Genomic DNA, 57,671 nt, shown 5'->3' on the forward strand with positions numbered 1-57,671 from the left:
GGGCAGGATTTTTTTTACAGATGGAGAACTTAATTAGAACATGGAACCTCGAACACATACTGTAAGCCAAGGTGCTAGTCATCAGAATTGATATTGACAGGTCACGGAACCTCATAGACAGACGCAAGCGAGTATGATTAAAATAAACATGCCGTTATAAGGAAGAAGATGGAATAAATACAGAGGTGAAGCATCAGTAGACAGGAGGAATTGCTTGTTATTGATAGCGTTTACAACAATGTGTAAAAGAACTGAAATCCAGATAAGACAAAAGGGCGGGAATACATGAATTTTATCCGTTCACTGCGCTTTAAGTTTATTGTGGGTCTGACATTGATCATGCTGCCACTATTCATGCTGCTTTATTACAACAACGTATACGCCATGAAAGTGGTACGTGATCAAGTTTCTCTCACCAATATGAATCATCTTGCGAAGAGTGTGGAGCAGAACGAGCGCGTACTGCAGGAGACCAATCGTTATTTATACAGTCTGGGCGAGCGAGACCCGGATATTATCTCCTTGTTTTTTCTCAAATACGGCAGCGGCGATTATATTATTGCAAAGCAGCGCATTATGAACAAATTCATGACTGATATCGGATTTTATAATCTGATCGATTCATTTTTTCTGTACGATGCCGTGAATGATGATCTGTTACTGGCTACCTCAGGCAATTATGATGTCAAAATGTCGATTGTGCAGGAGAGCATGCCGGTCCAGATGCAGCAACTGGAAGGGGAGATCCAGAAGCCAGAGTGGAGCATCGTTCGGGGGGACACATGGAATGCCTTGGTCAAAACGGTGCGAATCAACGCCCAGTTCTATGCGGGGGCGCTTGTGGACATGAATGCACTGAATCACCCCGAGCAATTCACGGAATCCGGTGACCGGGGAGGTGCAGTTATCGTGGGGGGAGATGGCGGAGCCCTGTCCGATTCAGCCCTGAACTCGGCACAAATCAAACTGGCCGCAGCCCACATCACAGGGTTAAATAATCCCTACCAGGTGATCTCTGAAGTGACATCCACAGGCAGTGCACGTCAGTACCTGATGCTTGGAATTCCCTCAGCCATGTCTGAGATGAATTATATTGTCCTGCTTCCGGAGGAGGACATGATGCGAAACCTACCATTTTTTCAGCAGATCATTCGCCTGCTTCCAATTGGTGCAGCGGTCATCCTGATCACAGCTATGATTTTTCTCAGGCAGCTTTTGTTTCGTCCAATGAATGTGCTCATACGTGGGATGAGGAGGGTTAGCCGAGGGGAACTTGATGTGAGGCTGGAGACGCCGTCTTCATCTGAACTGGAGTTTGTTACGCACAGCTTCAATCAGATGACAAGTGAGATCCAGCATCTGAAGATTGATGTGTATGAGGAGCAATTGCGGACGAGGGAAGCAGAGTTCAAACAATTGCAGATGCAGATCAATCCTCACTTTTACCTAAATTCATTGAATATCATTCATAGCCTGGCTTCCTTGCAAAAGCATGAGCTTGTGCAGCAGATGGCTGGTCACCTAGCGGATTATTTCCGGTTCAGCCTGCGTGCAGGCAAACGTGTCATTCGATTGGATGAAGAATTGGAACATATCAGTCATTATTTAAAAATCCAGAAGCTGCGGTTTCCAAACAAGTTGGATTTCGTTCTGGATGTTGGACCGGATCTCGGGCATTATGTGCTGCCGCCCTTAACGATTCAGCCTTTTGTGGAGAATGCCATCATTCATGGGTTTCAGCGGCGCACAGAGCCTTTTGTTATTCGCATAATTGCCCGGGAAACGAAAACGTTATCTGGGTCTGATTCACATATGGGAAATGAAGATGATTCGATACTTCAACTTTCCATTACGGATAACGGTGTTGGATTTGAGAAGGACATACTGGAGCGTCTGCAACAGGGGCAATACGCCGAAGATCCGGGTGGGCAGCACATTGGCATCTGGAACGTTATCCATCGGCTGCTTGTGAAATACGGCGAACATGCCGGATTGCAATTCAGGAATCAGACTGATGGAGGGGCAGCAGTCGTTATTCATATGCCGGCCCAGACGGAAGAAGAAGAAGGGAGAGCCTATGCGGAACCTGTTGATCGTGGATGATGAAGTATATGCCCTGCAAGCGATGGTGGAAGGGGTAGACTGGAGCTCGGCCGGAATTGACCAGGTATTCAGTGCTGGTGATGCGGAAGAGGCGAGACTGCTGATGAAAGCCCATCCTATTGATATTTTGATCTGTGATATTGAGATGCCTGGTGAAACGGGACTGGATCTGCAGAGCTGGGTGTTAAAGCATGATCCCGGCATGCTGACCATCTTTCTTACAGGCCATGCCTTATTCGATTATGCACAAACGGCAATCAAGTTGAACAGCTTCGATTATTTGCTGAAGCCTGCTCCCGCAGACCAGTTACTCAAGGTTGTGACCCAGGCAATAGACAAAATTAAGGACGGGGAGCAGCGTTCCCGCACCAATGAAGTATATGAGTCTGTGTACAAACGCTGGCAAACTCATAAACCGCTGTTGACCGAGCGTTTCTGGAAAGACGCCATCTCACAGCGCATAACCTTAACCCAGCAAAAGCTTCAGGAACTGGCCGAAGTATACGGAGCCGAGATTGATCCGCAAGCGCGCGTGTTGCCGATTGTCATATCCGTCGAAGAATGGGTGCGAGACTTCGACCTGCGTGATGAGGAGGTGCTGGAATATGCGCTCCGCAATGCTGCCAAGGAAATGCTGCTTGGTGACAAACCCGGTGAAGTATTTCAGGACCACAGTGGACTGAATATTGTGCTTGTATACGAGCAGGACGGTGTCGTGCCAACAGCGAGTGAAGTGGTGCAAGGATGCCAGAGCTATATCCAGGAGTGCGGTACCTATTTTTATTGCCGATTATCTTGTTATGTCGGAATCCCGGTAGCTGTTACGGATATTCAGGGCATGTTGAATGAGCTGATGGACATGGAGCGTCGCAATATCAACGAGCTTGAAGGGGTCTTCATTTATGACGAGGCGGGCCGAGATACGGAGGATCGCTTTCTACCCATACCGTGGTTTTCCGAGCTGTCCATCCTGTTCGAAACGGGAAAGTTTGATGACCTGCGCGAGCGTGTTGATGAAATCTTTGAATTACTGGCTGCCCAGGAGCGGCTGTCACCAGAGATTCTCCGGCTGTATTACCATGCAATGCTGCATGTGATCTACCCGCTGCTCCATCAGAAAAATGTATCCGTACGCAGCCTGTACCCTGGCGAACGCGAGCCGGAAGAAAGCGTTGTGACACGTTCATTGCCCCAGCTGAAGCAGTGGACCTCAGACCTGATCAGTCGTGCCATCCCGGTATTGTACCCGGACGATCACAGTCCAATGACCATTGTGGACCAGTTATGCATTTACATTGAAAATCATATTGGTGAAGAGCTGATGCGAGAAGAACTTGCGTCCTTTGCCGGATTTAATCCGGCCTATCTATCCCGCTTGTTTCGTAAAGAAAAGGGCATGTCGCTTTCCGAATTCATTCTCCAGCGTAGAGTAGCCAAAGCAAAGACCTTATTGTCCCAGTCAACCGTGAAGGTGACGGATATCGCAGGCAAGGTCGGGTATTACAATTACTCTCATTTTACGAAAATGTTCAAAAAGTGCACGGGTATTACCCCACAGGAGTTTCGCAAACAGTCCCGAACGGTACAGATTTGACGCAGCATGCTGCGTCTTTTGTTTTTTTGTGCCCTAAAGTCATAATTTGATAAGTGAACAGGTCACCACAGCAGATAGTGGACCTGAACGCCCCGCCGTATACTTGAACCACAGGAGACACAGCGGTGTTTCATCCTGAGGATGAAATTCAAGAGGAGTGAGGGAGAACAAGTTATGAAGACACAACCCCAGGCGGGTAAGGGAGCACGACTATCGGATAGAAGGGACATACCGGATATACCGGTTCGAAAACGAAAGTCTGTCCTGTACAATCTAGGTAAATTCAAAGTTTTGTATCTCATGTTTTTGCCAGGCATTCTGTTTCTGCTGGTGAATAACTATATGCCGATGTTCGGCGTTCTGATTGCGTTCAAAAATGTAAACTATGCCGACGGTATTTGGGGCAGCCCCTGGAGTGGCTGGGATAATTTCAAGTATTTGTTTTCCACCAGCGATGCTTGGGAGATCACCCGGAACACGCTCGCATATAACACCGTATTTATTGCGCTGAATTTAATCGTAGGTGTAGGATTGGCAATCCTGCTGAATGAAGTAAAGAACAAGGCGATGTCCAAATTGTATCAGTCACTCATGCTGCTTCCGTATTTTCTGTCGATGATTGTAGTCAGTTATCTGGTGCTCGCATTTCTCGGCAAGGATTCGGGCTTCATGAACTCGACGATTCTCCAGCTCTTTGGCGGACAACCAATTGACTGGTACTCGGAGCCGAAGTATTGGCCGTATATTCTGCCGCTGGTGAATACATGGAAGAATATCGGTTACTATGCCGTCATTTATCTGGCAGCAGTGGTAGGTATCGATGAGGAATATTATGAAGCGGCCGTGCTGGATGGCGCGAGCAAGTGGCATCAGATTCGCTACATTACCGTTCCGTTTCTCGTGCCACTGATTGTGATTATGACATTGCTGCAGATCGGTCGTATTTTCTACGCGGATTTCAGTCTGTTCTACCAGGTTCCGTTGGAGTCGGGTGCATTGTTCCCGGTAACGAACGTTCTGGATACGTATGTGTACCGTACCTTCCTCATTGGGGGCGATATCGGAATGTCATCGGCAGCCGGGCTGTATCAGGCTGTTGTCGGATTTGTGCTTGTTCTTGTATCCAATACCATCGTAAGGAGAATGGACAAAGATAATGCATTATTTTGAGAGGGGGCAAGCCAGCTGTGAAATCACGTGATCCATTAGCTGTGTCGCGGCGTTCCGCGTCTATCATACACGCTATGTTTATATTCTATGCTATTGCCTGCATCGTGCCGATCCTGCTTGTCTTCGCGATTTCATTCTCGGATGAGACGACGGTCATTGCGAACGGGTATAAGCTGATTCCGGAGAAGTTTAGCCTGACTGCCTATGAGTTTCTGTTCAAGGACATGGATCAGATCATCCATTCATATGGCATTTCAATTATCGTAACCGTGATAGGTACGATAACGAGTGTAGCACTGACTGCATTGTACGCGTACCCGCTTTCCCGGAGGGATTTGCCGTATCGCGGGTGGTTCGCCTTTTTCATCTTTTTCACCATGCTGTTTAATGGCGGGCTGGTTCCTTGGTATCTTGTTTATGTGAACGTACTGGATTTGAAAAACTCGATTCTGGCATTGATCATGCCGCTGCTGCTGTCACCGTTCTTCGTACTGGTCATGCGGACCTTCTTCGCCAATTCCATTCCGGTATCGATTCTTGAATCGGCACGGATTGATGGAGCAGGTGAATTGAGAACCTTTACACGTATCGTGCTCCCGCTCTCCCTACCGGTGATGGCGACCGTTGCACTGTTCAGCACATTGAATTACTGGAACGACTGGTATCTAAGCATGATCTTTATATCTGATAACCGGACGATCAGCCTTCAGTACCTCATGTACCGAACGCTGCTCGATATTCAATATTTAACATCCAACTCCAACGTCTCTTCACAGATTTCATCACAGGGCGGATTGCTGAATCTGCCGAATAAAACACTGCAAATGGCGATGGCTGTTGTCGGTATTGGTCCAATTGTACTGGCATATCCATTCTTCCAGCGTTATTTCATCAAAGGCCTTACGGTGGGCGCAGTGAAGGGGTAACTCCGGCCGGTTAGCGGAGAGGGCAACGGATAATTGAAGATGGACCTGAGAGGGCATATACAAAAAGCAGCGAGTACAGACACGCCGGAGGGCCGGCAAGCGAACGGACTTTTGCAGATTGGGGAACATTGCGAATTGGGGCAATCGGTTGCAGGGTCCAACATATGACGGGAGGGGTTCATTTGATTAGAACGTTTAAGGTATGGCCGCGTTTCGCGGCAGCAGTTATGGCGCTGAGCCTGGTGCTGGCAGGTTGTTCGTCAGACAAAGGCGGTACAACACCGGAAGCACAGGGTGGCGGTGCAGCGGAGAGTGGGGGCAAGCCCTATGAAGTGACCTTGTATTATCCAGGGACACCACAGAAAGATGTGGCTCTGGTCGAGGCCGAGATCAACAAAAAGATGGAGCCAAAGATCGGGGCCACACTCAAGATCAATGCCATCGACTGGGGGCAGTGGGATAACAAGCTGAATCTTATGATCTCTTCCGGCGAAAAATCGGATATTATTTTCACGGCGGCTTGGCAGAATTATACCGTCAATGTGGCGAAAGGCGCGTTCTTGCCGCTCAATGAGCTGCTTGACAAGTATGGGCAGGATATCAAGAAAAATCTCGATCCCGCCTTTCTGGAAGGCTCCCAGGTGGATGGCGTAAATTATGGTGTTCCTACCAACAAGGAGTTGGCGGCAACGCGTGGTGTACTGGTACGCAAAGATCTCGCTGACAAATACAAGCTCGATCTGACCGCAGTGAAAACGTGGGCTGACCTGGAGCCACTGCTCAAAACAATTAAGGAAAACGAACCTGGTATTACTCCGTTCTATATGTCCAATACTAATGGTAACGGGCTGCTGGAAAACCTGGACTGGGACTATCTCGGTGATGCATCCGTTCCGGGCGTAATCTCCAAAACAGCGGGTACAACGACTGTACTGAACGAAGTGGAGACCCCTGAATTCAAGGAGGCCGCTGAGCTTGCACGTAAGTGGTATCAGGCCGGATACATTAACAGCGATGCGGCGACCTCCAATGTGTTCCCGAAAGATCAGGCGAAGGCAGGCAAGGCTTTCCTGTGGACCGATGGCATGAAGCCGGGCAAGGATAAGGAAGAAGAAGGGTACGTTGGATATCCACTGACTCAGATTGAGATGACGCAGCCTACGATTACAACTGGGGATGCTTCCGGTGCCATGCTGGCGATCTCCCGTTCCTCCGAGCAGCCGGAAAAGGCAATGCAAGTCATTAACCTGCTGCATTCCGATAAAGAAATCAACAACCTGCTTAATTTCGGAATCGAAGGCACACATTATGTGAAAAAAGACGGACAGGACAACATAATTACCCTCCCGCAAGGGGTGGATGCCAACAGTCGCACATACAATCCTGGTGCACAATGGCAGCTGGGCAACCAGTTCCTGAACTACCTCTGGGATAATGAAGATCCGCAGAAATGGGAAAAGTTCAAGGAGTTTAATGCCAAAGGCGTCAAGTCACCTGCACTGGGCTTTACCTTCAACAGTCAATCCGTCAAAAACGAAATTGCTGCGGTCAACAACGTGAACAAACAGTTCAAACCAGGCATGACCTCGGGTGCAGTAGATCCGAACGAGATGATCCCGAAATATCTGGAGAAGCTGAAAGCTGCAGGTATTGATAAAATCATTACAGCCAAACAAGAGCAGCTCGATGCATTCCTGTCCAAGAAGTAGATTGAATTACAAAACCTAAGACGTTTCGGTTAAAACCGGAGCGTCTTTTTTTTATTTGGATCGCAAACCATAATAAGGAAAAATATGATATAATCAGGTGGTTGATTAGGGGGTGTTCGTGTGTCGAGAACCAGACTTGTGTTCTCTGCGATGTTATTGCTGTTCGGCATCATCTTTACGTTTAAGCATCACCTCGGTTTTTCTGTGGGGGACACGATGTTGTCTGCTATAGGAATGTCGCCTTATACCACATCCTACGTAAGTGGTGTGCATATCACGTTATTTTTTGGCATGGGTATATTAGTGTGCAGCTACTATCTTACACGCAAAGAAATCATGCCATTATATCCGGTTCTGGCCAAACGGCTCTGGTTGATCGTGCTTGCGATCGTTCTCAGTTATTCCTACATGACGGATAAATTAATGTATGTAGCCAAATGGGGAGTTTCCGGTATCCATGGTGTTTCCTATGTCCAAAATGATAGCTCCTGTACCTATGATGTACTGGATAATGGGATCACACGGGTAAATTGTGACCTGACACTCAAAAATTACACCAGAGAGTCTGTAGCAGTTGTGCTCTTGCCTGACTTGGCCCGCAGTTACAAACACCAGGATGATCCGCTCTATGAATCACTGCAATCTGTCCAGCTGAAGCCTGTGCATATAGAGATTGAGCCGCATGGAACATTTAAGGGTCAACTGGCGTTTTCCGGATTGGCTGACTCTCCACTGCAAGTGAAAGGAGAGTTAACTGATATTGTCCTGGATGTCGCCGTGGATGGAGAGAACACCGTATTTGACTACGATATTCCATAATGATATTGCGTTAGCAAGATAGAATGAATACATAAGACGAGCATTGCGAATTAGAAGAATTTAACCTATATATAGTGTTTAGAAAGGAGCTGGCGGTTGTCGGCTCTTTTTTTTCGTGGAAGTTGCAATTAGTGCAGAAAAGTTGGTTTTGTCACCTTTATGTATGTATATGGTAACGCTTACGATATATAGACAGTCTCTTTAAAGAGATTAGGTTCGGAATAACAGATAAGCTGTATAGCGGATTTGCCGAGAAAAAAGAGTTTATGTTTAACGCTTGCATCGTTAAAATTAGATTCACTGACTAATGAAGGCAAGGTGAGGTAAGAAGATGTCATACCGGACGAATCTATTTTCCAAAATGGTCATTTTAATTCTAATTATGCTGGTTCCAGTCGTACTGCTGTACTGGTATTCCAACCATAAAACAACAGCAGTTCTGCGGGATGAACTCAATCGTTCCAACAGCAACCAGCTTGAATTTTTTCAAAATCAAGTGAATACCCACATCGAATTGTTATCCTCGTGGCCGAATCTGCTCATCCATGACCCCGATATTGCGAGCTTCCGGCGGATCTACGCCGACAGTAAATATTTCGATCTGGATACGATCAATTTGGTTAAACGCATTCAGAACAAGCTGAGCATCCAGGAAAGTTCATCCAACTGGACAACGAAACTATATCTCTATTCGCCGACGCTGGGCAGGGTCATCTCTGAAAGAGATGCTGGCTATTACGATCAGGAGACGCTGCGAGGCAACATGTCATCCGGATGGAATGTCCGAAAGACTCAGGAAGGGGAAGATGAAAAATTCATCTTCAGCTGGATTACCGTATCTCCATACGGCATTAGTGATCCCGCAGCCAATGCGCAGACCGTGATTAAGCTGGAATTCGATAGTGACAACATTCGCGATATGCTGGACAAATTCAAGGACGACGGCCGCCATGATCCATTTTATTACCGGGAAGAGTCGGGGGTTATCTATAACCGAACTTCGGATCGTACGCTGACAGGTCAGCTGATGGACAAGCTGGCTATTGATAAGCTTAAGGATGTGGATAACCGGACGGTAGTCATTGACGGCGAGCCATACATGGTGAATACGGTAAAGTCCAGCACGACAGGCTGGTATCTGGTCGATTACATGCCACTATCGGCGATTCTGAAGCCGATTCATCAATCCAATATACTGTTTTATTCGGCCATGATCTGTCTGCTATTGATGAGCTTTGCCGTGGCCTATCTGTTATATGTCCAGGTCCAGGTCCCCGTCAAACAGTTAATTCGTGGATTCCAGCGATTGAAGCAGGAGGATTATTCAGTTCGAATTACGCCCAAAGGACGCAATGAATTCAGCTTTTTGTCCGAACGATTCAACTCCATGGTGGCTCAGATTCAGCAGCTGTTTGAACACGTGTATCTGGAACAGATTCATGTGCGTGAAGCCCGGCTGAAACAGCTGCAATCGCAGATTAATCCACACTTTTTCTATAATTGTTTCTCGTTCATTACGAGCATGGCAAAGTTAAAGCGTGTGGATGCCGTCGTTGCCATGTCGCATAATCTGTCCCGATACTATCGGTATACAACGAGGCAGGAGCGTGATGTGGTGCCGCTTACGGAGGAAATTGAGTTCGTCACCTGTTATCTGGAGATTCAGCAGATGCGTATGGACCGAATACGTTTCAAAATTGACTTATCGGAAGAGATCCTGAGGCAGGAGGTGCCTCCGCTAATCGTACAACCCCTGGTGGAGAATGCGGTTATTCATGGGATTGAAGCCGATGCCGAAGCTGGGGAAATACGGGTTTCGGGAGAACAGAGAGATGGCATGATGATTCTTACCGTAGATGACGATGGGCAAGGCATGGATGAATTGGCCCGGCAGATGCTGCTCCACAAACTTACAGGCGGTATGGATAAAGAGATGGGATGTGGACTATGGAACGTCAACCAGCGTCTTCAGCTCAGATATGGGGAGCAGGCGGGAATTAGCGTCACGGAATCACCACTTGGTGGGCTTCGTGTTACCTTGTTCTGGCCTGTTGACGAGGAACATCTTCTTGAATAGAAGGATAGAAATAGAGACGCCATATGACTACAGCATGATAACCATGGAATGCCTTGCATAATTAAGCAGATAGGGAGTGACTGTCTTGATAGATATCTTACTGGTGGATGATGAAACATATGTGACTGAAAGTCTGGAATTAACCATTCCCTGGGGAGAGCTAGGGGTTACGACAGTTTTCCGTGCGGCATCTGGCAAGGAAGCGCTGCAGATCCTGGAAGAGAATGCAGTGGACCTCGTGGTGACCGATATTCGAATGCCGGGCATGTCCGGACTGGAGCTGATTGAGGAGGTAAGCAGTCGATGGGCGCATATCCGCTGCATCCTGCTGACCGGGCACAGTGATTTTCAATATGCCAAAAAAGCAATTCAGCTGCAGGCTGCCGATTATATTCTCAAGCCGGTGAACGATGAGGAATTCATGGCTTCGGTCTCCGCTGCCATCATGTCCCTTCGGGATGATTGGGATGAATTTGATAAATACCATCGGTTGTTATACAGCCGGAAGTCAGATTATAAAATTTTGCGGGAAAATCTGATGCATGATCTGTTGCTGGGCCGCGAAATTACAGCACGGGCACTGGGTGAACAGCTGGAGAAGTACGAGATTGTACTCCAGCCGGATCAACCTGCGGTCATGATGCTCATTCGCCTTACAGGTCGGTTCTCGTCAATGGATCAGCAATCACTGGATTTGATGGAGTTTGCGGTTGGCAATATCGCCGAGGAAGTATTCGGTCCCCATTTCAACGTGTGGTTTGGACGAGGTCCCCATGAGTGTCTGGTTATGATTATACAGAGTCAGGGCTGGACGGAGCCTGCTCAGACAAATGTGGAAGAACTGAAGCAGCCAGTTGGGACTTTCCGCGAGCATGTTATTCGATATCTGCAAGGTGATTTGTCCATGGTGGTCACAGCACCGTTTCAATTTGCCGATCTGACGACCGCTTATCGTAAAGGTCTGGGATCACTTGTATTGTCGGGTCCAGAGGAAAGTACGATCATTTACATGGATAAAGAGCCGTCCAAACGACCGGAGAACGATGCGGCACAAGCGCTTGAAGAGCTCTATAAGCCACCTGTGCTGCCTCAATTGCTCGAAACCAAACAGTGGGAGGCGGCGGCACGCAAACTGAACGCCGTCTTTGATGCTGCGGACCGCGTATGTCTCTCCAGAGAACATGTATATGAGATGTATTTGTCTGTAACGAATGCTTTTATGTATATCGCGCATAAGCAGGGGCATCTCGTGCATGAGATCGATCATGCGGGATTTGACCTGCTGCTCGCGCATCAACTGATTCAATCGCCTGACAAGCTTCGTCGCTGGGCGACGGAGATGCTTGCCAAATTGCAGGAGGAGTTATCCGATCAGGAAGGCGTACAAAGTCGCAGACACGTCATCAAGCAGGTTCAGGAGATGGTAACGAGGGATGCAGGACAGGATCTGTCCGTGAAGATGATCGCAGACAAGGTGTATTTGCATCCCGTGTATTTGTCCAAGATCTACAAAGCTGAGACAGGTGAGGGGCTGGGCGATTATATGATTCGCATGCGGATGGAGCGTGCATTGTATTTGCTCAAAAACACCAACAAAAAGATATACGAGATTACCAGTGAGCTGGGGTACCAGAATCCGCAATATTTCAGCAAAATGTTCAAAAAGCATTACGGAATGACACCGAATGAATATCGGGATCAGGCATAATTTCAACATCATTCCAATATATAGGTTGCCAAAGGTGCAGAAATCTTGTTTTCGTGACATAGGCTGAAAGACCCGGCAGGCCTATAATGAAAGGGTAACCAAAATGATTGAAGGGGGAACAACATTGAGAGCGAAATCCACGAAAAAGAGATTACTGTCGCTTCTCGCAACGGCGGTGTGTCTGACCGGCGTCCTTGCAGGCTGTACAGGAGGAAATAGCGGAGGAGACAGCGAGGCATCAAGTACGCCTACTGTTGAAAACGAATACAAAGAAAAATATGATCCGGCAGTAACCCTTACAACGGCATGGGGAATTGACCCAGAGCTCAAATTCAAAAATGGCGAATCGATGGAAAATAACGTGGCAACCAAATGGGCCAAAGAGCAATTTGGCATCGACATCAAATCATTGTGGTCTGTAACGGATACAAACGGAGCGTTTGCAACGAAACTTCGTCTTGCGATGTCTTCCGGTCAGGAGATGCCTGATATTGTAACAGTAGGGGATAACCTGCTTGCCCAGGATCTGATTGATTCCGGCATGTATCAGGAAGTAGGCCCGCTGTTCGACAAATATGCTTCCGACACATGGAAAAAAGCGATGGAGCAGGACCCCAATGTATGGAACCAGTACAGCCGTGATGGCAAAAGAATGGGTATTCCCGTACTGGACTATGCGTACAACAATGATTATCTGCTGTGGATTCGCCAAGACTGGCTGGACAAGCTGAATCTGGAGACGCCAAAAACGATCGATGAGCTGGAAAAAGTCATGGATGCGTTCAAAAACCAAAATCCGGATGGCTTAGCTCCAGATAAGGTCATTCCACTCAGCATCGGTTTCAAAACATCCATGAACACATGGATGGGAGATCCATCCTGGATCTTCGGTGCATACGGAACACTGCCGTTCCAATGGAATGTGGCTGAAGATGGCAAGCTGGAGTATGGTTCCATCAATCCTGGCATGAAGCAAGGTCTGACCAAATTGAGCGAATGGCTCAAAAAAGGATATATCCCGCAGGAAGCAGCATTATGGGATGAAAACAAAACAGCAGAGCCAGCAGTGGCAGGTACAGCTGGTATTATTCCGGGTCCTTACTGGATGAGCGGATGGCCGCTTCTGGATACAGTGAAAAATGTGCCAAGTGCGGTCTGGAAACCGATTGAAATCCCGTCTGGTCCAGAAGGCAAAGCGATGCGTCACGGTACACAGTTTGTCAACGGCGTCATTCTGATTAAGAAAGACATGGAGCACCCTGAAGCGTTCTTCACGTATGAGAACTACCTGTTCGACAATTATGCAGACCCGGCACCGGGTAGCCCGTATGATAACGGTCTGTTTGAAAAGTATGATTATCAATTGGATGCCAATGGTAAACAAATGCCGATTGATCAAATCGAAGGCGGATATGTGAACGTTGTACGTTATTTGCTCGTTCGCGACGGAGCTCGTATTCCGGATGCTCAGATGAAGGCCCTGCTGAATCTGGCAGATGGCAAAGAGCCTGAAACGAAGCTTGAGAAGGATGTTGCCGTCAACTACGGGAAAGAGACACCTGCTGCTGCGAAAGTGCTGCTCGGTCAGGAAGAAATTTCTTATAAAAACATGTTCACTGGTCCTACAACAGCAACGATGAAATCGAAGCTGGACTACCTGAACAAAATTGAGAATCAGGCATTCAATGAAATTATTTATGGCAAAAATCCGGTAGATGCGTTCGATACATTCGTACAAACGTGGAAATCCGGTGGCGGTGATCAAATCACACAAGAGGTCAACGATTGGTATGACAGTGTGAAAAAATAAGTTACAGAGGCGTGCAGACGATATAAGTCTGTGCGCTTTTTTTGTCGTTGTGAGAGCATGATTTGCTTGGGAGAGGTGCCAGTCAGCAGAGAATGAAGGACTGGAAAGACAGCGAGTCCAAACTGGTTGCTTTTGTGCCATTTATATTGCTTTTATGTGCTGTTTGACCTATGTAAACGGTTGATATAATCGCAGTATAAGCCACTCAGGGAGCACTTGAGTAGGAAGAATTACAGGGGGAGCAATCATGAGAACTTTAAAACGAACTTGGCCATTTCACGTAATGCTGCTGCCAGCCATCATCTTTCTGATCATATTCAGCTACATTCCCATGGGCGGCATTGTCATGGCATTTCAAAACTATAAGCCATGGATGGGCATTAGCGGCTCCGAATGGGTCGGGCTGGATAACTTTCGATTTTTATTTGAGCGTCAAGACAGCTTGCAGGTGATCTGGAATACACTGATCATTGCTGTGCTTAAACTGATATTCAATTTATTTGTTCCTTTTGTTTTTGCCATTCTGTTGAATGAAGTCCGCAAGATGGCTATACAGAGAACCATTCAGACCCTTGTCTACTTGCCTCACTTCTTGTCCTGGGTCATTCTGGGCGGGATTTTGATCGATTTGCTGTCCACCGGAGGCTTGGTTAACCGGGTTCTGGGAACCTTCGGACTTGGGCCCTACTTTTTCCTCGGGGATAACAGTTGGTTCCGGTCTACGGTCATTCTGACGGATGTGTGGAAGGAATTTGGCTATAACATGATTGTTTTTCTGGCTGCCCTTGCCGGAATTAATCCCGCATTGTACGAAGCAGCAGAAATTGACGGAGCTGGACGCTGGAAACAAACGCTGCACATTACGATTCCTTCGCTTGTGCCAATGTTGATGGTGGTGGGTACGCTGGCGCTCGGAAATGTGTTGAATGCCGGGTTTGACCAAATCTTCAATCTGTACAATCCGCTCGTCTATCAAACGGGTGACATCATTGATACATTCGTATATCGTTCTGCGATGCAAAATGGTGAGATGGGCTTTGCCACTGCCATCGGATTGTTTAAATCGGTAATCAGCATGATTTTGATTCTTGTGTCTTACAGTCTGGCTAAGAAATACGCCGGTTATCGCATATTCTAATCGAATGAACATAAGAAAGAAGGGACCACGATGTACCACAAATCATTGCCTTATCGCGTGTTTAATATAATTAATACCTGCTTTCTGATTTTGGTCGCCATTATGTGTATTATACCGATGATTCATGTTCTGGCTGTCTCCTTCAGCACGAAGGCTGCGGCCGATGCCAATCTAGTCAATCTTTGGCCCGTGGGTTTCTCGCTTGAGGCTTACAAAAAAACGATGAACAATCCGATTTTCCTGAACTCGCTCTGGATCTCCCTGCTGCGTACGGTCATCGGCACAGCAATTACGTTGCTCATTACCTTTTTGGCGGCGTACCCGTTGTCGAAAGAAAATAGTGAATTTAAAGGCAGAACCATATATTCATGGATATTTGTTTTTAGTATGATCTTTAATGGCGGACTGGTTCCCTTCTACATGGTTATCCAAAAGATTGGTCTGATGGATTCCTTCTGGGTGCTGGTCCTCCCGGGGGCGGTCAATACCTTCCTGGTCATTCTGATGCTGAACTTCTTCCGCGGCATTCCAAAAGAACTGGAGGAAGCGGCTCTGATGGACGGAGCCAACCATTTCAGAACGTTGTTCACGATCTTCCTGCCGATTTCCATGCCATCCATCGCAACAATTGCCTTATTCAGCATGGTGTTTCATTGGAACTCTTGGTTTGACGGACTGTTATACATGAACAATGCCAAGGATTACCCACTGGCTACGTTTATGCAAACCGTCATTATCGGTCGGGATATGAGCAGCATGAGCATGAACCCCAAAGAAATGGAAGCTCTTTCTCAAACCACGGTAAGAGCGGCACAAATCTTCATCGGAAGCGCACCCATTCTGATCGTGTATCCATTCCTGCAGCGCTTCTTTGTCAAAGGTATGACCTTGGGTTCGGTTAAAGGCTGAGCCTGCATCTAAATTAAACGGAGGTTGATAAAGTGAGCCATTTAAAGGAAGAGGCATTCATTCTCGGAATGGATGTGTCGTTTATGGATGAAATTGAGCAGCATGGTGGGAGCTATCGTGATGAGCATGGGCAGCAGGTAGACTTGCTGACCCTTCTCAAGCTGGGTGATGCCAATGCAATTCGATTACGAATCTGGAATGATCCTGCAGGCGGATTCTGTAATCTGGAGCGGACGGTAGCGGTTGCCAAACGAATCAAGGAAAAAGGCCTGCAATTCTTGCTGGATTTTCATTATTCCGATCGCTGGGCTGATCCAGCCAATCAATGGAAGCCGAAGGCGTGGGAGAAGCTGTCCTATGAGGAACTGCAGCGTGAGGTATGTACCTATACGGCAGATGTACTGAGAACACTCAAGGAGCATGATTTATTGCCGGACATGGTGCAGGTGGGGAATGAAATTACACCGGGCATGTTATGGGATGAAGGGCGTGTCGGTGGGGAAGAGCATGATACCGATGAACAGTGGGAGCGTTTTGCCGGACTTGTGAAGTATGGTATCGCTGCTGTTAAATCGGTTGATTCGGAAATCAAGATTATGATTCATATAGACCGCGGTGGTGATAATGCGGAAAGTCGCAAGTTCTATGATCGATTTGAAGCACTTGGTGTAGAGTTCGATATCATTGGGCTCTCATATTATCCTTGGTGGCATGGAACACTGGATGCACTGCGGGATAATCTGCATGACCTGGCTGACCGCTACGGCAAACCAATCAATGTTGTTGAAACCGCTTATCCTTGGACATTGGAGCAGCCTGAAGGTCACGAGTGGATTTTGAATCAGGAGGAGCTGTTACTGCCCGGGTATCCGGCAAGTGTTGAAGGACAGACACGTTATCTGAAGGATCTGCTGCAGATTATTCGTGAAGTTCCCGGCGGTCTCGGAGCAGGATTCTATTACTGGGAGCCCGCCTGGATTCCTAGCAAGGAAGAGTGGTCTGTTGGACATCCGAATAACTGGGGAAACCTGACGATGTTTGACTTTAAGGGACAGAAGTTGCAATCGTTTTCAGCGCTGAAGGCTGGAGAGGAAACGGACACAGAATTGCATGAGCAGCCGAATGCTGCATTGATTAAATAGATGGTTCTAAATGAAATAAAAACGAAATGAATGAAGGAGTTGTCAGCATGACATACACATATCCACCCGTAAGTTCCAAAGCGCCCCGCATGTTACATGGTGCAGATTATAACCCGGAGCAATGGCTCCGCTATCCTGAAGTACTCGAAGAAGATATCCGCCTGATGAAGCTTGCCAAATGTAACGTGATGTCCGTCGGCATCTTCTCATGGGTATCCCTTGAACCGGAGGAAGGCGTATACACTTTTGAATGGCTGGATCAGGTACTGGATCGTTTTGCCGCCAATGGAATTTATGCATTCCTGGCTACTCCGAGCGGTGCAAGACCTGCCTGGATGTCGGTCAAGTATCCCGAAGTACTGCGTGTTGGAGCCAACCGAGTCCGCAACCTGCATGGCTTCCGTCATAATCACTGTTATACGTCCCCTGTATACCGGGAGAAGGTTACGGCGATTAATACGAAACTAGCAGAACGTTATTCGGATCATCCGGCAGTCATTGGCTGGCACATTTCTAATGAATTCGGTGGGGATTGCCACTGTGATTATTGCCAGGATGCTTTCCGCGGCTGGGTGAAAAACAAATACGGCACACTGGATGAGTTGAATCATTCCTGGTGGACGACATTCTGGAGCCATACCGTGACGGACTGGAGTCAAGTGGAGTCTCCTGCCCCACACGGGGAGACACAGGTCCATGCGATGAATCTGGACTGGCGTCGATTCGTTACGGATCAGACCGCAGATTTTATCATGCACGAAACAAAACCGCTCAAGGCCAAGAATCCTGATCTGCCAGTTACGACAAACCTGATGGAATTTTATGAAGGATTGAACTACTGGAAGTTTGCCGACATTCTGGATTTCCTGTCCTGGGACAGTTACCCGACATGGCATGATGCGGACGAAGAAGATACGCTGGCATCCAGAGTAGCGATGATGCATGATATCGTTCGTTCCATCAAAGGCGGTCAGCCGTTTCTGTTGATGGAGAGCACGCCAAGCTCAACCAACTGGCAAGAGACCAGCAAATTGAAACGTCCAGGTATGCATTTACTGGCATCTCTACAAGCTGTAGCGCACGGCTCGGACAGTGTACAGTACTTCCAGTGGAGAAAGAGTCGGGGCTCCAGTGAAAAGCTTCATGGAGCGGTTGTAGATCATGTTGGGCATGAACATACCCGTGTATTCCAGGATGTAACTGACGTAGGATCCGCACTGGAAGGGATGCAGGCGGTGGTTGGAACATCTGTTCCGGCTGAAGTTGCCATCATCTTCGACTGGGAAAACCGCTGGGCAGTAAAGGATTCCCAAGGGCCACGTAACATTGGAGTGAAGTACGAGCAGACGGTAGAATGGCATTATGATGCTTTTTGGAAAAAAGGTGTGCCTGTAGATGTCATCGACATGGATGCTGATCTCTCCAAGTACAAACTGCTCATTGCACCTATGCTTTATCTGGTACGTGAAGGAGTTGGCGAACGCATTGAGCGATTCGTGGAAAATGGCGGTACATTTGTAGCTACGTATTGGTCAGGTATCGTAAATGAGAATGATCTATGCTTCCTTGGAGGCTTCCCAGGACCACTTCGCAAGACGCTGGGAATCTGGTCGGAAGAGATCGACGGCTTGCATGACCGTGATCTGAATGGGGTTGTGCCTGTGAAGGACAACGAGCTTCAACTGAATGCCGAATATGATGCTTTCGAATTATGCGACCTGATTCATCTGGAAGGTGCGGTATCGCTGGCGACGTATCGCTCCGACTTCTATGCCGGACGCCCTGCTTTGACCGTTAACCGTCTTGGTTCTGGTAAAGCCTATTATATGGCTACACGTTTCAAAGCTCCATTTTACGATGATTTCTATGGCAGTGTAATCGCTGATCTGGGTATTGAGCGTGCACTTGAAACTCAGCTTCCTGCTGGAGTTACGGCACACATTCGTACAGATGGCACATCGGATTATGTGTTTGTGCAGAACTACACACCGGAGACGAAGCAAGTACAACTGGACAACCAGTCCTATCGTGATCTGCTGAATGGTAATGCTGTAGAAGGCAGCCTGGATTTGCAGCCATATGATATCAGAGTACTGCGCAGAGCGGCTGAGCGTAAATAATATAATATTACTCATTGGGCTGAAAAATCTGAGGATAAGCAGCGATCGGAAGGTTGTTCTGTCATCGGAGTGGAAGTGTAAATATTCTTTAGTTCAACTTATATAGCATGCAGAAGGGTCACCCTTAACGTCTCGATTAGACGGAGAGGGTGGTCCTTTTTGTCGTATTAAGATCAAGTTGAGTACTTTTTCTGAGCAAGATAAAGGATAAACGTGTCCGCGCAGCGAAGACAAACAGGTAACATTGCAACTCAAGACTTTCAGTCTGGGAGGAATTGGAATGAATCAAAGGAATCTAGACGGTAACAGCTTTATTATTCGGCTGGAAATGACAACAAAAGACATCAAGTTTGGGGAAGTGGCGTCGGCCATATCGGAAGCCGGCGGGGACATCATTGCCATCGACGTGATTTCGACCAATCAGGATGTAAGTGTGCGCGACTTAACTGTCGCTGTAACAGATGCACAAGATAACAGCAAAATTATAGAAGGGGTGCGCCAGCTTAAAGGGGCAACCATCATAAACGTATCGGACCGGACGTTCCTGCTGCACTTGGGCGGCAAGATCGAGGTTACCCCGAAGACACCGATTCATAACCGGGAAGACCTGTCACGGGTATATACACCGGATGTGGCCCGGGTATGTTCGGCCATTTCAGAAGAGCCTGGAAAGGCATTTTCGCTGACGATCAAGCGGAATACGGTTGCCGTAGTATCGGATGGCAGTGCCGTGCTTGGACTTGGCAACATCGGACCGCGTGCCGCGATGCCGGTGATGGAAGGTAAGGCGATGTTGTTCAAACAGTTTGCAGGGGTGGACGCTTTCCCAATCTGCCTGGATACACAAGATACCGAGGAAATCATTCGAACTGTGAAAGCGATCTCACCAGCATTTGGCGGGATTAATCTGGAGGATATTTCTTCACCGCGTTGCTTCGAAATTGAGCGTCGCTTGAATGAGGAGCTGGACATTCCGGTATTTCATGATGACCAGCATGGTACGGCAGTTGTATTGTATGCAGGTCTGATCAATGCGCTCAAGCTGGTTGGCAAGTCCATCACGGATGTAAAAATTGTCGTTTGCGGTATCGGCGCAGCAGGTGTGGCATGCAGTAACATTCTTCTGTCCGCGGGAGCGAGTCGGGTTGTCGGGGTAGATCGTGAAGGTGCGCTGGTACGGACGAAGGCCTATGAGAATGAAGTGTGGAGCGACTATGCGGCTCGAACCAATCCCGAACTGGAGACAGGTTCACTTCGTGAAGTGATTCGCGGAGCAGATGTCTTCATCGGTTTGTCCCGTGGCAATCTGTTAACCCGGGAAGATGTGCAAACCATGGCAGCCGACCCGATCGTTTTCGCGATGGCGAATCCGGTACCGGAGATTATGCCGTCCGTAGTGGAGGATATTGTGGCTGTAATGGCGACAGGTCGCTCGGATTATCCGAATCAGATCAATAACGTATTGTGTTTCCCGGGTATGTTCAGAGCGGTTCTGGATTGCCGCGCCAGTGAGATTAATGAGGAGATGAAGCTCGCTGCAGCTCAGGCGATTGCTTCGGCCATTTCGGATGAAGAGCGCACCCGCTATTATATTATTCCGAGTGTGTTTAACGATAAAATCGTTAAATCGATGCGTAGTCGCGTGATTGAGGCAGCAGTCAAGACGGGTGTGGCAAGACGTATACCGCGTGAACAAGCTCGCGAAGGCGGGGAAGTGTAAGATGCAAGAGAAATCCCCTCAACATCCGAATCAAAGCGCGCAACAATCGGGGTATGAGGATCATGTTGATGGAACGTTAACAGGAGAGGCCATTCTTCGCGCTGCCCGGGCTTTTGTTCAGGGAGACACTGCCGCACATACGGATGGTCATGACTGGCCTCATATTGAACGGGTCACTGCACTTGCAGTTGAACTGGCACACCGTATGGGCGCCGATCCTTTCATCTGTGAACTGGCTGCATTACTGCATGATGTGCCGGATGAGAAGCTGAACGAAAGCCTGGAAGTAGGAATGGCGAAGCTGAATGCATGGCTGGATACCCAGCCGCTGGAAGCGGGTACGCGTGAAGCCGTAGTAAACATCATTTGTTCCATTTCCTATGCAGGAGGACAGCGCCCTGCCGTCACAACACAGGAAGCCCAGGTGGTGCAGGATGCGGACCGTCTGGATGCGCTGGGCGCTATCGGTATTGCGCGTACGTTTGCTTTTGCTGGCGCGAGAGGTCGGGAGATGTATGATCCCACCCTTCCGCCTCGAGAGCAGATGACGCGGGAGGAATATCGGAATGGACGCAGTACAACGATCAATCACTTTTACGAAAAGTTGTTTAAGCTAAAAGATCTGATGAACACGCCCTATGGCAAAGAACTGGCAGAACAGCGTCATGACTTTATGGTGCAGTTCGTGGAGCAGTTCAAGCGTGAATGGGAAGGAAGGTTTTCATAACTTTCTCCGTATAAGTTAAACATACAATACCCCCTACTTCCGAGAGTGGAGTGCGGGGTATTGTTGTGTATACATAGAAGTAGTAGGGAATTTAACTCACCAACAGGATACAAGGCATGGTAACCCAATGGCTTCCATGATACAATAAATCGTTCTCCTGAATTGATTCGGGCAAAAAAAGAAATATGGGGTAATAATGATAATGATCATCCAACGAATGAAATCAGTTTTGAAAAAGAGGAGGGGTCACCATGTCATTTGGTGCTCGTGTACTTAAGACAGGGATTGCGGTTACGCTGGCCCTGTACCTTAGCAGCATGTTCCTGAACCCGCAATCTCCCGTTCCCGCCGCGATCGCGGCCATCTTTGCCATGCAGCCATCCATTTATCGTTCCTGGAAGTATTTTCTGGATCAGCTGCAGACCACTACACTTGGAGCAATTGTGGCCCTGCTGGGAGGCATGGTGCTATCCAATGAGCCCATCGCTGTCGGGCTAATTATTGTGCTGGTTATTATGATTTGTCTTAAATTGAATATGGGCGAAACGGTTGGCCTGACGCTGGTAACCGTTGTATCGATTATGGAAGCGTCGGGTGACTGGCATTTTGCATTGAATCGTTTCCTGCTGACACTTGTCGGCATTGTATCTGCGTTTCTTATTAATATTACGGTATTTCCACCCAAGCCGAAGATTCAGTTCGTGAAACAGATTCAGAGTGTGTTTAGTGGCATGTCACTGCTGCTGCGTACGTCCATCTCAGATGAGATCAAGGAAGTGGTGTTCCGGGAAGAGAAAAATAATCTGGGCGGCTCCATTAAATCATTGTCGGATAAGTATAACTTGTTTGAAGAAGAACAGAAGAAGATGAAGCGGTCAAAATTCAGCGAGACCCGGCAGATGGTCGTATACAAACAGATGCTGCTGAGTCTGCAAAAAGGATTCGATGTTCTGGATTCGGTAGAACGCCACTATTTCCAGGCACAGCGAACACCGGAAATGGATCAGTTCTTTGATACACATCTGGAGCTTGTCATCAAATTCCATGAACATGCGCTGCTCAAGTTCGAGGATAAGCTGAAACCGAACGGTGAAGAGGCGGCACAGTTCATTTTGGATAATGATCGTTTCATGGAGCAGGCCATTTCCCAGTTTGATATCAATCAGGAAGGGATGCTGAGACTGTCCATCGTAGCTGCAGCGATCTATGATTACGGCTATCAGTTGGAGCGGCTGAATCGGCTTGCCGAACATGTGCACAGTGCCAGTGAAGACAAGGATTCACAGGATAAAATTCTGAATTGGCTTAAATGGCCGTAAACATTGCAGTATGGATTGCGGTGATGTGGTTTCATCATATACAATGGAACCACAACCAGCCCGGACAGCTTGTCCGGGTTGTTTTGCATACATAGCGCAAACCTTGCACAACCAACTCAATCGAACCGAGGTAGATACGAATGAATTTAACACAGCTTGGCCCTGAATGGATGAAGTGGTTCAATGGAGAGAATCTGGAGCAGAAGCAGCACGAAGCGATGCAATTGCTGACCGTGTCCGAAGATGGATGGCCGCATCAAGCGATGGTCAGTATGGGGGAAGTCATTGCCGTCACTCCCAACCTGATGAGACTGGCTTTATGGTCGGGAACACAGACAAGTATGAATATGAGTCGAACAGGCAAGGCTACCTTGATTGCGGTTTATCAGCAAAGTTTGTTATCCATTCGTCTGGATGTGACTTTACTGCCGGCATTAATGGAAGCTGTCCATCCGAGAGATCGTTTCGAGGCTCAGGTGATTAACATTCGTGTAGATCATGCACCGTATGCGGAGATTACTTCAGGGATAACATTTCAACTAAAAGACGAGTCTGGGGCCATTACACGCTGGGGTGAGACCATTGAAGAATTACGACAATAGAATGGGAATCGTTCTATATTCATCCTATTCGAGGGTAATGATAGAATGAAAACAACAAAAAACGCCTCCGCTTGCATCGGGACGCTGTCACTGGTACAATAAAAAATGGTTTTCAGAAAATTAGAACTAATTAACATAAAATTAAAATGTTTACTTTCTAATTAATTATACCATAGCCTTTTCGGGCTTGTCAAATGGGCTTTTGAGGACACAATCCGGGGAAAGAGGGGCGTATTAACATATGAGTACAGACCAGCAATGGAGCGAGGAGCAACAGCGGGTCAACATGGTAACGGAACAGATTGATCGGAAAATCGACATTTTGGAAAAAGAGGTAGGTTCCTTCCGGGACGAAGTTGTGGGGATGAGAAAAGACTTCTGGGACGAAGTCACCATGAACTTCAGCGAAGCGGATGATGTAGGGGAAACCTCCACCAGCATGCGGCAGCAATCACAGGTCCTGTCGGATCGGGAGCGCAGTCATCTGAATACGGCAGCAGCACTGGACAAAATGAAACGGCTGCATCATTCACCGTATTTTGGACGTATTGATTTTAAGGAAAATGGCTATCCGAATGCAGAACGAATCTATCTGGGGATCGCATCATTGCTGGATGAAAAGGAGGAATCCTTCCTTGTCTATGACTGGCGTGCACCCATATCCAACCTGTATTACGATGGTGCACCAGGTCCCGTCACGTATCATACACCGAGTGGTGAGATTAGTGGCGATATTGAGATGAAGCGGCAGTTTGTCATTCGGGATGGACGTATTCGTTTTATGTTCGACACCGGGGTTACGATTGGGGATGAGCTATTACAGGCCGTCCTCAGTCGAACCTCAGATGCACAGATGAAAAGCATTGTGGCGACAATCCAGAAGGAGCAGAACCGGATTATTCGTAATGACCGGACTCGCATGCTGATCGTCCAGGGAGCCGCTGGCAGTGGAAAGACATCCGCTGCGCTCCAGCGTGTAGCGTATCTGCTCTATAAATACCGCGAGCATCTGCAAGCGGATCAGATGGTTCTTTTTTCGCCAAACCCGATGTTCAACAGTTATGTTTCCACCGTACTGCCTGAGCTTGGAGAGGAAAATATGCTGCAAACGACCTTCCAGGAGTATCTGGAACGCCGTCTGGGTCGTGAATATCAACTGGAAGACCCATTCATTCAGCTTGAATACGTACTTACGGGAACAGAGGATCCTCAGTACGAAGTGCGTATGTCCGGCATTCGATTCAAGTCATCCGATTCTTTCCTTAAGGTGATAACGCGCTATAAGGACAGCATGATGTCTGAAGGCATGAAGTTCAAGCCGGTTCGTTTCCAGGGGCGGGCTGTTGTTACGGCTGAGGCTATGGCGGAGAAATTCTATAGCTTCGAGCCATCCGTCAAGCTGGTGAATCGACTGGAAATACTGCGGGACTGGATGCTGAAAGAGTTATCGGCCTTTGGCAAAGGCGAATTGGAAGCACCTTGGGTAGATCAACAGCTGGATATAATGGAGCCGGAGGATCTACAGCGGGCCTATCAGCGCCTGAAGCGAAAGCAAAAAGGAAAGTCGGACACGTTCGATGATTTCCAGCAGGAACGAGAGATACTTGCCCGGATGGTGGTCAGTGATCGGCTTAAGCCATTGCGTAAATGGATCAAATCCCTGCGTTTTGTCGATGTCCGTCAACTGTACGCCCATCTATTCAACGACCGGGCCCAGATGGTTCGCCTTTTGGGAGAGGAAACCCTGCCTTCACACTGGGAAGAAATTGGTGATATGACACTTCGCAGATTGAAAGTACAGGAGTTGGCCTATGAAGATATCACCCCTTATTTGTATCTGCGTGAATTGCTGCTTGGTTTCCATATTAACTCCAATATCCGGCATGTGATCATTGACGAGGCACAGGATTATTCTGCCTTCCAGCTGGCTTTTATGAAAAGATTGTTCCCTAGATCGAAAATCACCGCACTTGGAGACTTTAATCAAGCCATCTATGCACACTCTTCCGTATTGAGTGGTACGGGGCCGCTGACTAACCTGTATGGACCGGAAAATACAGAAGTAATTGAGCTGACGAGAAGTTATCGATCCACACAGGAAATCGTGGAGTTTACGCGCGGCATGGTTCCGGGTGGCGAAGAGATTGTTCCATTTAACCGAGGTGGGGAGAAGCCGAAAGTGATCGTTTCCGCCAATGAACAGGAGCATCTGGATGTTATTACAGCTGATCTCAAACATCTGATTCAGGAAGGGTATGAATCGGTTGCGGTCATCTGCAAGACGGCGGAAGAGAGCAAGGACGTACATGAAGCATTAAGCAAAGTACTGCCTGCTGCGCCGAAGCTGATCAAGAAAACAACACTGGCCTTTGAACGTGGCGTACATGTCATACCGGCGTATCTGGCCAAAGGTGTTGAGTTTGATGCGGTTCTGATCTATGACGGATCTGCATCGCAATATGCGCAGGAACATGAACGTAAGCTGTTCTATACGGCATGTACCCGTGCCATGCATTTGCTGCATGTTTATTGCATGGGTAAACCGAGCCCGTTCATTACAGCCCAGTCCGAAGAATTGTATAATATGGGCAAGGTGTCTGCGGCTCAAGCCGATTAACTTCGTCTTTCATGTTCATGAAGAAGGCTTCCGTTCGATGGGACGGGAGTCTTTCTGTGTATTGCGGAATACGATGTGGGGAATAAGAAGCTTCATGAGGGTGGCCTTTGATGTGAGAAACACGGAGAAAATGACTGGAAATAGAAATCTCTTCTAACATGAGACCAGATGAAATTAGGTTTCGTGGATAAATAATGATCCATCATTTGTGTTCACGCACAATAGGTGTGAATTTTCTTTACACATGACGGTGAGACTCATATAATCGTAACAATCTATTTTTTTGGATCGTTTATTTCATGAAGGAGGCAGCAACATGAACACACCATCTTATGAACGCCGATTAATGGCGGATTGCGTACCAGATCTGGTGGCAACAGCAAGGGGAGACTTGCCGGCGACCTTGGTTATTCGGGGCGGAACGCTGGTTAATGTGATTTCGGGTGAAATTTTGCCGGGCATGTCTGTAGCGGTACAGGGAGCCCGGATTGCATATGTTGGTAAAGATGTAAGCCATACGATCGGAGAGCATACACGCATTATTGAGGCGGAAGGCAAATACATTGCTCCCGGACTGCTGGATGGGCACTGTCACATTGAAAGCACACAAATGAAAGTGACAGAGTTTGCAAGAGCCGTTCTGCCTTCCGGTACAACAGGAGGGTTCTTTGACCCGCATGAAATCTCTAACGTGCTTGGGCTCAAAGGTCTGCGATTGATGCTGGATGAAGCTCGAACGACACCTATGGCTGCTTATATGCAGGTGGCTTCCTGTGTTCCTTCCACACATCCTGGACTGGAGACCACAGGCGCTCATATTGGACCGGAAGAAGTGGCAGAAGCCCTCTCCTGGGGTCCGGATATGATTGGTCTCGGTGAAGTGATGAACTTCCCTGGAGTCGTGTATGGGGACGAGACGATGATTGGCGAGATTCAAGCGACGCTGAGAGCAGGCAAGGTGGCAGACGGTCACTTCACCTGGGCAGCGGATGACTGGCGTCTGCCAGCCTACGCAGCAAGCGGCGTTACGGGGGATCATGAATGTGTTACGAAGGAAGATGTGGTGGAACGCCTGCGGCTTGGCATGTACGCCAAAATGCGTCAGGGCTCTGCGTGGCATGACGTTGCGGAAACAATCAAAGCCTGCACAGAGCTTGGCCTGGATACACGCCGCATGATGCTGGTGACCGATGACCGCAGTTCCGAATCGCTGCTCAAAGAAGGTCATATGGACTTTGTTGTTCGTTTGGCCATTTCTCAAGGGGTGAAGCCGGTTACCGCCTTCCAGATGGCGACGATCAATACGGCTGAACGTTTCGGTGTAGCACGCGACATTGGTGCGGTTATCCCGGGAAATATCGCCGACATTATTTTGCTGGATGGACGCTTGGCAGATGTTCGTGTAGGCATGACGATTGCGGCAGGGCATGTCGTAGCAGAGAACGGTAAAATGACAGCGGTCTGGGACAGCTTCACGTATCCGGAAGAGGCGCTGAACACCGTGAAACTGGAAGCCAATATCCAGCCGAAGCATATGGATCTGTCTGCGCCAATTACCGAAGGTACAATTGGAGCGAAAGTCATTCATGTGACAGAGAATCATGTGGATACCAAGGAGAAGCATGTTAATGTCACGGTGGAACATGGCAATGTAGTTATCTCAACATCAGGTGAAATCTGCAAAATTGCAGTGCTGGAGCGTCACAAACAAACGGGAAATCGTGCGGTGGCTCTTGTTGGGGGGATTGGCTTCACAGGTCCTGCAGCCATTGCGATGACCGTAGCGCATGACAGCCACAATCTGCTCATTATCGGTAATGATGACGCATTGATGGCCGAGGCGGGCAACCGGGTCATTGGAATGCAGGGCGGTGTAGCTGTTGTGACTGCCTCTGGTGTGACCGAATTTCCGCTGCGTATTGCAGGTTTGATGTCCACGGAGTCTTTTGAAGTGGTAGCAGCTCAATCTGCAGCGATCAGTGAGGCGTTACAGTCTGCTGGTTGTACGTTAAATAACGCATTTATGACACTGTCTCTGCTGGCACTTGTTGTTATTCCGGAATTGCGCTTGTCTGATAAAGGCTTAGTACGCATTTCGGCAGAAGGCATTGAGCTGGTATCCCTGTTTGATGAGATGGTGGAGAATACACCCGCTGCTCCAGCTGGGAACTAACGAATAACGTCGTATCCGTTCATCCTTGAAACCGGTAGGGAATTGAAGGTCGCCTTAGGGCGGCCTTTTTTTATTTTTACAGGAAAACGCTTACTAGGTCTTGAGTCGTCTGTTTTACATATGCAAAAAATGACCCATGTTGAGGTGGAAGGTAGCTAAAATTAAAATTTTTTTCATAAATGAGTCTTTAGAACTATAAATACAGAAGTGTGAATACCCGAAATAATATTATATGATTCTTTCGTCGTGAGTCTAAGAGATGATGTTGCATATAAAAGCAATGTAAATAGTCGTGCTTTGAAATAGTGCTTATGGAATGAATATAAAACGACAGAATGTCATCCGGATTTGCACGTTAGAGCTGCATAACATTATAAGGAGTGTATAAATATGAAAAGCAAAAGGGGTTACCATTTTATTTTATTCTTTAGTTGTTTCCTGCTGTTTACAGGGAATGCGTATGTTTGCAAGGCTACTGCACTTGGTTCAGTGGACAGTTATGAAACAATTCATGGAACGGTACAGGGCACCGTCAGAGCAACCTGGGTATGGGACACCACGCAGATTCAAAGCAACCCTCAGCTAGTGCTGAAGTTTGCCACTACGAACAAAATCAATACAATCTACCTACAGATGAATCGGGATGTAAAGCTTCCGTACTATACGGATTTTATTCGTATGGCCAGAGAGAAAAATATTGCCGTGGACGTTATGGATGGAAGACCTGCCTGGGGACTGACGGAGAGCCGGAGTCAAATTGCGGATTTTCTGGACTGGGTTGAAGCGTATCAAAATCAAGTCGAGCCCAATGAGAAATTTGCCGGCATCCATTTGGACATTGAACCTCATGTACATCCAGAGTGGAAAACCAATCAGGCCAGTGTGATTACGCAGTGGCAGGGGAATGTTCAATATATCGTCGATCGGGCCGCACGGATGAAGATACCTGTAGCCGCAGACTTGCCTTTCTGGCTGGATGGTTACAAGATTCCGGGTTCCACGATGAATGTAAGCAGCTGGATGATCCGCAAGTTTGACTCGATCACGATTATGGCTTATCGGGATACGGCTGCGGCCATCTATAAGGTTGCAAAAGATGAGCTTGAGGAAGCTTCACTTTTGGGCAAAACGGTATCGATTGCCGTGGAGACCAAGCAGAGCAAGGAAGGCGACTTTATCACTTTCTATGAAGAAGGTACAGCGTATATGGAATCACAGCTCCAATTGGTTGAGGAAATGGCGAGTTCACATTCGTCGTTTAACGGTTTTTCGGTCCATGAGTACAGCTCATGGGAGACATTGAAGAAGTAAAATGAAACTCCATTCATCAGCATGATAAAGAAGGTGCTTACAGCAGAACGGGCTGTAGCACCTTCTTTGCATCTGCTATAAAGGGAGAACAGTGAACTATCGTTAGTTCGGAGTGCCGGGTGCCGTTCCTGATAGGAGTTTAACCTTAAACCAGCGCAGGTTCTACCGCCACTTTCTCATAAAACATTTTGCGATATTGGGACGGAGTAATATTTTTGTGTTTTTTGAATGTTGTAATGAAGTAGCTCAAATGCTCAAACCCGACGTCCATGGCAATATCCACAATTTTGTGATCGGTATTCTCAAGCTGATAACAGGCCTGCTGGATGCGATAATAGTTGATATAGTCGACTGGACTTTTCTGCACCATCTGTTTGAAAAAGCGGCAAAAGTGTCCTTCGCTCATATTGGCTTCATCTGCCAATTCTTTTAACTTGAGTGGTTCGGGGTAACGCTTGTGAATATAACTTAACACTGATTTCAGACGCTCCACTTTATCATGACTGCCTGACGGAACGGTCCCTTTAAGTGCAGCGGGTCTCATATGTTCAAACAATTGTGCAAATATTAGATAGAGGTAAGCTTTTGTTGTCATCTCGCAGGTTGGTGTTCCGGCGGCATGATCGGCAAAAATCCGTTTCAAATGATAAATGATTTCTTGCCCCCACGCTTCATCGGTTTGGATATGGTAAGGGGGAATTGCCGTTTTGTGTACAAGCGGACCAACGAATTTCTCCTGGACAGCATCGAACGTACGACTGCCTAACAGCTCCGGATTAAATACAATGGATGAAAAAACGCAGGGGACATCGCCTTTCAGATAACCTGCGTGAATTTCCCCCCGATTGATAAAAATGGCTTCTCCTGCCTGAACCTCTACCGTATTCATATCAATTTGAAAAACAGCACTGCCCTGAGTCACCATGGTAAACTCCATCTCGTCATGCCAGTGGCAATCGAGAATGCTGTCGCCATTCAGCTGCTGAATATCCGGGTACACACTGACAGGATACATGGCATTGCCGTGAATCCGGTCTTCCCGTAAACGTTCACGTTCCATATGCGTTCTCCTTTTGCATCATTATTAATGTAAACGTTCCCATAGATTGGTGGTGTTTATAAGGAATCGGATAAGAAATATCAAAATCGTGATATATTTGGTCAAAATATGAGAAGAAATTCGTTATTAATGTCAATATTATTATAGTATAACCGAAGGGGGAAAGAAAACATGAAATTTACTGATGGATTCTGGATGACTCGTGAAGGGTACCACATTCAAAACCCGACTGACATTCGTGATATTGTGCAAAAAGAGGATTCTTTGACCGTATATGCGGCAACTAAATATATTCGCACCAAAGGCGACACATTGAACGGTACATTGCTTAAAGCAACGTACAGCTCACCTATGCCTAACGTTATTCGTGTAACCTTGAATCACCATAAGGGCGGAATGAAAAAAGGGCCTGAATTTGAGCTTAACCATCAAGATGAGAAAGTTGACATTTCGAAAAATGAACAAGGCGCTGTTTTGAAAAGTGGTAATCTGGAAGTTCAAATCGACAAAACGAACGGTTGGGACGTCAGCTTCCTGTATGAAGGAAAACGAATTACAGGTAGCGGTCAAAGAGCGGCTGGTTATATTACAGGTCCGAGTAAGGAAGCATACTTCCGTGAGCAGCTTGATCTCGGCATTGGTGAATACGTTTACGGACTCGGTGAGCGCTTCACGCCGTTTGTTAAGAATGGCCAAGTGGTTGACACTTGGAATGAGGACGGTGGTACAAGCAGCGAGCAGTCCTATAAGAACATTCCTTTCTATTTGTCCAATAAAGGATATGGCGTATTTGTAAACCATCCTGAACGCGTATCGTATGAGATTGCATCTGAGAATGTATCTAAAGTGCAGTTCAGCGTAGAAGGAGAGACTTTGGAATACTTCATTATCGGCGGTGATAATCCAAAGGATGTACTTGATAATTATACTAAATTAACAGGTAAACCAGCGCTTCCACCGGCATGGACATTTGGTCTGTGGCTGACAACATCATTCACAACAGATTATGATGAAGCAACGGTTAACCATTTTGTAGATGGCATGGCTGAACGTGATCTTCCGCTTTCTGTATTCCATTTTGACTGCTTCTGGATGAAGGAATACCAATGGTCTGATTTTGTATGGGATGAAGCGATGTTCCCAGATCCGGAAGGCATGCTTGCACGTCTGAAAGAAAAGGGTCTTAAAATATGTGCTTGGATCAATCCTTATATTGCTGAAAAATCCTACTTGTTTGATGAAGGTATGGAGAACGGTTATCTGGTAAAAACAGCGGATGGCAGCGTATGGCAATGGGATATGTGGCAAGCAGGTATGGCTCTGGTTGATTTCACAAATCCGGATGCTGTTAATTGGTATAAGAGTAAGCTGGAAGTCCTGCTTGATCAAGGTGTGGATTCATTCAAGACAGACTTCGGTGAGAGAATTCCGACAGATGTCGTGTACTTCGATGGCTCTGATCCGGTTAAAATGCACAACTATTATACACAGCTCTATAACAAAGCTGTATTTGAATTGCTCGAAGATAAGATTGGCAAAAACGAAGCTGCCCTGTTTGCACGCTCTGCAACAGCAGGTGGTCAACAATTCCCGGTTCACTGGGGCGGAGACTGCTCTTCTACTTATGAATCCATGGCTGAATCACTTCGAGGCGGCCTCTCGCTTGGACTTTCCGGTTTTGGATTCTGGAGTCATGATATCAGCGGCTTTGAAAGTACAGCGACCCCTGACGTATACAAACGCTGGGTACAATTCGGACTTTTATCTTCTCACAGCCGCCTACACGGAAGCACTTCGTATCGTGTGCCTTGGCTGTTTGACGAGGAATCCGTGGACGTTGTTCGTGACTTTACCAAACTCAAAATCAGCCTGATGCCATACCTTTACAATTCTGCGGTGGAGTCGACTGTAAGAGGTATTCCGATGATGCGCGCTATGCTGCTGGATTTCCCAGAGGATCCAACAACATACAACCTGGATACCCAGTACATGTTCGGAGATTCCATTCTGGTTGCGCCAATCTTCAATAAGGAAGGCGATGTGCGTTACTACCTGCCTGAAGGAACTTGGACAAACTATCTGACTGGAGCTAAAGTACAAGGTGGACGCTGGATCAGTGAAAACCATGATTTCAAAACACTGCCAATGATGATCAAACCAAACAGTCTGATCGCAGTTGGTGCGGTGGATAGCAAACCGGATTATGACTTTGCAAATGATGTAAGCCTTCACTTGTTCGAATTGGCTGACGGCAACTCCGCTCAAGCGGTTGTTGTGAACCAAAGTGCTGAGCAGGAACTGGTTGTTAACGTATCCCGTAACGGCTCTGTTCTGGAAGTTCGTGCTGAAGGTGCAGGCAAACCATGGAATCTCGTACTGCGTGGTATGGAGAGTGTATCCGGCGTAGAGGGCGGTTCCCAAGCCTCTGGTGCAAATGGTGTTGTCGTTACGGCTGCTGCAGGTGCAAGCTCGCTTACAATTCAACTGTAATGTTTATTGGATAAACAGAAGGACGGTACCGCAAGGTGCCGTCTGTTTGTCTACTGTCGTGCCATGGAAAATATGGTTTTGGCAATTAAATGATTGTATCATTAATTGCTAGTGACAGATCAAGATAGGAGATAGATTGCATGAGTAGAACAAATTCCGGTTTACACCAAGCCATTACAGCAGAGATGCTGCATCAGTTAGTAGAGAACACTTTTGGAACCGCTACCATTTTGAAGGGGTTTGCACTTCTGCAGGGTGGGCTTTTTAATACAACGTACCGTATTCAGCTTGAGCATGCACCGGTTGCAGATGTGATATTGCGTTTGGCACCAGAGCGGGTAGAGATGCCATCCGGCTCTGCCGGCGATCCGTTATTTTCATTTGAACGAACGATGATGTCTGCTGAATCTGTTGTTTATGAATATTACCGTAAAGCAGGCATTCCCGCTCCAAATATTATCGCCTGTGATGACAGCGGATTAATCATTCCGAGAACGTACATGTTTATGGAGTTTATCCCCAGTAAGCAGCTGGACCACCCATCGATTTCGGAGTCAGATAAAGAGCGATTGTATCATCAACTCGGCGTTTATACCGCTGCCATGCATCAGATTGAGGGTGCATCGTTTGGCTGGCCGCAAGGCGATGGTACGATTAAAGGCTCGAATCACTGGTCCGAGGTGCTGCACTCTTTTGCTCAGGAAACGGCTCTTAAAGCCGCCCAAGTCGGGTATATGCCAGGTGTGGGGGAAGAGATCGCAAATATGTTCATAAAGAATAAGGATTTATTTGATCAGGTGACTGTTCCGGTTCTTGTTCATAACGATCTGTGGGAAGCCAACGTGCTTGTTCATGAGAAAAATGGTGAGTTAAACATTGCTGCCATTATTGATGGGGATCGTTCGATGTCTGCGGATAGAGAATTTGAAGCTATTTTATCGACTGAATCATCAACTGCTTTTCATAAAGGTTATGGTCAACCAAAGGATATGTCCGATGAGGGACAGGCACGCCTTCTTGCTTACCGAATGCTGTCCTCTTACTTTAACGCATATGTCCATGAACATCAGGTTAATCAGCCGGAAGCAGGGCAGAAGTATTGTGAACGTACACTGGATCTATTGGAAGAATGGAAGGGACTTAAACTTAACGAATAAGTAGGGGGGTTTTAGAATGAATGAATATCATCAATATCCGATGTGGGACGCAACATTGCCCTTGGAAGAACGATTGAATGACTTGATTGCGCGTCTGACAACGGAGGAGAAAATCAGATTAATTCCTACACGCGAAGCCGCAGTACCCCGATTGGGAATACCCGGCTACAATGTGGGAGGTGAAGCAGCTCACGGGGTGGCCTGGATAGGCGAGGCTACGGTCTTCCCGCAACCGCTTGGTTTGTCGAGCACCTGGAATACAAAGCTCATGCGTGAAATTGGTTCTGTCATCGGAGACGAAGCCAGAGCATACCATCATCGTGCACCCGAGCGTCACGGCTTGACCTTATGGGCGCCTACCGTCGATCTGGAACGTGATCCGCGTTGGGGAAGAACGGAAGAAGGCTATGGTGAAGACCCCGTACTGACGGGTGAAATGTCGGCAGCTCTTGTGAAAGGCATGCAGGGTCATCACTCGTTCTATTTGAAAATGGTAGCGACGTTGAAGCACTTTTTTGCCAACAATAATGAGAAGGATCGGTTGAATTGTTCATCTAGCATCGATCCGCGGAATTTGCGTGAATATTATTTAAAAGCTTTCGAGACACCTTTCGTTGAAGGCGGAGCCTTGTCGATGATGACAGCGTACAATTCCATCAACGGCACACCAGCCATAGAAAGTTCCTATGTGAATGATGTGGTCAAGGGTGAATGGGCCATGCCAGGTTTTATCGTGTGTGACGGGGGTGACTTGTCCCAGACGGTCAATTATCACGGTTATCATGCCAAGCATGCGGAATCGGCAGCAGGGGCATTAAAGGCAGGCGTGGACTGTCTGACGGACGAGGTCGACTTGGTCGTATCTGCCTTGGAAGAGGCGCTTGAGCGGAACTTGCTGGAGGTCGAGGATCTTGACCGCGCCATTCGCAATATTTTTGGTGTGCGGATGCGGCTTGGACAACTAGATCAGACGGGACTTAATCCGTATGCTTCGATATCGGAATCTGTATTGTGTGCGCCTGAACATGCCAAATTAAGCTATAGAGCAGCGGCCGAGTCTATCGTTTTACTCAAAAATAACGGACTGCTTCCGCTTCAATCGGAACGATTGAAGAAGGTTAGTGTAATTGGCCCCCTTGCAGATGTGGTCTATACCGATTGGTACAGCGGCACACTGCCTTATCGTGTTACCGTTCTGGAAGGATTGCGCAAGCAGCTTGCCGGTGCAGAGGTTTCTTTTACAGACGGGAATGATCATATTAGCCTCAAGACGATCGATGGAAAGGTATTAACACTTGGTGCTGAAGGAAAGCTTGTGGCCGTGGCGGAGGGCAGTGCGGAGTCCGCAGAATTTGTACATCAGGATTGGGGCTGGGGAAGTCATACGCTGCGCAGTGTGAAGAATAATCGCTATGTTTCGTTAACCGAACAGGGCATCTATCAGGCGAATGCACCGGAGATTGGTGGATGGTTCGTCAAGGAAGTGGTACAGATTGATTCACAAGCGGATGGAAGCAGTACGTTGCGTACGTGGAACGGATTGCCGCTCGGACTGAATGAACATCAGGGGCAACTGGTGCTGTCCCCAACACCGGAACAAACAGACGAGGACTTGAGTTCTTCTGGCAATCTGGAAGCCATAGTGGAGACGCAGGAACCTGCTGTGTTCAAGCTGGACGTTATTGCTAACGGAATAGAGCAGGCGAAAGAAGCTGCGCAGAACAGTGACGTTTCTGTCGTTGTAGTTGGCAATAGTCCATATATTAACGGCAAAGAGGAAATCGATCGTCCAAGTCTGCTGCTTCCTCCAGATCAGGTTCGGCTGGTGAAGGAAGTCTGCCAAGTGAACCCTAATACGGTCGTCGTCATTGTGGGTAGTTATCCATTTGCACTGCAAGAGTTGAAAGATGTGGCTCCGGCAATCGTATACCTGACGCATGCAGGCCAGGAATTGGGGAATGCGGTTGCCGATGTTTTGCTCGGAAATTATGCTCCTGCTGGCAGACTGAATATGACATGGTATGAAGATGAATCGCAGCTTCCAGACATCATGGATTATGACATTATTCATAACGGTACAACTTATATGTATCATGAAGGTCCAGTCCTGTATCCCTTTGGTCATGGGTTGACCTATTCGGAATTTGAGTATAGAGCGATTCGAGTGGAGCGAGCACAGGGATCTTCTGGAGACGATGTGTTGAAGATTGAAGTACAGATCGAGAACAAAGGGGAACATGACAGCGATGAAGTGGTGCAGCTGTATGGGCACGCCCAAACTTCAAGGGTGAAGCGCCCGCAAAGTCAGTTGATCGGCTTCCGGCGGATACATCTTGCCTCAGGCGCAGTAGAGAATCTTTCTTTCGAGATCCCTGTTCAGAAACTGGCCTTCTGGGATGTCACTCGTGACAGATATTGTCTTGAAACAGCCACCTGGTTGATTATGGCTGGACGTTCCTCGGCAGATATTCGTCAGACGGCAGAAATCCACATCGAGGGTGAAACCATTCCTGCACGCGCACTGAATCTGCCTACCTTTGCGGAAAATTATGATGCATATGCAGGCGTTCTATTGGATGAATGTCAGGAAGGACGATCAGCCGTACGTGCCATTGCTTCAGATGAACCGCTGTATCGCGAAGGGCGCCCATCCTGGATTTCATTCCACGATAATGCTTTCCGGCAACCTAGCGGATTTGAGGGTCGGGTGGCAGCCTTCAGTGAAGGTGGCGAATTGGAGATTCGAGCGGAAGGTCCGGAAGGCCCGCTGCTCGGCACTTGTGTCGTTCCCGGTTCCGCTGGGACAGTCAACGGGAAGAATCTTCAGTGGAGCACTGCTCGCTGTTTCTTGAAGCCAGAGCGTGAGATCGAACAGCTCTGCATTGTTTTCAAGGGCGGTGCAGCCCTCCAGCAATTTGTACTGAATTAGGCTTTAATTAGTAAACCTTCATGAAGCATAGCAAAAAGGCTGTCCTGACACTGATTTCAGTGAGACAGCCTTTTTGCGCTGTCATCCCAAGTGATCTTTTTTACATAGGCCGTATATTCAACTGCAGAACAACCCACAATAACGTTGTTGTTTTCTGATTCTGTAAAGGTGGTTGAGGTATGAACGATAAAAAGTGGGACCTCGTTGCACTCGCTTCCATCCCGGTTATTATGACACTGGGCAATTCCATGCTGATCCCCATCCTTCCACAGATTGAGCGTGAATTGAAAGTGTCCTCATTCAAGGTCAGCATGTTAATTACGGTTTATGCGGTCGTCGCGATCCTGCTCATTCCACTTGCAGGATATCTGTCGGATCGTTTCGGCAGGAAAGCCGTCATTATTCCCAGTCTCATCATTGCAGCCGCAGGAGGCGCGGTAGCAGGTGGAGCAGCCTGGATGCTGAATGGAAATGCGGCATACTGGACCATTCTCGGTGGCAGACTTTTGCAAGGGATAGGAGCAGCAGGGGCTTTCCCGATTGTCATTCCATTGGTTGGAGATATGTTCGATGATGAAAACGAAGTGAGTAAAAGCCTTGGAATTATTGAAACCTCGAATACCTTTGGCAAGGTACTAAGTCCGATTATGGGTGCGGCTCTGGCTGTATGGATTTGGTATTTGCCTTTTATGGCTATTCCGGTACTCTGTTTGCTTTCATTGGTTCTGGTTATTTTCCTGGTGAAAACACCGAAGAGGAAGGAAGAACCAAAGAGCTTTCCCGAATTTGTTACTTCCATTCGTAGTGTGCTGAAAGAAAAGGGCCGCTGGCTGTATGCTATTTTTGCCATCGGCGGTATTTGCATGTTTGTTCTCTTTGGCGTGCTCTTTTATCTATCGGAGACATTGGAATCGGAGTTCAAATTAAAAGGCGTACTTAAAGGACTTGTGCTTGCCATACCGCTGGCAGCCTTGTGTCTGGCATCTTTCTTTGCTGGAAAGTGGATTGGGAAGAACAAGACACGGATGAAATGGCTCGGTTTTATCGGACTTGCTGTTTTAACTGTATCTCTTGGTGTGATCGGGCTTTTTGACAACATTTATGTCGTTGTCGGTTTGTTTACTCTTGGTGGAGCAGGAATAGGTGCTACACTGCCATGTCTGGATGCTATGGTAACTGAAGGGGTGGACAAGGAACAACGCGGTACCATCACGGCATTGTTCAGCAGCATGCGTTTTATCGGCGTGTCTCTCGGTCCTCCTGTCGTGTCACTGTTGATCGGGTCCCACCATTTCCTTCTGTTCGGTATTCTCGCCGCCTCCGGGGCCGTGGGAGGGTTACTCACGTTATTGGCAGTCAAGCCGGAAAAGGGAAACCAGCCAACATCAGGCGGTGGTCAAAATCATAATGAACATGATTATGATGATGTGAAACAGCCAGGTGGTTATCTGCCAGGGCGGAGAAAGAAAAGTCCACTCTGATAAAGACTATAAAAAAACGCGTTTACTCTGGGGGAAGTATTTTTCCTTTACAGAGTAAACGCGTTCTAATGAATCGAAGTATAAAAGTGCATTTGTATCAGTTATCTTTTCGCTGAATAGGTGTGTCATTTTCGCTTGCAGTTTCGGTATGCTCATTCCGATCTGATTCCTGCCCAGTAATATGTGTATGAGTCAATAGCGGATGGACAGGAACTGCAAAACCTCCACTTCGTTTCCCTTGAATCAGGTATATCAGGAGAAATAGGATCATGAATATAATGGAATAACGGTACATATCGGTATAACTGGTTATAGAAGCAATAGCGCCGAGCAGAAGTGCTCCCAGAGCAATCCCCAAATCCAGCGTGTTCAGAAACATGCCGTTAGCCATACCGCGTTGTGAAGGAGAGACAATCTGAATCATCCAGGTCTGCATGGAGGACTGGATGGAACCATATCCGATTCCGTATAAAAATGCAGCGACAAACAAGATGGACATAGAAGAAGCATATGAGAGCGTGATTAGTCCAGCAGCGATGAATATCGCTCCGGGAATCAGTAACGCTTTTGGACCTTTACTGTCATAGATCCGTCCTGCAAACGGTCTGACCAGCAGTACAGCAAGAGCATTAAACAAAAAGAACAGTGCAGGGTTAGCCAGGTTGGCTTCCTTTCCATACAAAACGATGAATCCGACCAGTCCGCCATACGTGATGGACAGCAAACAATTCAGTACACTTGGCAGAATCAGTTTGCGGTTGAAAGGCGTCTTTACCTTGGTGCCTGATATCGTAGCTGTTCCAACGGGTGGAGTCGGTACCACCTCATCATTGACCCTCCTAGCTTTTTTGCGTGTCAGTGAATAGCTGAGTGGATAGATGACCACAATCACACCTGCCGTACATAACATGAGTGTCACGAACCCGGCGCCCTGGAGCACGGTGACCCCAATAATGGGACCCATGGACATGGCTAGACTTGTGGACAGGCCGAAATAGCCCATACCTTCACCCATCCGTTTCACAGGGACAATATCCGACGCCATAGTCGGGAAAGCCGTGCTGCTCATGCCAAATCCGATACCAAATACCATGCGCAGCAATAACAGGACAGCAATTCCGGCAGCAAAGTAATATCCAAGTGTCGCAAGCAAGGCGACGGTCAGGCCAATATAGATCATGGCATTGCGAAGCCCCTTCTCCAATGCTTTGGCTGAATAAAGTCGGGCAGCAATGGCGCTAAGGGCAAAAAGACAGGTGAAGAGGCTGACTTCAAAGGCATTGGCGTGAAAACGGTCCTGCACATAGGAAGGCAGTGGGGATACAATCATGTGAAGTTGCAGAAAGAGTAGAAAGTTACATAACATGAGCAGGATAAAATCGGTGGTCCATAGTTTGACTTGCGATGATTGTGATTTCATTTTTTGTTCATTCCCCCTGGTGTGAAATTCGTTACAAGTTCCTGTTCATGAGGGAAAGAGTATGTCTAAATGCTTCCATCTGGTCTTCGGGAATACCTTCAATCAGATTTTTATTCATTTCTCTTTCGAGCGGAACAAGCTGGTCAAGCAATCTTTTTCCTTCTTCGGTTAAGTAGAGCAAGTAGGCTCTGCGATCATGTTCGCTGGTTCGGCGATCGACCCAGCCTTTTTTTTCCAACAGATCAATAATGCGGGCAGTTGTGGGCTGGTCCTTATAAACGCGAGTGGCGACTTCCTTCTGATTCACGCCTTCGCCTCTTCCGATATTGAACAGAACGGAAAATTGCTCTGTCGTTATATCATAAGGTTTGAATCGTATGGCTAGTAAAGCCGACGCCTTGCGGTGTGTCATGCCCAGCATGAATCCAATGGATTGATCGAGTGAATAGTCGGTCCCCATAAAATCCTCTCTTTCTTTAAGCAAAATAGTCCAATTCATATACTTGTTATAACAACTATATGCCAAACAATTAATTTTGTCAAAACGGATTTAAGAATATTCGCGCCATGACGAAATTTTTCATATGTGAATTGAAAGTGCAATAATGTTTTATGCGAACATTGAAATATGCAAAGGTTGGAAAATACTGATAAAATAGAAGTGCCGCTGTATAGCGGAAATTGGACTACATGATGGTGAAGTTACGAAGACGAATCTGCTCCAGCTGATTATGGAGCTGACTGAGGAGAGCTGAGTATGCTGAAGAACATTCCCGCAATAATACCTCCGGAACTTCTGAAAATGATGTCCGAAATGGGTCATGGAGACGAACTGGTACTGGCTGATGGCAACTTCCCCGCAGCCAGTCATGCCCAAAGGCTGATTCGATGTGATGCGCTAGGTACCGTGGAATTACTGGATGCCATTTTAAGTTTGTATCCACTGGATACGTACGCTGAGCGGCCGGCAGCCGTTATGCAGGTCGTCAAGGGGGATCAAGTGGTGCCTATCATCTGGGAAGATTATCGAAGGCTTATCCTTGATCACGAGGGCATCACGGATGCCTTTGATCAAGAAGAGCGCTTCGCGTTTTATGAGAGGGCTTCCCGCGCCTATGTTATCATTGCAACCGGTGAACGTGCGCAGTATGCCAATTTGATTTTGAAAAAAGGGGTCATTTTTCCAGATACAGATCCTTATTCACAAGCGAAAAAACTTGAATTGAATTGAATCCAAACTTAAGGCGACGGGGCGGCAGAGGCCTCGTTCGTCTTTTTGCGTTTCCCGAAGCGGAGCCAGTAAACAACAACATATAATATAGGCATACACTCGATAAGTACAGCATAGGTAGCGATGGCGTAAGAACGAATGGCTAATTCATAGGATGCCGCGTCTTTTGCATATTGAAGAACATAAGAAGCAGCGGTTCCCGCCAGCAGATAGACTACCGTTCTATCCTTTCGAACTCCGGTAAGTTTGGCAAGACAAACTGAGGCTACGTATAACAGAAACGAACTGCGAGTAAACATGGTCGTAGACCAGATGGCAATCAGGAAAGGGTCCAGGTTATCCAGAAAATCGCCGTAACGGGCAAAACGTATCATTTCCAGCAAAGGGTAGCGGAGACTGCTGGCTTCGTAAGGTCCAAAATTCATTAAAGTAAACATCCAGAATACGATAATGAATAATGCAAGCGTAGAGCCTGCAAATAACATACTTCGTAAAAGCGGCCGCCTGAAAGCGATGGCAGGGGCAAGGAACAGGAACATCATCCATTCGGAAAACCAGGGCATAGTTGAAATCGAGCCCGTGAAAATTTCTTTCAGATCATGATGAGTGAGCATGGCAAGCAGTACATCCGGATTTCCCCCGCCTGTTACAGCAGGCATGAGAAAAGTAGACGTAAAGATTTGCACCAAAAATATCCCTTCTGATAAATAGACAATGGTAATCAAACCTGAGCGCGCGGAGAGGCTGATACATAAAATGGTTACGGTTGCTGTCAGCCATATAGGTGTCTCAGGTAAGTACATGGATTGCAGGAAAACGATGAAATTCTCTACGTCAACGGATATCAAATACAGGCACAGTAACACAATGAGACAGAGGAACAGCTTGTGAACGACCTTGCCCACAATTTCGTCACCAAAATCAACCCAGGGTCGATCCGGGTGAACCGCCCCCAATCTGTATGTGAAGAAGAGAAGAATCAGACTGATCGCAAACCCGCCAAGGATGGATATCCACCCTTGATAACCGCTCATTTTGAACAAGCGCTGCAGGAGGAAAGCTATGGGTTCGGAATACAGGTAGACAAACATAAAACGGTACGCTTGTCCGGCAGACAATTTGATCATGGCGTACTCCTTTCTTAGCCAAATAAGCGGTCTGCCCAGCCAAAGACCAGCCTGATGACATCATTGGGATTAGGCCAGCCCGGTACAGAGACAGCCAGGGTATTCCACAGAAGAAATAGGCCCAGCAGAACGAAATAGGCCCTTTTTATTCCCTTTTTGCTGGACTTGATCATGGGCCACTCGAGTATGTACAGTACGGCAAACAGAACAACAGCAATCATTGGTTTACCTCCTAAAGTGGCCTTATCAGTAGCTGGATTCCGATCCTACGAACTGGATGTTGATTTTGGCATGCACGTTAAACTGCAAATCGTTTTTGACATAATCATTCCAAACGGGACGCAACTGTTCCCAGATGCGAGGATAGGCCCATTCCAGACGATAACCAAGCATCAGAATATCAGCTTTTTTTCGTTGGCCGGCCTTTATTGCGTTTGTTAAATAGGCACTCGCCTTTTCATTGGCCTTTTGCTGTATTTGTTTAACGCCCACCACATCCTTCACCTTTAGAACGGGGATCACGGAATTCAGTTCTGCCTCACCCTTTAAAGTAATGTCAAAAAAAGGTTGTCCATTTACAAGTTTGACCTTGATTTTGGAATTCATATTATAGACGGTCATACTCGCTTTCTCGTCATCGGTTTCCACGGAGACGGACAAAGTATCCAATTTGCGATTGGCCCAGGCTACCGTTCTTGTTTCTTCGGGTGAGATCGAATCAACCATCTTCATCTGTTTGAAAAGAGCACCGCCCACCTGACTGGTCCATTGCTTTCGTTTGTTCTCCTCACTTGCCATTGTGGTTGCTTTCGATTCCAGCAAGGGGGCGGCAAAGCCCTGATTCATTTTGTCAGCCATAAGTACACTGAGCATTTGCGTCTTTAACATGTTTTCTTCGGTTGCAAATTCTCTTAACACATCGCTGGGTGTTTCTTCGAAAACCGGAGTCAGATCAGCCACGTCTCGGGCTCTGCCCTTAGAAACCATGACGTAACTGCTAAGATGGAACAAAGGTTCACGTGAGATCCATTCCATCGCATCTTGAATTCCCTCTCTGGCGTATGCCTCACCGAATACCACTACCCGTGTGTGCCCCCAGGAAATCTTTCGTGTGAGATCTGTTTGGATTTTCTCCATGGCGTCAGCGATGGTGGATGCGGTAGCCGAAACGAGAGCATATGGATTTTTTCCGGGCCCACCCGTTCCTTCCGGAGAGAGACGGTTGGGCAGCGGCATACTTAGTGAAATATCGATTTCACCCGTTTTTTCACCCTTATCAACATACATGGCTGTAATAAACGTACGTTCATTTATCTCTACTTTGGACCAGCAGCCACTGCACAGTAAAACGCATATCATAACGACACTCAGTTTGGTTGTAACCATCAACGTTTTCATGTTTTTTGCCTTTTCTTATTAGCCTCTTCGTAAGCTGCTGGTCGCTTCTTCATCAGGAACCAAGGCACACGAACGATAGTATCCTTGATATCACGCAGCACGAGGGGGGCAAAGGGCTGCATGTATGGTACGCCAAATGAACGCAGACTAACCATGTACCAATAGATCAGATAGATTGAGATCACAATGCCGAACAGACCCAGCGTTCCGCCCATAAACAGTACCGGAAAACGAAGCAGCCGGAAAGCCAGTCCGAGCTCGAAGTGCGGGATGATAAAGGCGGCAATACCTGTGATGGATACGACAATAACCAGTGGTGCTGAGACTATCCCAGCCTGTACAGCCGCCTGACCAATAACAATCCCACCGATAATAGACACCGTTTGGCCCAGCGGCTTCGGAATACGAATCCCCGCTTCGCGCAAACCTTCAAAGGTTACTTCCATAATGAGCGCTTCAATCAAGGCAGGGAAGGGAATGTTTTCTCTCGCAGAAGCAATCGTAATCAGCAGGTTGGTCGGAATGATTTCCGGGTGAAATGTAGTAACGGCGACATAAAAGGATGGCAGCAGGAAGGCTATAAAGGCAAACAACAGACGAATAAGCCGGATAAAGGAGGCAGAATAAAATCGTTGATAATAGTCTTCCGAAGACTGCATTAAAGAGAAAAAGGTTACGGGAATGAGCAGGGAAAACGGTGTTCCGTCCTGCATGACCCCGATCCGTCCTTCAACCAGTGCAGCAGCCACCGTATCCGGCCGTTCGGTATATTGATATTGCGGAAAAGGAGAGAGCGGATGATCCTCCAGAAATTCAGATAAATAACTCACGCCCAGGCTGCTGTCCATATCAATATTACCAAGGCTTTCCAACACATTTTCCAGAATGTCCGTTTTGCATAATCCTTGAATATATACAACGAATACCTCGGTTTTGGTGTATTTTCCAATGGTGAATTTGATCATCTTCAAATCAGGATGTTTGATTTTGTGCCGAAGCAGAGACATATTCACATGAATATCTTCGATAAAGGCTTCCTGGGGCCCTACAATCACGACTTCGTTGGTTGATTCCGGTACGGAACGTCTTTGATAATTTTGGAGGGCGAAATGGATCATGCCCGAAATTCCTTCAATGTATAAGGCTGCATTGCCCGATACGATATCAGTAACGATAGCTTCTGGTGAATTCGAGTGGTGGCTGTTAAGAGTGAAAAATGATCCGGTCACGACACGAGTAATGAATTGATGATCTATTTCATTTCGTGAGGCTTCCTCAAGCAATGGTTTGACGATGGCTTCCCGCATGGTAGGGGTATCCACAATGGACTGAATATAGATGAGTTCACAATGGAAAGGTCCAACTTGAAAAGGCTGATAGATCATGTCGGCAACACCCAACAGATTAGCCCTAACCTGTTCATAGATATTGTCTTTTTCCATTTCAGTTTCGCCTCCCTATGCTGTAATCCTGAGTCTCTAATCTGACTATAGTGTGCGACGCTTCCAATGAAATATACTTTTAAGTTTGGATTATCGAAATATATTACAAACTTTGATGCAGATGATGAATGGGGAGAGCATCAAATTTGGCTTAAAATAAGAGGGTGGAATGAAGCGGGTAGACATTTTATATAAGGGGTTGAGGGAAGATGACGTATCGGATTAGACGTGCCGAGCTTGGGGATGTTAATGGCGTTGCAGAGCTGTTCAATGAATATAGGATGTTTTACAATCAACCTGAAGATCTGAACGGAGCGAGTGAATATATAAAAGAACGAATGGAACGCAATGAATCCGTTATTTTGATTGCAGAAGCGGAAGTGGATGCAGAAAAGGGAGATGAGCACAGCTTGACGGATAAGCTTTTATCCAGTGAGTTTGGCGGATATGTACAGCTGTATCCCAGCTTTAGCTCAGTGTCCATGCGGCCAATCTGGGTGCTTAATGATCTGTACGTACATGGGGATCATCGCCAGCGAGGAATTGCGCGTAATCTGCTGCAAGCTGCACGACGATTGGGAGATGAGAGTGGAGCTGTGCGAATCGTGCTCTCTACGGCGATTAGCAACAAGAATGCTCAGGCATTATATGAGTCGGAAGGCTATACGTTGGACACCAATTTCATGTATTATGAACTTCATATATAAGAAAGACTTGGAGAATCCTGAAGTTAGGAAAAGCAGGAGGGATTAGCACAAAATGATGCAATGGATAGCCATGATCACGATGTTGATCGATCATATAGGAGCCGTCTTTTATCCGCAGGTGGCGGAGCTGCGAATTATTGGGCGAATTGCTTTTCCAATCTATGCTTTTGCCGTTTATATCGGTTATAAACATACTCGCAACGTACAAAAATACATATGGCGGTTGTTCTGGATTGCTGTTCTCTCACAATTGCCGTTTATGGCGGCTTTTAATCATTTTTCGCTGAATGTGGTATGGACGTTGTGGTCTGCTCTGCTTGTGTTGCTCGTGCTCGATAAACTTCCGGTCCGTATGCTGGGAATTCCGATTGTTGCCTTAGCCGGATTGGTTATGGAGATCACCCATATGGATTACGGCATGTATGGCTTGCTTCTTGTATTGCTGTTCCGGTACTTCCAGGGACCGATTCTGGTCATGGCCCATGTGCTTTTAAATGGACTGTATATTATGCTATACAGTGGCTCTGTTCAGATGTACAGCGTGGTTGCCACCGCAGGAATTGCAATTGCCCAGTATTATAACGCAGGGTTCCGTCTGAAAGGTCCGCGTTGGATTTGGCGTTATTTTTATCCTGCACATTTGGCGGTCATTGTCTTGATTCGCTGGATTTAAGATCCTTCTTGAAGAAAGAGCCTTCATGAAGAAAGAAGCCACCTCAACGTCAGTGATGACGTTGAAGTGGCTTCTTTATATTTATCAGCGGATGCACTAAATGTATTCACTGTATTGAATTTATTCCATTGTTGGAGATGTACCAAAATGCGGTCGAACTGCCTTAGGGAAATAACCAATCTCAATGGCATGCTCTAGCATTTTTGAGATGAAACGATCATCCGTTTTGGCGCATGTAATTCCGGCGGGTTCCACATAGGCAGTTGTTACAGGAGAAGCATACACATATGCAGAATCCTTGGCACCGTCTCCTTCAAGCTGAGCGATCGCCAGTTGAAGCGCCTCAGGGTCCTTGCTGACACTGCCATCGAATAACCAGTTGGTGTAATCTGCAAAAGGCAAAGTCTCCACTTCATAGCCGGCCCGATTCACAGAACGAATCAGATCATTGTAGCTAATGGGCTCCGGATTACAGATATGGAACACACGTCCTGCTGTGTCCTGGCGTAATGCCAGATGTACAATCGACTGACTAGCATAATCAATAGGTGTGAAATCAACCATCCAGTCGGCTGCCGGAGCCTTGCTGAGCAATAACATTGCTTTAATCATACGATAAAAGGCGTTGCTATCGATGTTGGACTGGAAACGTCCCGTCTCAGAATGACAGGTCAGATTACCTGCACGATAGATACTCACAGGCACACCCTCTTCGGCAGCAATCATAAGCACTTTCTCGGCTTCGAGCTTGCTGTCCGAGTACAGGTTGTCCACATGCAGATCCTCTGAGAAGCGATCATATTGCAATGAGGATTCCCACTGTCCGCTGAGTGCCAGATCTTCCGGTATCCCCATCGTGGATACATGGTGGAAGGAGGCACCTGGTTTGCTGCGAATGAGCTTAAGCAATGCGATGGTTCCATCCACATTGGTTTTGGCAAATTGTTCCGCATCCCCGAAATGTCGTACATCCGCGGCACAGTGTATCACGCGGTCAATTCGTTCTTGCACGTAAGTCGTCTGCTCGGCTGAAAGACCCAGATTTGGTTGCTCCAGATCACCTTCGATAATCTCGACGCGAGAAGCGAGGAGAGGTAGCAGTTCAGATCCAAAGTAACCTTTCATGACGCTGCTCAGTCGCTCCATTGCAGAGCTTCCGTCTGCCGGGCGGCGAACAAGAGTATAGATGCGTGTATTCGAAGTTAGAATCAACTGCTGCAGGACATAGGATCCAAGATATCCGGTAGCCCCGGTCAGGAGCACATGCTCAGGACTCAGAATATCCGGGTAACCAATCTGGGATCTCAGCTCTACAGGATGTTCTGACAATTGGGTAATCACACCTTCATGCACTGAGGAATAGGCAGTTTCTTCTGTAACTTGAGCCAGCGTCTCCACGCGTTGTGCCAAGGCACGAACCGTCTTCTCGGCAAAAAAGTCGGCAATCTTTAGCTGCGGATAATGTGGCTTCAGAATAACCAGCACATGGATGACCCGAAGGGAATCGCCACCAATGGCGAAGAAGCTGTCCTCCACACCAAAGTCATCGTGCTGAAGAATTTCTTTCCATGCTTCCAGAATAATCACTTCGGTTTCCGTCTCCGGCAGTACCCGATCAGGACGATCTTCATGACGCTCTACGTGAGGCAGAGATACCATCGCTTTGCGATTGATTTTTCCTGTCGGTGCGATCGGCATTTCGTCGAGCTGGCAAATCCATTTCGGTACAAAGTAGGAAGGAAGCTTCGCCGTTAGCTCAGCTTTAATATCCGCAACGGAAAGTGTACTGCCATCTTTGGATGTAAAGTATCCTACAAGCATGTTTTGACCATCCGATTCCTTCTTGGGAATCACGGCCACATCCTGAATCTGATCCAGACGTGCAAAATGATCCTCGATCTCTCCAATTTCAATCCGGTGACCCCGGATTTTCAACTGAGAGTCGCTGCGTCCGACATATTCCAGCAGTCCGCTATCGAGCATTTTGGCAATATCGCCAGACTTATAGATTTTCTCATCGATGGCAAATGGATTATCAATGAATGCCTGCGCCGTACGCTCCGGCTGGTTTAGATACCCTTTGGCCAAAGCGGGTGTCGCGATATATACCTCTCCAGGGACACCTACGGGGCAGAGTTGCTGTTCTTCATTGACGATATACACTTTATAGTTATGAATCGGTCGGCCGATTGGAATGTTAACGACACCTTCCGGAACTTGCTCACTAATGCGGTGAGTCGCTGTCGCTACTGTACACTCCGTAGGTCCGTATACATTGACGATATCAATCTGGTTGCCGAATTTGCGCTGGAAGGCACGAACTTGCTCACCATAGAGAGCTTCTCCAGCTACGGTAATGATTTTGACTTTGGACAGCTTGTGGAATCCTTCATCAGATAGGAAGGAAGCAAGCTGATTGAAAAAGATGGTTGGCAGTATCGTAATAATCGTTGTGCCTGTGCGCTCAATTGCATTCGCAAATTCTTCAACGGAAACACGTTCTTCCGCTGACAACAGGTACAATTCTGCTCCGTAGAACAAGGCGCCAATCGTATCCCACACTGATGCATCGAAGCTGTATGTAGCAAACTGGGTTAATACGTCACCTGGTTGAATATCGCAATCCCGCTGCACGACACTACCGAGATTGGCGACACCCCGATGGGCAATAAGTGCACCTTTGGGTTTGCCGGTAGATCCCGAGGTATAGATGATATACGCCAGGTCATCTGACTGAATATCCAGGTTGGGGTTGCTTGCTGCAAATCCGGCAAGGCGTCCGTCCACGGCCAGGATTTGGCGAACGGTAGTAATCCCTGAGAATAAACGTGATGCTTCAGGTAAAGAAGACTCTTTGGTCAGGACAAATGATGAAGCTGTATCTTCGACAATATAACTGTTGCGCTCTTGTGGATGCTCAGGATCGACAGGAACGTATACTCCGCCCGCTTTGAGAATCCCGAGCAAAGAAATAATTGTTTCCAGACTCCGCTCCATAAAGATGCTGACGAATTCTCCTTTTTGCAATCCGTTGGATAACAGCACACGGGCAACCTGATTGGCACGTTCGTTCAATTCTCTATACGTGTACCGACCAGTTGATGAAGTAATTGCTGGCGATTCCGGATATTCGGCTGCTGTTGCTTCGAACCAGCCATGAATTGTCTGATGCTCCGGTTCGAGTACGGCGGTATCATTCATTTCTCGATATAGCAATCGATCTGAAGCAGATAAAATGTCTACTGTGCCGATGGCCTTGTTTTGGTCACGCAACATGGCCAGAAGAAGAGTCTGATAATACTCTGCATATCTTGTAATCGTAGATTCATTAAGAAGTGAACTGTCATAGAACAAATCCAGCGTGAGCATATCCTGATCATCACGAATATTCCAATTTAACAATTGAGGTGCTTTAGGCAGCTGCACACTATTAAACATGAACAGCGTTTCCGGATTACCTCCCGTTTGGAGCGTGTAGTGAAGCTGGAGTTGATCTGAAATCTGATGAATCAGCTCTTTAAAGGTTAACTTGCCTTGAATCTGTAATAACACAAGGGAAGCTGCTTGATCGGGAGCCAGCGTGCCGATGGCAAGTTCCTGCTCGGATGATAATCGGAACAACAAGGCTGCATACGCAGACAATAATGCTGGATATACGCTCTCTGAGCCGAATTTTTGTTTCAGTTCCCGACCCAGGGACGATTCCAGTGAAATATGAGTAGACTCATAAGTGAATGATTGTTGACGGCGCCCAAAATCCAGTGGAATCTGAAGAACCGGCAGGCCAGATTCCACTGTTTGGGGAGATAATGATTGATTTTCGACCACTTCAGTTGTTCCTCCTTGGTTCAAACCGTTCAAGTTTTAGGTTGAATTATAGTTTGCTTACATTAAAATGCGAGATCAGTTCTTGCAGTTCCTCAGACATGGTGTTCAAACGAGTAGAAGAATCAACAAGTGTAATCAGAGATCCTTTTTGCTCATCAACGGATGAAGAGATGCGTTCACTGTTGTCAGCTGTCTTACTCACACTGGCAGACAAATCATCCGCAGTTGCGGTCATTTCTTCTGTACCTGCAGAGATTTCTTCTGTAGCGCTGGATACTTCCTGAATCTGATTGGATACTTTTTTGGCTGCTTCCAGAATCTCCTCGAACAATTGACCGGTTTGATCAGCTACACTGAGTCCGGTATCCACTTCAGATGTACCTTGTTCCATCGCACGAACGGCTTGTCTGATTTCAGCCTGAATCTCCTGGATCAGTACAGCAACCTGGCTCGTGGATTGTTCGGATTGCTCAGCAAGCTTGCGTACTTCACCAGCTACGACTGCGAATCCTCTGCCTTCCTCACCAACACGTGCTGCTTCGATGGATGCATTCAGCGCAAGCAGGTTCGTTTGGCTGGATATACCTGAGATGATATTCAGAATATCGCCAATTTCCTGAGAGCGGCTCTCCAGAACCTGGATGGCAGAAGCGGTATTCTTAACGGACTCCGTAATCAGATTCATCTGCTCGGAGACCTGACGGACAACACTGTTTCCTTGTTGTGAACGGCGTTCCATCTCATAGGCTTCGTCAGCTACGCTAGCTGAACTGCTGGCAATAGTCTGAATGACGATAGCCATCTCGGACATTGCACGGGCACTATCTCGTGTTGCCTGTTCCTGTGCACGAATGTTGGATGTAATCTGAGTAACGTTATTGTTGATAGAATCAGCATTCTCGCTATTTCTCTCGGAGACTTCATACAGTTCCTTGGCAGACTCGTTAACTTCTTGCGAAGTGATTTGAACTTTGACGATGGTATCATTAATCTTGCGTACCATTGTATTGAACTTTTCATTCACAATGCCCAGATCGTCTTTGCCTGTTGGAATCTTGACATTCAAATTACCCCGACTTACGTCATCAATCCCTTTGATCAGGTGACGAATAGGGGAGAGTGTGTTTTTGACAACAAGATATTGGATAATCAGGAACAACAGCAGGAACGCGACCAGAATGATAATTCCGTTCTTGAGTAATTTGTTCAGTCCGGCAGGTACTGCTGATGCGTCTGCATCGACTGCAAAGTAAGAGTAAATCTTGCCGTTACTATCCTTGATCGGATAAGCAATGGTTGTCCAGGTTCCGAAATCGTCGGAATAAAACGTGGTGAACGTCGGGCGATCGGTATTCACCATTTCTTTCAGTGCATTTGCCACAACGACAGGCTGTTCATACATGTCACCGATATTTACATTTTCACTCTGAAAGGCTTCCTTCAGATTGGTTGGCATGGCAACAAGGGAAGTTAACCGCTTGTTATCTCCTCCGAGCTCGACACCAAAGATGTAAGCTTGTGCAATGTTGGGGTAATATTTCTGCATTTCATCGAAATAGGCACGCAATTTTGTTTGTGCTTTTCCATCATAACTGCCTTCTGAAATAGCAGCCTGCACTTCGGTGGAATCAATACCTTCTGCCCATTGTTTGGTGATCTGTTCCACTTGACCATGTAGTTGGTCTACGAGGATTGTTTTTTGAAAGTAATAGCTGCTGGCAATAAGTGCCACGCCGATGATAATAATGTTAGTAAATGAAAGCAACAGATTTTTGGAGAAAAAAGACATGCTTTTCCAACTTAATGATTTCACTAAAGTCCACTCCTGATCTTCTTTGAATTGATAATATGTTGGTATCTTCATGATGCAAATTAAGTCATTTCCCTATCCCCTCCAAAGGCATAATGTGCGACCATGGTCTTGGGTTCCTGGTCGCTATGTAGAGATATTTTTACCTCAATACCCATAGGTGTCTAATTATTAAAACACATCTATACTTAATATGTCGTATAAAATGTCGTCAAATTGAATAGTTTTGTTAAAACTTTTTTAATATTTTACGTATTTATGGACATATGAAAGTAAGACATAGGTATTTAGAACCGTTTATTTAAAATAATTCCCATTTTTTAGTTTCATTCTGTATTCTATAACATGGTGGGTTAAAAAACATCCTTAAACTTTGAAGAAAATAAGGCAAATGAAAAGAAATGACCTTATCATCAGCCTATTCAATCGTTCACCAAGGAGGAGAATATAAAGGAAATGATGTTTGGATTCGGCATTTAATCTAACCAAGAACATACATAAGCAAGAACAATGTTGCATGTGAAGCAGAGAAACAGGCCAAGTTTCCCAGTGGAATACATCATTGCACAGATATACATCGGAAGCGGTTTTATCTATAATAACTACAGTATGCATTTCTTAAATCATGAGCAGCGGGGGTTTATAGATGAATCTTAAACAGATAGCAGCTGAGCGCGCGGCAGAATATGTTCAAGATGGAATGAAAGTTGGGTTGGGTACGGGTTCAACGGCCTATTACGCTATTTGTCGAATTGGTGAGCGGGTACGTGAAGGGTTAAACATTCAGGCTGTAGCTACTTCGGAAGCATCGGACAAGCTTGCCAAGGAATGGGGAATTCCGATCGTTCCATTTGATCAAATTGGACGTCTGGATCTGACTATTGACGGTGCAGATGAAGTTGACCCCGAATTTAACCTGATCAAGGGTGGCGGCGGTGCGCTTTTGCGTGAGAAAATTGTAGCTGCAAACAGCGACAAACTGATTATTGTGGCCGACGGCAGCAAAGCAGTACAGAAGCTGGGGAAATTCCCGTTGCCGGTTGAGGTTGTTCCTTTTGCGTCAGAGTGGACCTTCGAGGCACTTGAGAAACTCGGGTGTAACCCGGAATGGCGCATGGATGGGGATCAACGTTATCTTACGGATAATGGAAACCTCATTGCGGATTGCCGCATGGAAGCCATAGATCATGCTGCGGAGCTTAACGTTCAGTTAAATATGCTGCCAGGTGTTGTCGATAATGGACTGTTTATTGAAATGGCGGATACCGTCATTCTTGCGAAGGATGATGGTAGCATCGATGAGCGTCATCGTTCATGAACTGAAAGCGAGGTCATTGCATAGTAGATGAGTGAAAACCCGTTAGTGGATGGTGAAATTTCTCTTCGATGTGTGGAGAAAGAGGATCTGACAGAACTCTATGAATTGATCTACAGTGAAGACGTACCGGAATGGAAACAATGGGATGCGCCATATTATGCTCTTGAATATGAGAGCTACGAAGACTTCGAACGGAGTATGCTGAGACGACTCGAAACGACTCAGAGCAATTCTGACCCGGACTCCATTCGAATTATTGAGTTGAATGGCCGAATCGTCGGTACAATCAGCTATTATTGGGAACATCGTCCATCCATGTGGCTGGAAATGGGAATAGTGCTATATCGATCAGCCCAATGGGGGCGCGGGATCGGCACGAGAGTACTACAGATGTGGTCCAGTCACTTATTCGAGCAATTGCCACTGGCCCGGGTAGGATTGACAACATGGTCAGGCAATGAACGAATGATGCGTTCAGCTTCGAAGGCGGGGCTTCAGGTGGAAGGTCGCATGCGCAAATGCCGCATCGTGGATGGCAAGCATTATGATTCAATTCGTATGGGAATGCTGCGTGAAGAGTGGGAGCAGATGCGATCTTCAGACGCAGGTCGAAATGTAAACAAGTGATGGAGGATTATAGAAATGCCGAACAACGAGGACAATCGGGAACTGTCTTTACAATTATTTGTAGTTCTCGCTCGCGCATACAATTCCGTTACATCCAGGTCCAACCGGGATATCCAGAGTCATGGACTGAATACGACAGAATTTGGCGTGCTTGATTTGTTATACCATAAAGGGCCGCAGGCGTTGCAAAAGATCGGTGAGAAAGTGTTAATGTCCAGCGGCAATATCACGTATGTTGTGGACAAGCTTCAGAACAAAAATCTGCTGATTCGTCGAGCATCCAAGGAAGATCGGCGTGTCATATACGCTGAATTGACGGAGGAAGGAAGACATCTGTTTACACAAATCTTTCCTCAGCACCATCAGGTGATTATTGATGCGGTGGATGGACTGGAACCTTCGGAAAAGGCGGATGCGATTCGTTTGTTAAAAAAGCTTGGACTCGCTGCAGAGGGGAAAACTGACTTGCGTTTATAACGCAGGTCAGTTTTTTTATATATGGAGACAGAGTTTAGCTCGTTAAATCACTTAAGGACTATTAAAATATAGGAAAAATGTCGAGATTAATGATTGGACTGAATGTATGCTCATTCGTGTTCATGTATAATGATAGATGGGTTGTATTTGAACGGGAACGATCGAGGCTATTGAAGCTGCTGAAAAAAATTGGATGAGTGAAGCCTTCGGCCTTCGTATACGCGGTATGGCATAATCCGCGATTAGGAGAGTGATCATGTGATGTCTAATGAACATGGCGAGATGAAATCATTGCGCAGTACGATTGAACCGTTATCTAATCAGATGATTCGCGGTAAGGAAAATCAGGAGCAGGTGCATACATTCCTTCCGATATCGATCTTGCTGGCTGAGGATAACGTCATTAATCGACAGGTTGTGCTGATGCAACTTAAAAAGCTGGGCATAACCCAGGTGGATACCGTCTCCAATGGAGAAGAGGCTAGTGAGGCTTTTCTCAGCAAAAAATATAGTTTGATCCTGATGGATAACATGATGCCTATAATGGACGGATTAGAGGCGACACGCAAAATCAGGGCCATAGAAGAGGATGAGAAGTGGCAACCCATTCCGATTATTGCGATGACAGGAAATGTTATGGATGAAGAGAAAGAGAAATGTTTTGAAGCCGGGATGAATGACTTCATCGGTAAACCCTTCACGATTGAAGCTCTAAACAACGTGATTCAGAAGTTGCAGCAACCTTCCCAAGAACCATCTCTGTCCAGAGAAATCACGAAACGATAGGTAATATACATACATGTTTCACGTGGAAGATCGACTGAAAGAGAGGGAAATGTTCATGTTATTTTACGGCCTTGCCCTTCTGGTGCTGATCGTTCTTGCTCTACTATGGTTAGGTGGACTTTATTTCTTCAAAACCGCCATTCGGCGTGCTCCAAAATCATTTCTGGTTGATAATCCGAATCTGATGCCCGAGCCGGATAACGAAATTATCAGCAGTGCGTCTGACATGGCGTGGCTTAATACGCAGCCAACCGAAGACATATATATTGAATCACATGATGATTTAAAGCTGCGTGGAACATGGCTTCCGTCCCACAGCGGATCGCAACATCGAACGGTTATTCTAGCGCATGGCTATTCGGGAAAAGGCAGGGAAATGGCGGGCTTTGCTCGCTTTTATGCGGAAAAACGGGGCTTTAACGTGCTGATGCCGGATGATCGGGGTCATGGCCAAAGTGAAGGTAACATCATCGGATTTGGCTGGCTGGACCGCAAAGATTATGTTCAGTGGGTCCATTGGGTTCTCGACAAAATCGGCACAGAGACAGAGATCATATTGCACGGAATTTCAATGGGAGGCGCTACTGTATTGATGACAGGCGGTGAAGCTCTCCCTAATCAGGTGAAGGCCATCGTATCGGATTGTGCCTACACCTCAGTTAAGGAGGAGCTAACTTTCCAGCTCAAGCAGCTATACAAGCTGCCCGCATTTCCGTTTATTCCTGTTACCAGTCTTATCTCCAGATGGAAGGCGGGTTACTTCTTTGGGGAGGCATCCGCACTAAATCAACTCGCCAAAGTTCAAGCCCCGGTTCTTTTCATTCATGGTGAGGCGGATACGTTCGTACCGACGGAAATGGTCTACAGACTACATGAAGCTTGCCCGACAGAAAAGGAACATCTAACTATTCCCCGTGCGGGTCATGGAACATCGTTTCAAGTGGATCGTGCCCGATACGAGGAGGTACTTGAATCCTTTTTGACGAAGAGCCTGTCACATTCTTCTCCAGTGCCAGCGAATGACAAGTAAGTGGCGTGCTAGATCGTCCTACGTTGGATATATGTTCCTTTAGTTAGTGGAATGTTAACGACACTTGTTTCCAATAAAGCATCCTGGGTATTAAGTAGAAGATGTACTTAAGGGGAGGTGCGATATGCCACATACACCTAGAGTTTGTTCGTATTGTCATGAAAAAATGGCGGAGGATGAGTTCAAATGCAAATCCTGTGGCAATCTGGTAGCTACCAGAACAATTCTGCCTGAACAACCATACATGATTGAAAATGATGAATCTGTACTGGATCGATATTCAATGGTGTTGCTTGTTTTGATGACACTGTTTCTTCCTCCGGTAGCCATGACCATTGGCGGGGTAATGTTATTTGATGACAATACGTATAAGCAGGATACAGGTAAATTGCTCGTCACCGGGGCATTTGTAGTGATGTTCATTCTCACCATTATTCTGTTCGCAGGTTCGGGGACATTGACGATTAACTTCTAAGCTATGGAGGTGCTTTTATGGGAAATGAACAATTTAAGGCTGCACGGAAAGCAGAGGCAGGTTACCATTCTAACTTCTATCAGAATAATGAATTATTCGCGTCCGGTACCTGGATGGCGAGGCCCATGCCTATGGTTATGGATATGCTTGAGCGTTTACTTACCCATAAGACAGAGCTGCGTGTTCTCGATTTGGGATGCGGTGTAGGCAGACATACAATACCGATTGCACAGCGTCTCGGGCAAACGAACAGTGAAGTTATCGGGGTGGATTTGCTGGATGAGGCTGTAGACGGACTTCGCAAATATGCGAAAGAATATCAGGTTGATCATATCGTGCAAGTTGAGAAAGCGGATGTTGAGCATTACGCTATCGAGCCGGATCATTTTGATTATATTGCTGCTTGCTCTTGTCTGGAACATGTTTCAAATAAAGAAGCCTTAGTGGAAGTTATTGAACGTTTGCAAGCGGGAGCCCGTATAGGCGGCATTCATTGTATCACCATGAGTAC

The 57,671-nt window shown here is 46.9% G+C and carries 43 protein-coding genes (1 of these 43 running past the window's edge); 34 read left to right on the top strand and 9 right to left on the bottom strand.

Features of this window, described 5'->3' with window-relative positions; all coding sequences use genetic code 11:
* Positions 1-285: 285 nt before the first annotated feature.
* The 20 genes from AMS66_RS26925 (at position 286) to AMS66_RS27020 (ending at position 29,694) form a co-directional block, all read left to right on the top strand.
* A complete protein-coding gene (locus AMS66_RS26925) occupies positions 286-2,103 on the top strand; it encodes a sensor histidine kinase (protein WP_053783703.1) in 1,818 nt (605 codons plus the stop codon).
* Positions 2,078-3,697 (top strand): response regulator transcription factor, encoded by a 1,620-nt coding sequence (locus AMS66_RS26930; protein ID WP_053783704.1) that lies wholly within the window; start codon positions 2,078-2,080, stop codon positions 3,695-3,697. Before AMS66_RS26925 ends, AMS66_RS26930 begins: the two co-directional genes overlap by 26 nt.
* A 174-nt stretch (positions 3,698-3,871) precedes the next feature.
* Positions 3,872-4,867 (top strand): ABC transporter permease, encoded by a 996-nt coding sequence (locus AMS66_RS26935; protein ID WP_181014170.1) that lies wholly within the window; start codon positions 3,872-3,874, stop codon positions 4,865-4,867.
* Between the two features lie 17 nt (positions 4,868-4,884).
* The gene (locus AMS66_RS26940; RefSeq protein WP_053783705.1) at positions 4,885-5,793 is read left to right on the top strand and encodes a carbohydrate ABC transporter permease; all 909 of its coding nucleotides are present in this window, start codon (positions 4,885-4,887) and stop codon (positions 5,791-5,793) included.
* Between the two features lie 182 nt (positions 5,794-5,975).
* On the top strand, positions 5,976-7,502 hold the full coding sequence (locus AMS66_RS26945; protein WP_053783706.1) for an ABC transporter substrate-binding protein: 1,527 nt from the start codon (positions 5,976-5,978) through the stop codon (positions 7,500-7,502).
* A 120-nt stretch (positions 7,503-7,622) separates the two neighbouring features.
* Positions 7,623-8,321, top strand: coding sequence for a hypothetical protein (locus AMS66_RS26950; RefSeq protein WP_053783707.1), 699 nt, complete (start codon positions 7,623-7,625; stop codon positions 8,319-8,321).
* A gap of 331 nt (positions 8,322-8,652) precedes the next feature.
* A complete protein-coding gene (locus AMS66_RS26955; protein WP_053783708.1) occupies positions 8,653-10,398 on the top strand; it encodes a sensor histidine kinase in 1,746 nt (581 codons plus the stop codon).
* An 85-nt stretch (positions 10,399-10,483) separates the two neighbouring features.
* The gene (locus tag AMS66_RS26960; RefSeq protein ID WP_053783709.1) at positions 10,484-12,106 is read left to right on the top strand and encodes a response regulator; all 1,623 of its coding nucleotides are present in this window, start codon (positions 10,484-10,486) and stop codon (positions 12,104-12,106) included.
* 103 nt (positions 12,107-12,209) lie between these two features.
* Positions 12,210-13,916, top strand: coding sequence for a type 2 periplasmic-binding domain-containing protein (locus AMS66_RS26965; RefSeq protein WP_407944574.1), 1,707 nt, complete (start codon positions 12,210-12,212; stop codon positions 13,914-13,916).
* A 247-nt stretch (positions 13,917-14,163) separates the two neighbouring features.
* Positions 14,164-15,054 (top strand): ABC transporter permease, encoded by an 891-nt coding sequence (locus AMS66_RS26970; protein WP_053783711.1) that lies wholly within the window; start codon positions 14,164-14,166, stop codon positions 15,052-15,054.
* A 30-nt stretch (positions 15,055-15,084) separates the two neighbouring features.
* Complete coding sequence (locus AMS66_RS26975) at positions 15,085-15,963, top strand: carbohydrate ABC transporter permease (RefSeq protein ID WP_024630105.1); 879 nt, start codon at positions 15,085-15,087, stop codon at positions 15,961-15,963.
* A gap of 32 nt (positions 15,964-15,995) precedes the next feature.
* Entirely contained in the window at positions 15,996-17,105 is a 1,110-nt protein-coding gene (locus AMS66_RS26980; protein ID WP_082350918.1) for a glycoside hydrolase family 53 protein, read from the top strand.
* Positions 17,106-17,152: 47 nt separating this feature from the next.
* Positions 17,153-19,225 (top strand): beta-galactosidase, encoded by a 2,073-nt coding sequence (locus AMS66_RS26985; RefSeq protein WP_053783712.1) that lies wholly within the window; start codon positions 17,153-17,155, stop codon positions 19,223-19,225.
* Positions 19,226-19,505: 280 nt separating this feature from the next.
* A complete protein-coding gene (locus AMS66_RS26990; protein ID WP_053783713.1) occupies positions 19,506-20,945 on the top strand; it encodes an NAD-dependent malic enzyme in 1,440 nt (479 codons plus the stop codon).
* A gap of 1 nt (position 20,946) precedes the next feature.
* On the top strand, positions 20,947-21,672 hold the full coding sequence (locus AMS66_RS26995) for an HD domain-containing protein (protein WP_082350919.1): 726 nt from the start codon (positions 20,947-20,949) through the stop codon (positions 21,670-21,672).
* A gap of 251 nt (positions 21,673-21,923) precedes the next feature.
* Positions 21,924-22,991 (top strand): FUSC family protein, encoded by a 1,068-nt coding sequence (locus AMS66_RS27000; protein WP_053783714.1) that lies wholly within the window; start codon positions 21,924-21,926, stop codon positions 22,989-22,991.
* 140 nt (positions 22,992-23,131) lie between these two features.
* Positions 23,132-23,593, top strand: coding sequence for a hypothetical protein (locus AMS66_RS27005; protein ID WP_053783715.1), 462 nt, complete (start codon positions 23,132-23,134; stop codon positions 23,591-23,593).
* Positions 23,594-23,834: 241 nt separating this feature from the next.
* On the top strand, positions 23,835-26,210 hold the full coding sequence (helD, locus tag AMS66_RS27010) for an RNA polymerase recycling motor HelD (RefSeq protein ID WP_053783716.1): 2,376 nt from the start codon (positions 23,835-23,837) through the stop codon (positions 26,208-26,210).
* Between the two features lie 316 nt (positions 26,211-26,526).
* Positions 26,527-28,383, top strand: a complete 1,857-nt coding sequence (locus AMS66_RS27015) for an adenine deaminase (protein WP_053783717.1) — start codon at positions 26,527-26,529, stop codon at positions 28,381-28,383.
* A 390-nt stretch (positions 28,384-28,773) separates the two neighbouring features.
* A complete protein-coding gene (locus tag AMS66_RS27020) occupies positions 28,774-29,694 on the top strand; it encodes a hypothetical protein (protein WP_053783718.1) in 921 nt (306 codons plus the stop codon).
* Positions 29,695-29,839: 145 nt separating this feature from the next.
* Here the strand turns inward: AMS66_RS27020 and AMS66_RS27025 are convergent, their stop codons facing one another.
* Positions 29,840-30,754, bottom strand: coding sequence for an AraC family transcriptional regulator (locus AMS66_RS27025; protein ID WP_053783719.1), 915 nt, complete (start codon positions 30,752-30,754; stop codon positions 29,840-29,842).
* Between the two features lie 171 nt (positions 30,755-30,925).
* Here AMS66_RS27025 and yicI point away from each other — a divergent pair, with 171 nt between their 5' ends.
* The 4 genes from yicI to AMS66_RS27045 all read left to right on the top strand — a co-directional run bounded on the left by yicI (position 30,926) and on the right by AMS66_RS27045 (position 38,811).
* A complete protein-coding gene (gene yicI / locus AMS66_RS27030; RefSeq protein ID WP_053783720.1) occupies positions 30,926-33,244 on the top strand; it encodes an alpha-xylosidase in 2,319 nt (772 codons plus the stop codon).
* Between the two features lie 140 nt (positions 33,245-33,384).
* Positions 33,385-34,401 carry an aminoglycoside phosphotransferase family protein gene (locus tag AMS66_RS27035; protein WP_053783721.1) on the top strand — a complete coding sequence of 339 codons (1,017 nt, stop codon included), beginning with the start codon at positions 33,385-33,387 and terminating at the stop codon, positions 34,399-34,401.
* Positions 34,402-34,417: 16 nt separating this feature from the next.
* Entirely contained in the window at positions 34,418-37,330 is a 2,913-nt protein-coding gene (locus AMS66_RS27040) for a glycoside hydrolase family 3 C-terminal domain-containing protein (RefSeq protein WP_053783722.1), read from the top strand.
* A 179-nt stretch (positions 37,331-37,509) separates the two neighbouring features.
* Positions 37,510-38,811 carry an MFS transporter gene (locus AMS66_RS27045; protein WP_053783723.1) on the top strand — a complete coding sequence of 434 codons (1,302 nt, stop codon included), beginning with the start codon at positions 37,510-37,512 and terminating at the stop codon, positions 38,809-38,811.
* 97 nt (positions 38,812-38,908) lie between these two features.
* Here the strand turns inward: AMS66_RS27045 and AMS66_RS27050 are convergent, their stop codons facing one another.
* Complete coding sequence (locus AMS66_RS27050; RefSeq protein ID WP_053783724.1) at positions 38,909-40,231, bottom strand: MFS transporter; 1,323 nt, start codon at positions 40,229-40,231, stop codon at positions 38,909-38,911.
* A gap of 31 nt (positions 40,232-40,262) precedes the next feature.
* Positions 40,263-40,730 (bottom strand): MarR family winged helix-turn-helix transcriptional regulator, encoded by a 468-nt coding sequence (locus AMS66_RS27055; RefSeq protein WP_236703647.1) that lies wholly within the window; start codon positions 40,728-40,730, stop codon positions 40,263-40,265.
* 258 nt (positions 40,731-40,988) lie between these two features.
* Between AMS66_RS27055 and AMS66_RS27060 the strand changes: the two genes are divergently transcribed.
* Positions 40,989-41,462 (top strand): RbsD/FucU family protein, encoded by a 474-nt coding sequence (locus AMS66_RS27060; protein WP_053783726.1) that lies wholly within the window; start codon positions 40,989-40,991, stop codon positions 41,460-41,462.
* A gap of 8 nt (positions 41,463-41,470) precedes the next feature.
* Here AMS66_RS27060 and AMS66_RS27065 read toward each other — a convergent pair whose 3' ends face one another.
* Genes AMS66_RS27065 through AMS66_RS27080 form a run of 4 tightly spaced genes read right to left on the bottom strand, consistent with a single transcriptional unit; the run spans position 41,471 to position 45,429 of the window.
* Positions 41,471-42,589 carry a GerAB/ArcD/ProY family transporter gene (locus AMS66_RS27065; protein WP_053783727.1) on the bottom strand — a complete coding sequence of 373 codons (1,119 nt, stop codon included), beginning with the start codon at positions 42,587-42,589 and terminating at the stop codon, positions 41,471-41,473.
* A gap of 14 nt (positions 42,590-42,603) precedes the next feature.
* Positions 42,604-42,810 carry a hypothetical protein gene (locus AMS66_RS27070; protein ID WP_053783728.1) on the bottom strand — a complete coding sequence of 69 codons (207 nt, stop codon included), beginning with the start codon at positions 42,808-42,810 and terminating at the stop codon, positions 42,604-42,606.
* Positions 42,811-42,835: 25 nt separating this feature from the next.
* Complete coding sequence (locus tag AMS66_RS27075) at positions 42,836-43,987, bottom strand: Ger(x)C family spore germination protein (RefSeq protein WP_053783729.1); 1,152 nt, start codon at positions 43,985-43,987, stop codon at positions 42,836-42,838.
* Positions 43,984-45,429: a spore germination protein gene (locus tag AMS66_RS27080; RefSeq protein WP_053783730.1), complete on the bottom strand. Its 1,446-nt coding sequence runs from the start codon at positions 45,427-45,429 to the stop codon at positions 43,984-43,986. Before AMS66_RS27080 ends, AMS66_RS27075 begins: the two co-directional genes overlap by 4 nt.
* A 209-nt stretch (positions 45,430-45,638) precedes the next feature.
* Between AMS66_RS27080 and AMS66_RS27085 the strand changes: the two genes are divergently transcribed.
* Both AMS66_RS27085 and AMS66_RS27090 read left to right on the top strand, forming a co-directional pair.
* Positions 45,639-46,136 (top strand): GNAT family N-acetyltransferase, encoded by a 498-nt coding sequence (locus AMS66_RS27085; RefSeq protein ID WP_053783731.1) that lies wholly within the window; start codon positions 45,639-45,641, stop codon positions 46,134-46,136.
* Between the two features lie 52 nt (positions 46,137-46,188).
* Entirely contained in the window at positions 46,189-46,809 is a 621-nt protein-coding gene (locus AMS66_RS27090) for a TraX family protein (protein ID WP_236703649.1), read from the top strand.
* Positions 46,810-46,929: 120 nt separating this feature from the next.
* On the opposite strand, the gene AMS66_RS27095 is transcribed toward AMS66_RS27090, so the two are convergent.
* Both AMS66_RS27095 and AMS66_RS27100 read right to left on the bottom strand, forming a co-directional pair.
* Positions 46,930-50,637: a non-ribosomal peptide synthetase family protein gene (locus AMS66_RS27095; protein ID WP_053783732.1), complete on the bottom strand. Its 3,708-nt coding sequence runs from the start codon at positions 50,635-50,637 to the stop codon at positions 46,930-46,932.
* A gap of 46 nt (positions 50,638-50,683) precedes the next feature.
* Complete coding sequence (locus AMS66_RS27100; RefSeq protein ID WP_053783931.1) at positions 50,684-52,426, bottom strand: methyl-accepting chemotaxis protein; 1,743 nt, start codon at positions 52,424-52,426, stop codon at positions 50,684-50,686.
* A gap of 667 nt (positions 52,427-53,093) precedes the next feature.
* Between AMS66_RS27100 and rpiA the strand changes: the two genes are divergently transcribed.
* From rpiA to AMS66_RS27135, 7 genes are all read left to right on the top strand, one after another.
* Positions 53,094-53,765 (top strand): ribose-5-phosphate isomerase RpiA, encoded by a 672-nt coding sequence (gene rpiA, locus AMS66_RS27105; protein ID WP_053783733.1) that lies wholly within the window; start codon positions 53,094-53,096, stop codon positions 53,763-53,765.
* 27 nt (positions 53,766-53,792) lie between these two features.
* Complete coding sequence (locus AMS66_RS27110) at positions 53,793-54,392, top strand: GNAT family N-acetyltransferase (RefSeq protein ID WP_053783734.1); 600 nt, start codon at positions 53,793-53,795, stop codon at positions 54,390-54,392.
* Positions 54,393-54,407: 15 nt separating this feature from the next.
* On the top strand, positions 54,408-54,869 hold the full coding sequence (locus tag AMS66_RS27115; RefSeq protein WP_053783735.1) for a MarR family winged helix-turn-helix transcriptional regulator: 462 nt from the start codon (positions 54,408-54,410) through the stop codon (positions 54,867-54,869).
* A 261-nt stretch (positions 54,870-55,130) separates the two neighbouring features.
* Positions 55,131-55,655 carry a response regulator gene (locus AMS66_RS27120; RefSeq protein WP_053783736.1) on the top strand — a complete coding sequence of 175 codons (525 nt, stop codon included), beginning with the start codon at positions 55,131-55,133 and terminating at the stop codon, positions 55,653-55,655.
* A 13-nt stretch (positions 55,656-55,668) separates the two neighbouring features.
* The gene (locus tag AMS66_RS27125; protein WP_236703650.1) at positions 55,669-56,685 is read left to right on the top strand and encodes an alpha/beta hydrolase; all 1,017 of its coding nucleotides are present in this window, start codon (positions 55,669-55,671) and stop codon (positions 56,683-56,685) included.
* A gap of 124 nt (positions 56,686-56,809) precedes the next feature.
* Entirely contained in the window at positions 56,810-57,160 is a 351-nt protein-coding gene (locus tag AMS66_RS27130; protein WP_053783737.1) for a hypothetical protein, read from the top strand.
* A gap of 17 nt (positions 57,161-57,177) precedes the next feature.
* Positions 57,178-57,671, top strand: the 5' portion of a protein-coding gene (locus AMS66_RS27135; protein WP_053783738.1) for a class I SAM-dependent methyltransferase. 220 nt of this gene lie beyond the right edge of the window; only the first 494 of its 714 coding nucleotides appear in the window; its start codon is at positions 57,178-57,180; its stop codon lies off the right edge, out of view.

The organism is Paenibacillus xylanivorans (genome assembly GCF_001280595.1).
Lineage (GTDB): Bacteria > Bacillota > Bacilli > Paenibacillales > Paenibacillaceae > Paenibacillus > Paenibacillus xylanivorans.

Bases quoted from the DNA above. Each gene is read 5' to 3' on its own strand.
- AMS66_RS26925 (WP_053783703.1), top strand. From the start codon at position 286: ATGAATTTTATCCGTTCACTGCGCTTTAAGTTTATTGTGGGTCTGACA.
- AMS66_RS27065 (WP_053783727.1), bottom strand. From the start codon at position 42,589: ATGATCAAATTGTCTGCCGGACAAGCGTACCGTTTTATGTTTGTCTAC.
- AMS66_RS26985 (WP_053783712.1), top strand. From the start codon at position 17,153: ATGACATACACATATCCACCCGTAAGTTCCAAAGCGCCCCGCATGTTA.
- AMS66_RS27130 (WP_053783737.1), top strand. From the start codon at position 56,810: ATGCCACATACACCTAGAGTTTGTTCGTATTGTCATGAAAAAATGGCG.
- AMS66_RS27070 (WP_053783728.1), bottom strand. From the start codon at position 42,810: ATGATTGCTGTTGTTCTGTTTGCCGTACTGTACATACTCGAGTGGCCC.
- AMS66_RS27115 (WP_053783735.1), top strand. From the start codon at position 54,408: ATGCCGAACAACGAGGACAATCGGGAACTGTCTTTACAATTATTTGTA.
- AMS66_RS27100 (WP_053783931.1), bottom strand. From the start codon at position 52,426: ATGTCTTTTTTCTCCAAAAATCTGTTGCTTTCATTTACTAACATTATT.
- AMS66_RS27000 (WP_053783714.1), top strand. From the start codon at position 21,924: ATGTCATTTGGTGCTCGTGTACTTAAGACAGGGATTGCGGTTACGCTG.
- AMS66_RS26955 (WP_053783708.1), top strand. From the start codon at position 8,653: ATGTCATACCGGACGAATCTATTTTCCAAAATGGTCATTTTAATTCTA.
- AMS66_RS27025 (WP_053783719.1), bottom strand. From the start codon at position 30,754: ATGGAACGTGAACGTTTACGGGAAGACCGGATTCACGGCAATGCCATG.
- AMS66_RS27040 (WP_053783722.1), top strand. From the start codon at position 34,418: ATGAATGAATATCATCAATATCCGATGTGGGACGCAACATTGCCCTTG.
- AMS66_RS26990 (WP_053783713.1), top strand. From the start codon at position 19,506: ATGAATCAAAGGAATCTAGACGGTAACAGCTTTATTATTCGGCTGGAA.
- AMS66_RS27075 (WP_053783729.1), bottom strand. From the start codon at position 43,987: ATGAAAACGTTGATGGTTACAACCAAACTGAGTGTCGTTATGATATGC.
- AMS66_RS27120 (WP_053783736.1), top strand. From the start codon at position 55,131: ATGTCTAATGAACATGGCGAGATGAAATCATTGCGCAGTACGATTGAA.
- AMS66_RS26995 (WP_082350919.1), top strand. From the start codon at position 20,947: ATGCAAGAGAAATCCCCTCAACATCCGAATCAAAGCGCGCAACAATCG.
- AMS66_RS27035 (WP_053783721.1), top strand. From the start codon at position 33,385: ATGAGTAGAACAAATTCCGGTTTACACCAAGCCATTACAGCAGAGATG.
- AMS66_RS27060 (WP_053783726.1), top strand. From the start codon at position 40,989: ATGCTGAAGAACATTCCCGCAATAATACCTCCGGAACTTCTGAAAATG.
- AMS66_RS27085 (WP_053783731.1), top strand. From the start codon at position 45,639: ATGACGTATCGGATTAGACGTGCCGAGCTTGGGGATGTTAATGGCGTT.
- AMS66_RS27020 (WP_053783718.1), top strand. From the start codon at position 28,774: ATGAAAAGCAAAAGGGGTTACCATTTTATTTTATTCTTTAGTTGTTTC.
- AMS66_RS27045 (WP_053783723.1), top strand. From the start codon at position 37,510: ATGAACGATAAAAAGTGGGACCTCGTTGCACTCGCTTCCATCCCGGTT.
- AMS66_RS26965 (WP_407944574.1), top strand. From the start codon at position 12,210: ATGATTGAAGGGGGAACAACATTGAGAGCGAAATCCACGAAAAAGAGA.
- AMS66_RS27050 (WP_053783724.1), bottom strand. From the start codon at position 40,231: ATGAAATCACAATCATCGCAAGTCAAACTATGGACCACCGATTTTATC.
- AMS66_RS27125 (WP_236703650.1), top strand. From the start codon at position 55,669: ATGTTTCACGTGGAAGATCGACTGAAAGAGAGGGAAATGTTCATGTTA.
- AMS66_RS27110 (WP_053783734.1), top strand. From the start codon at position 53,793: ATGAGTGAAAACCCGTTAGTGGATGGTGAAATTTCTCTTCGATGTGTG.
- rpiA (WP_053783733.1), top strand. From the start codon at position 53,094: ATGAATCTTAAACAGATAGCAGCTGAGCGCGCGGCAGAATATGTTCAA.
- AMS66_RS26930 (WP_053783704.1), top strand. From the start codon at position 2,078: ATGCGGAACCTGTTGATCGTGGATGATGAAGTATATGCCCTGCAAGCG.
- AMS66_RS27090 (WP_236703649.1), top strand. From the start codon at position 46,189: ATGATGCAATGGATAGCCATGATCACGATGTTGATCGATCATATAGGA.
- AMS66_RS27015 (WP_053783717.1), top strand. From the start codon at position 26,527: ATGAACACACCATCTTATGAACGCCGATTAATGGCGGATTGCGTACCA.
- AMS66_RS26975 (WP_024630105.1), top strand. From the start codon at position 15,085: ATGTACCACAAATCATTGCCTTATCGCGTGTTTAATATAATTAATACC.
- AMS66_RS27080 (WP_053783730.1), bottom strand. From the start codon at position 45,429: ATGGAAAAAGACAATATCTATGAACAGGTTAGGGCTAATCTGTTGGGT.
- AMS66_RS26970 (WP_053783711.1), top strand. From the start codon at position 14,164: ATGAGAACTTTAAAACGAACTTGGCCATTTCACGTAATGCTGCTGCCA.
- AMS66_RS27055 (WP_236703647.1), bottom strand. From the start codon at position 40,730: ATGAATTGGACTATTTTGCTTAAAGAAAGAGAGGATTTTATGGGGACC.
- AMS66_RS27005 (WP_053783715.1), top strand. From the start codon at position 23,132: ATGAATTTAACACAGCTTGGCCCTGAATGGATGAAGTGGTTCAATGGA.
- AMS66_RS26935 (WP_181014170.1), top strand. From the start codon at position 3,872: ATGAAGACACAACCCCAGGCGGGTAAGGGAGCACGACTATCGGATAGA.
- helD (WP_053783716.1), top strand. From the start codon at position 23,835: ATGAGTACAGACCAGCAATGGAGCGAGGAGCAACAGCGGGTCAACATG.
- yicI (WP_053783720.1), top strand. From the start codon at position 30,926: ATGAAATTTACTGATGGATTCTGGATGACTCGTGAAGGGTACCACATT.